The following is a 53,444-nucleotide window of genomic DNA, read 5'->3' as shown; positions in this document are numbered from 1 at the left end:
GCGCCGATGGTAGTGTGGAGTTTCTCCATGTGAGAGTAGGTCATCGTCAGGCACTTATCCCGAACCGCCCCTGTAGCCTTGCTGCAGGGGCGGTTCTCTTTGTGGTGAGAAAAGTTGCTCAGGAAAATTGGCGCGTAAAAAGCCCATGGATGGCCACCTCATGAGAAGCCCGCACCAAGGGCAGTTATAAAAAGCTCCTCAGGTACTTGTCCCGCGCCGACCCTGTCGTCTTGCTGCAGGGGCAGTTCAGTATGTGACAAAGCGTAGAAGTGCAACCAGTCTTGCTGATGAAGGGAAGTGCGCAAGGATCCTCCTGTGGATAACCGGAACATGGGAGTGGCACCTGAATTATCCACAAGGGCTTGTCGAGCATGAAGAGTTTCCAGGGGCAGGCAACTCTAGCTGAAATCTTGGGTGCAGCCGGCTGATGGCAAGACTGATCAGGCGTCGCGGGTTCTGCACCTCAGGGTTGCTCATGTTTTTTACGATCAGGCTGAACTAAAGCTCAATCGGCGACTCTGAGTATGTGAGTTTCGACGTTCCCTTGCTTAGAAACTTGTCTGTGCTATCCCATCAGCAGACTTTTTGCGATCTGGCGCTCCTGCCTTGCAGTCGAGCAGCCTATCCGCCGGTCACTTCCCCAGTGGCCGGTTTTTTTATGCCTGTCATTCTGACGGTGCCTTTGTGGTCTTGGGCGAGCTGTTGCAAAGCCCTGGTAGGTCATCTGCAGCGAGACACAAAAAAGCGGCCGGATGAGTGATCATCCGGCCGCTTTGGCATCTGATGTGGCCCTCACGGAGTGAAGGTCACGTCAGTGAGAGGAGCGTCTTAGCTGTTCTGCTCGATGCCTTGGATGTGCCAGTCGGCGCCATCGCGCAGCTCACGGACCAGGTGCCAGGTCTCGTTGAACTCGTTCTGCTCGCCATTTTCATCCAGCACGCCGTGGAACAGGACCGTCGCTTCCGCCTGCTTGCCAATCTCCTGCACGCTGCCCAGTTCAGCAAACAGACGCACGATCTCGGTACGGTTGTTGGCCGGTTGCTGAGCGCGCTCTTCCCGCAGCAGATTGTAGAGCTCTGGCGTGACGTACTCCTGAATGCGCGGCAGGTCATTGTTGTCCCAGGCGCGCTGCAGGGTCATGAAGTGTTCCTTGGCACCGCCGAGGAACTGCTCCTTGTCGAACCAGGCCGGTTCGCTGGTCGGGGCACCGCCTGTCAGGCCTGCCCCGATACCACCGGCAGGAGCCAGCGACTCGCCTTGCGGCTGATGCGCTTCACGCGCCTGCACATTGCGCGGCTGGTCGTCGTGGCGTGTGGATGTGCCACCATTGCCTGCCGGCCCGCCACTCGCCATGGCGGCCTTCTTGCGCGCGCTGAGGAACTTGAAGGCGATGAAAGCGATCACCGCGATGATCAGGAAGTCTGTCATGCGCAGACCATCGAAGGCGCCGCCGAAGAACAGCGATGCCAGCAAACCGCCTGCAAGCAGGCCTGCCAGAGGCCCGGCAAACTTGGACAAGCCGCTGGAGGGCTTGGACTTCGCTGCAGTGCTGCTGTTGGTGGCCTTGTTGCTGCCGAACAGTGAGCTGGAGGATTTTCCGCTGTCAGCGGATCGTGAGTAGCTACCGAAACTCTTGCCGCCGCCGAGGCGCTTGGCCTCTGCGTGTTCTAAGCTCAGACCGAAGCCGAGCAAGCCGACCATCAGCATGATGAACAGATGGCGCATGTGGGATCTCCTTGGATGCGCTAGCGTGTAAGTGGAAGCTCCATTCTAGCCTTAGAATCGTCGTGGGAGGACCAATGGACGACGAAAAGTCTCAACATCTGGTGGCGAGGCGATCATTGTTGTTGCTGATCGATTTCCAGGCTCGCCTGATGCCGGTTCTGAATGGCGGAACCGAGGCCATCAACAGTGCCATCTGGCTGGGCGGAATCGCCCAGGCGCTGGAAATTCCCGTCTGGCTGACCGAGCATTGCCCCGACAAGTTAGGCGCAAGTGCCCCGATGACGCACCTGTTGAGCGAACGCACACGCTGCTTCACCAAGCGAAGTTTCAGTGCGCTGGAAGAGCCGGCATTTCGCCATGCGCTGGAGAGCAGTGGCTGTGATCAGCTAGTGGTCTGTGGTGCCGAGGCGCACGTCTGCGTGATGCAGACGGTACTTTCATTGTGCAGTGCAGGTTATCGAGTGGCGCTGGTGGCCGATGGAGTTGCCAGTCGCCGCCCGCGGGAGGCGGCGCTGGGAGTGGCCCGCTGTGAGGCCGCGGGCGCCAGTATCGTCAGTGCCGAGATGGTGGCGTATGAATGGCTTGGGTGTGCAGACCACGTCCTGTTCGGCGATATTCATCGCCGTTACTTCAAACCGCGCGCCGCGGAACACTTGACTTTCCCGGGGCTGGGGGGATGAGGCGTGAAGTGCCTGCCATCACGTATCAGGCGCGTGCCGCGTCGGCCTCACTGCGCGTGAAGACCAGTGTATCGCCCTCGGAGGCGGCATTGGAGAAGCGGTAACCGGCTACGTCGAAGTCTTTGAGGTCCTCGGCTGTCTCGATATCGTGCTTGAGCATCCAGGCGCTCATCAGGCCGCGTGCACGCTTGGCGTAGAAGCTGATGATCTTGGACTGGCCATTCTTCTCGTCCTTGAACACCGGCGTCACGATACGGTGGCGGAACGCCTTGGCATCGATGGCCTTGAAGTATTCATTGGAGGCCAGGTTGACCAGTATCGGAGTGCCACTCTCTTCGACGGCCTGTTCCAGTGCCGGTGTCAGTGTCTTGCGCCAGTAGGCATAAAGATCCTTGCCGGCTGGATTGCTCAGACGCGTGCCCATCTCGAGGCGGTATGGCTGGATAAGATCCAGCGGGCGCAGCAGTCCATAGAGACCGGAGAGAATGCGCAGCTTGTGTTGTGCGCGTTCGAAGTCTTCCTCGCTGAACGTCTCTGCCGCCATGCCCTGATAGACATCCCCCTGGAAGGCCAGCACCGCCTGCTTGGCATTCTCCGGCGTGAAGGGCGGCTGCCATTCCTGGAAGCGAGCGGCATTGAGGCCGGCCAGCTTGTCGGAGAGCTTCATCAGGCTAGCGATGTCCTGCGGCGACTGTTCGCGCAGGATGTCGATCAGCGGTTGAGCCTGCTCGAGAAAATCGGGTTGGCTATGACGGGAGGTCACGGGGGCGCTGTCGAAATCCAGCGATTTGGCGGGCGAAATCACACTCAGCATGTAGACCTCCTGGCAGGGAAAGGTCTCAGTATATCAGGCAGACAAGATGGCCCCGAGTCCGTCAGAACTATCGGGGCCATAGATTGCACTGCGTGACGCCCGAGGCATCAATAGCGGCGAATAAGGAAGACCCCCGCGAACAGCAGCAATACACCTGCCACACGCCCCAGCGAAAGATCATGCTGCGGGAAGGTCGCCCAGCCGAAGTGGTCCAGAATTACCGAGGCCGTCAGCTGCCCCGCCAGGAAGGTGGCCATCATGGTGGCAGCGCCCAGCTTGGGGACCAGTATCACGCTGGCCGCGACGAAGAAGGCACCCAGCAGACCGCCGGTCCAGCTCCACCAGGGGGCTGCCTTGAGGGCGCCGACGCCCGGCATGGGCAGGCGCATGGCCAGCACGATGACGACGAGCGCGATCGAGCCGACCACGAAGCTGACCATGGCAGCCATGAGCGAGCTGTGAGTCTGCAGGGCCAGCGTGGAATTGACGCCAGCTTGAATCGGCATCATGGCGCCGGCGGCGACAGCCATGAGGATCATGCTCAATTCAGCGGGATTCATGAGGGGTCCTTGGTCACGAGCAGGCCGGTCATGGTGACCGGCCTGTCGGGGTTGTGTATCCGTTACGGGTCAGTGGCGATTCAGGGGCACGGGTTGGGTGCGGTGTTGTGGATCATCTCGATCTCGGCCAGCACTTCTTCGCTCAGCTCCACCTCGAGGCTTTTGATGTTGCTTTCCAGCTGGGTCATCGTCGTGGCACCGATGATGTTGCTGGTCAGGAACGGACGAGTGTTGACGAAGGCAAGGGCCATCTGGGCCGGATTCAGACCGTGACGACGCGCGATGTCCACGTAGCAGGCGATGACGTGCTGAGCCGGCTCGGCGTTGTAGCGCTGGAAACGCTCGAACAGCGTCAGGCGAGCGCCTTGTGGACGGGCACCGTCCAGATACTTGCCGGACAGGGTGCCGAAGGCCAGCGGCGAGTAGGCCAGCAGGCCGACATCTTCACGGTGCGCGAACTCGGCCAGGCCCACTTCGAAGCTGCGGTTGACCAGGTTGTACGGGTTCTGGACGCTGGCCACGCGCGGCAGGTTCAGGCGCTCGGCCAGGTTCAGGCACTGCATCACGCCCCATGGCGTCTCGTTGGACAGGCCCACGGCGCGGATCTTGCCGGCGGTGACCAGCTCGCCGAGGGCAGACAGGCTTTCTTCCAGCGGCGTCATGTCTTCCTCTTCGGTCGGCTGGTAGCCCAGCTTGCCGAAGAAGTTGGTCTTGCGGTCCGGCCAATGCAGCTGATAGAGGTCGATGTAATCGGTGCCCAGGCGACGCAGGTTGTCGTCACAGGCGGCGATGATCTGCTCACGCGTCAGGCGTGAACCACCGCGCAGGTAATCCATGCCCGGGCCGGTGACCTTGGTGGCGATCTTGACCTGATCACGATTGCCGCGTGCCGCCAGCCAGCTGCCGATGTATTCCTCGGTACGGCCCTGGGTCTCGCCATTCGGGGGCACCGGGTACATCTCGGCGGTGTCGATGAAGTCGATGCCAGCGTCGAGCGCGCGGTCCAGCTGCTGGTGGGCATCGGCTTCGCTGTTCTGCTCGCCGAAGGTCATGGTGCCAAGGCATAGCAGACTGACGTCGATGCCAGTACGGCCAAGAGCTCTACGTTGCATGCAGGATTCCCCTATCGGGTAGGTGTCAATGTAGCGGGCAGGGCGAGTGCTTCCAGCACGCGCGTGGTTCGCGCGCGTACTTTACCCCAAGGATGGCGCACATATTAGCAGCGTAACAAAAACCCACAAGGCGGGCTTGAGTCCCCCCGATTGCGCGAGTATGCTTGGCGCCCCGCTGTCAGGGGAGCAGTCTTTCTAGGCCGCCCGCAAGGGCAAACTGACAGTGTTGGCAAGGAGAATAGCGTCGCGGGCTCAGGATCGGGCCAGGACACGGCGTCACCCCTCTTATTCTGTATCAAGGTTACTCGTCATGCCGCAGGCCCCAACCCTGATGACTGGACTGAAATACCGCCTGGCGGAGCGTCTGTTCCACGCCTCCTGGCTGTCCGGCTCTCAGCAGAAGCATCGTCTGACCATGCGTCTGTTCAATCACTGCGCCAACGCCGGTCACACCGGTGCGTTGTCATTGTACGGGCACATGCTGTTCCAGCGCGGCAACTCCGCTCAGGAAAAGGCCAAGGGTGCGCGTTTCGTCATCAAGGCCGCGCAGGCCGGCGACGTGCATGCCCAGTATCAGGCGGCGCGTATCTATGAGTATGGCTGTGCCCAGTATCAGAGCGATCCGGCCAAGGCCGTGACCTGGTACGCGCGTGCCGCCGAGTGCCGTCATGCTCTCGCGGCCCAGCGCCTGGCGCGTGCCTATCGTGAAGGCTCCCTCGGTCTGGCGGTCTGCCCGCACAAGGCCGAGCAGTGGGAAGCCCACGCCCGCACGGGGGGTGAGGCAGACCTGCACTGAGCTGCTGTACTGCTCTCGCTGTCACTGACAACGCCCTCTTCGTGAGGGCGTTGTCGTCTCTGGCCCTCCCGGGCGCGTCTCTTGAACGTGATGCCAGCGTGATGGCGCAGATCGACCTGATGCCTGCGTTGACAGCGTCGCGCTCAGGACTCGCCAAGCAGGGGGCAATTCCCGTAACCTGAGGGCATTCAACCTCTTCTCGCCCGGGCCCTGTCTGCCTGAGATACCTTGGGAGATTCGTGTGACGCTGCCTATTCTGCTCGATATTGAAGCCTCCGGCTTCGGCCGTGGTAGCTATCCGATCGAGATCGGGCTGGCGCGTGCCGACGGCAGCAGTTGCGCCTTCCTGATACAACCTCTTGATGAGTGGGTGCATTGGGACCCCAAGGCGGAGCTGTTGCACGGCATCTCACGGGCACGGCTGGCACGCGAAGGGCGGCCAGTGCGTGAGGTGGCGCAGTGGGTCAATGATGAGCTGGGTGAGGCCGGAATCGCCTACAGCGACAGCTGGGGCTACGACAATACCTGGCTCTCGCTGCTGTTCTATCATGCCGGCATGCTGCCGCGCTTCCGTCTCGAGGCGCTCAGACGGCTGCTTGATGAGGAGCAGCTGAATTGCTGGGCGGAGCTCAAGGAAGCGGTGATCGCCGAGGGTGGCATCCAGCGCCATCGCGCCGGAGACGACGCCCGCCTGCTGCAACTTACCTGGCAGAAGGCCCAGTCGATCGGACGCAGCGAATAAGCCTGCGCGAGGCGCCTCGGGGTCTACGCCTGGCGGCATGAGCGACACTGCTGTCAGGCGGGGCTGTCAGGTGAGGCAGTGTGCACGAGATAGCGCCCAGCGAAGTCAAAAAAGCGGCAGCCCAACGGGTTGCCGCTTTTTTATACTGCCGTTTTTTCATGCTGCGGATGTCATCAGCGCCATGATGAGGCTCAGGCGCCTGTCACCGCCAGCAGCACCTTGCCGGTGCTGGCGTTGTCCTGCACATAGGCATGCGCGGCATCGGCTTCCTGGATCGGCCAGCTCTTGTCGATATGCGGGCGCAGCTCACCTCGCGCCAGGCGTGGCCACACATGCACGTAGAGCGCATCCAGCACCATGCCCTTGCCATCGGGGGAGCGCGAACGCAGGGTCGAGCCGATCAGGCGCTGACGCTTCATCAGCATGCGGCCCAGATCCAGCTCATCCATGCGCCCGCCCATCAGGCCGATCAATACCATGCGGCCGTCCTGTTTCAGCACCTGCTGATTGTCGGCCAGATAACCGCCGCCTACCGGGTCGAGAATCATGTCGGCACCGCCCCAGTCGTTCACGGCCTCTACGAAGCTGCCATCGTGGCGGTTCCAGCCGGCATCCGCGCCGAGGCGCAGGCAGGTCTCCAGCTTCTCCTGGCTGCCCACGGTCACGAAGCACGGATGCCCGAACAGCCCGCACAGCTGGATGGCGGTAGTACCGATACCGCTGGCACCGGCGTGCAGCAGTACGCGCTCCTTGTGCTTGAGATTGCCCTCGATGAACAGGTTCAGCCAGGCGGTGGCGAACATCTCCGGCAGGGCGGCGGCGTCTCTCAGGCTATAGCCCTCCGGCACCGGCAACACCTGCAGGGCATTGACGACCACCTCCTCGGCATAGCCGCCACCGGACAGCAGCGCACAGACCGGATCGCCGACCTTGAAGCGCTCGACGTGGCGGCCGACCTCACGAATGGTGCCGCTGACTTCCAGCCCCAGAATCTGACTGGCGCCTTCGGGAGGCGGATATTGGCCGGCACGCTGCATCAGATCGGCGCGATTGACGCCGGCCCAGGCTACTTCGATACGCACCTCATCCGAGGCAATCCCGTGCGGGGCCTCGGTTTCCTGCCAGACCAGTGATTCATTCTCGACGGCTATCGCAAACATTCGCTCTCTCCTTGGCGTGGCAGTCGCGCTGCCTGTTCGTACGCGGATGATCTCTGTGCCGAGGCGCATCGGCCGCGGTCCACGTGGGCGGCTGTCATCTCACTGTACGGGGACTGTGACGCATCTGTCATGAAGTGGCGCGAACCTGACGTGATATCAAGCCCCATGATCCAGACATCGCGCTCCGCACTCCGTGCGGCCAAGGAGAGAGCATGATCGATACTGCCCGCGTCATCGCTGCCAAGTATCCTGCCTTTGCCAAACGTCACCCGCTGATCCGACGGCCAGCTCTGGCCATGCTGCGGCGCCTGGTGCATGAGGGGGAGATCAATGCCTTCCTCGGCGAGAACTCGGACCAGCGCGGCTTTGATTTCATTGACCGCGTGCTCGATCACTTTTCCTTCGGCTACTCGGTGTCCTCGCGGGAGCGCGAGAACATTCCGGCCTACGGGCGTGTCGTCATCGTCGCCAATCATCCGCTGGGGTCATTGGATGGCCTCGCACTGCTCAAGCTGGTCGGCGAAGTGCGCCGCGACGTCAAGATCGTCGCCAACGACATCCTGATGAAGGTCGAGCCGCTGGCACCCTTGCTGCTGCCACTGGACAACCTCAGTCGACGTGGCTATCGCAAGAGCAGTGGTCAGATCTGCGATGCGCTGATGAATGAAGAGGCCGTGATCATCTTTCCGGCCGGCGAGGTCTCGCGTGCAGGCCCGACCGGGCCGCGCGACGGCAAGTGGCTGTCGGGTTTCCTGCATTTCGCGCGCAAGACCAATGCGCCGGTGCTGCCTATCCACGTCAGCGGTCGCAACTCGACGCTCTTCTATGCGCTGTCGTCGATCAATCGCAGCTTCGGCACGCCCCTGCTGGCCCACGAGATGTTTCGCCAGCGCGAGCGGCAGCTCAAGCTGCGTATCGGCGAGCTGATTCCGCTGGAGCGCCTCGACAGTGATGCCCTCAATACCAACGCCAAGACGCGTCTGCTACGCAAGCATCTGTATCGCATCGGGCGCGGCAAGCGTGGCCTGTTCGTGACCGAGAAGGCCATCGGCCATCCGGAGGAGCGCCAGGCGCTGCGTGAGGAGCTGACACCCTGTGAATTGCTGGGCGAGACTCGTGACGGCAAGAAGATCTACCTGTTCGATGCCTTCCCCGGCTCCAGCGTGATGCGCGAGATCGGTCGTCTGCGCGAGATCAGTTTCCGGCGTGTCGGCGAGGGCACCGGCGAGCGACGCGATATCGATCGCTATGACGCCCACTACCGGCATCTGGTGCTTTGGGATGACGCCGACCTCGAGATCGCCGGTGCCTATCGCATCGGTGAGGTACGCAAGATCATGGCGACACATGGCGAGAAGGGGCTCTACAGCCCGACCCTGTTCCGCTTTACGCCGGAGATGTTCGAGCGCATGCAGGACGGTCTGGAGCTGGGGCGCAGTTTCGTGCAGCCGCGTTACTGGGGGCGGCGCAGCCTCGATTACCTGTGGCAGGGGCTGGGCGCCTATCTGCGCTGTCATCCCGAGATTCGCTGGCTGTTCGGCCCGGTCACGCTTTCCAACAGCTATCCGGAGGCCGCCAAGGCGTTGATCGTCAGCTACTACCGTCATTATTACGGGGATGATGAGGGGCTGGCGCGTGCACGGGCGCCGGTCGCCCAGAGCGTGCCGGGCAGCGCCGCCCATGAAGCGGAGCGGCTGTTCGATGGTCAGGACGCCGATGGCGATTTCCGCCGCCTGCGTGCCCAGCTGGATGCGATGGGCGTGACGGTACCGACGCTCTACAAGCAATACGCCGAGGTCACCGAGCCCGGTGGCACCCGCTTCCTCGATTTCAGTGTCGACGCCGATTTCGGTTACTGCATCGACGGCCTGGTGATGGTCGATGTCGAGCAGGTCACCGCCAGCAAGCGGGCGCGCTATATCGGCAAACCCGCCCAGCGGCAGGCCGTCTCGGAGGATGCCGTTGAGGTTGTTGGCGAGACGTCGCTGAGCTGAGGCGAACTGCTGACAGAGCACGCTGAGCTGAGACGGCCGCTCGCAGAGTCACTCCCCATGGCGCCAGCGTCATGCGCTTGTGGGGAGTGACGCACCAGCCTGTCAGGTCTCAGGCCTTACGTCTCAAGCCTTACGTCTCGGGCGCCAGACGCTTCAGCAGGGGCGTGATCTCGCGCTCGCTGATCAGGCGCGCGCGAGTGTCTGCATCGAGGAAGCCCGCCTCGACGGTGCGGTCCAGAAACTCGAGCAGGGGGGCGTAGAAGCCGTCACTGTCGAGGATGGCGATCGGCTTGGCGTGAAAGCGCAGGTACTGCCAGGTCCAGGTCTCGAACAATTCCTCCAGGGTGCCAATCCCGCCGGGCAGGGTCACGAAGGCATCTGCCAATGCGGCCATCTGCGCCTTGCGCTCATGCATGTCCGAGACCTCGATCAAGCGCGTCAGACCGGTATGCGCCTTCTCGTTGCGGACCAGCACCTGCGGGATCACGCCGATCACCTCACCGCCTGCTGCCAGCGCGGCATCTGCCAATGCCCCCATCAGCCCGGCGCGCGCACCTCCGTAGACCAGTCCCCAGCCGCGTTCGGCGATGGCCGTGCCCAGAGCCTCGGCCAGTTGGCGGTGCTGTGGGGAGACGCCCTCGCGGGAGCCCAGATAGACACAGATGCGATGCATGTTGCTCTCCTGAATGTTTCTAGGCGGCGCTCACTGCTGGCTGCCGTGCCTTGCTGTCATGTCCTTCCTATCCTACGCGAGTTGTGCGGCGACGCTATGACGCCCATGAGGAACTCGACATTGCCCCGTGGCCAACGCGAGTCGCGTGCTGAGTTTCGGCGTTGTCGCCTGCATTCGCGGGCCTGCTCTGCTACCCTTGCCGCCCCCGCAGGCGACGGCTGGCGGGCGCTAGCGCCCCGTGAGCTTGCATCGGGATGCACCCCAACTCATCGCGACGTCGTCTTCGACGGACGCGGAACAACAAGGCAGGAGAGGCAGATGGCGCAGGTGCGCGGACGCTTTGCCAGTCGGCTGGGCTTCTTGATGGCCGCCGCTGGTTCGGCAGTAGGACTTGGCAACGTGTGGGGCTTCCCGTCCCAGACGGCCAACAACGGAGGCGGGGCCTTCGTGGTGATGTATCTGGTGCTGGCCTTCCTGTTGGCATGGCCGGCCTTGATGGCTGAGCTTGTCATCGGCCGCCATGGTCAGGCCAACATCGTCACCAGCATGAGCCTCGGACAAGGCATTACCAAGCGCTTCGGCGCGCTGGCGGGCTGGGCGGGCATGCTGACCGCCAGCCTGATTCTGGCCTTCTATGCCATCGTCGCGGGCTGGCTGCTGGGCTATACCGCCGCGCCGGTCGCTGATGCACTGGGCATGAGTTCCGCCGCCAGCTGGCTGACCACCTTCGACTTCACGCGCAATGTCTCGCTGACGGCGGTTTTCCTCGCCCTGACGATGGCGATCGTGGTCGGCGGCGTGCGCGGCGGGATCGAGAAATGGTCCACGCGGCTGATGCCGCTGTTGCTGATGCTGCTGGTCGGATTGATCGGCTACGTTTTGACCCTGCCGGGCGCCGATGAAGGCCTGAGCGTCTACCTGATGCCGCAGTGGGACCGCATCTTCGATGCCGACCTGATGCTGAGCGCGATGGGCCAGGCGTTCTTCTCGCTGTCGCTCGGTGTGGGCGCGATGCTGATCTACGGCTCCTATCTGGGGCCGGAGCAGAACCTGCCGCGTCTCGGCGTACTGGTGACGCTGATCGATGTCGGCATCGCCTTCCTCGCCGGCCTGCTGGTGATTCCGGCCATGTATGCTGCGCGTCATCTGGGCGTCGAGATCTTCGATGCCGAGGGCTTGCTCAAGAGCTCGGATACTCTGCTGTTCGACACGCTGCCGGCGCTGTTCGGCCAGATGGGCGGCGCAGGTGGCACCCTGATGGTGGCGTTCTTCGCGCTGATGAGCGTGGCGGGCATCACCTCGTCCATCTCGATGCTGGAAGTGCCGGTGTCCTTCGTGGTCGAGCGTGGCTGGTTGGGTCGGCGTGCCGCCACCCTGGCCGTCGGTGCCGCCATCATGGCCATCAGCCTGACCATCGCCGCCAACTTCGGGGCACTGTTCGGCCTGGTGATCATGTTGACCACCCAGTACAGTCAGCCGCTGGTCGCGCTGGTGATGTGCCTGCTGGTCGGCTGGGCGATGTCGCGCCATGCGCTGCTCAAGGAGATCCAGAGCGGGGCGCCGGACATCGAGTCCAGCCTGTTCTGGAAGATCTGGCCGTGGTACGTGCGCCTGATCTGCCCGCTGTGCATCGCGCTGGTCTTCGCGCACTCGCTGTAGGCCTGACGCTCGTCCCGACGCAAGAAGCCCGCCAATTGGCGGGCTTCTTCGTCTTCTGCATTCAAGCCGACGGCTTCGCGTCGAGCATCGCCAGGGCTCAGGGCAGCTCGGACAGCACGTCGTAATGGGCATCGACCCAGTGACCGATGGCGTTGCCCTCGGCGTAGGCGAGATGCTGGGCGTACTGGGTGTGCAGGCAGCGCACCTGATTCCAGTCACGGATACCGCCGACGCCACGTTCACGCATCAGCTCAGTGAAGCCCTGGGTCTCGATGGCGTTGCGCTCGGCCTCGCTCATGAAGCTCCAGCGTTCGGCGACGTAGGCCTCATGGCTGGCACGGTAGCGCGCCAGCAGTTCCTCGTCGGTCTTGAGGCGTTCTTCCAGCCCCTTGATGACGCCTTCGGCCTCGATGCGTGACAGCGAGATCTTGAGGCGTTCATCGCACAGCCAGTAGAGGGTCGGGAAGGGCTTGCCGTCCACCAGAGAATGCATGCGCAGCACCAGCGGGGTGCCCTCGCCATCGGTGGCGGCCACGGCCTGGATGCCGCGCGGCTTGCGCCCGAGCTGGCGCTCGATGATCTCGAGCTCCCGCGCGTCGGGACTATGATTGGTCAGGATCACCATGCTTGCGGTCAGGCTCCAGCACACACTTGTTGGACCGGGATACGGCCCGGAAGAAAGCCTGGTTGAGCTGCTGGGGGCTCGGCACATAGCCATGCCATTCACGCTCGCAGTAGTCACTGCCGCGCGCCATCAGCTCCGGGGCCAGACGATTGAACCAGCCATCATAATCGTAGGGGTCAAGGCCCGGCAAGCTGATGTGCGGGTAGTCGGCGAAGCGCTCACTGAACCATTGCTCCAGCGCCGCTTCGACCTGCGCATGCAGCTCGGTCATGTCCGGATAGATCCACTTGCTGTAGCGAATGCCCATCGGGCCTCCTCGCTGACGCGGTGCTGTGGCGGGTTCGTCATGGTGTGCCACGCCCGTGGCCATCAGTCGTTACGAGCCAGCGGGGCGAACTGGCCATTGCCCAGCTCACACAGTAACGCGGGGGCGAGCGCTATCTCCAGTCCACGGCGACCGCCGCTGATGAAGATTTCCGCCTGTGTCGCGGCGCTGTCATCGACCCACAGTGGCAGGCGCTTCTTCTGCCCCAGCGGACTGATGCCGCCGACCACATAGCCGGTGGCACGTTCGGCGGCATCATGCGCGGCCAGTGCCGCCTTGCGTGCCCCGCAGGCGCGTGCCAGTGCCTTGAGGTCGAGCGTGCCGCTGACCGGCACCACGGCAACCACCAGCGGCTGACGTGCGTTGCCGCCTTCCAGCTGGCAGACGAGGGTCTTGAAGACCTGGGCGGGATCAAGCCCCAGCGTGTGGGCAGCCTCTTCCCCGTAGGCAGGGGCTCGCGGGTCGTGGGTATATTCGAGTGTGCGGTGTGGCTTGCCCTTGAGCAGCTTGAGCGCGGGTGTCATGCCGGCACGCTCCCCTCTGAGGTGGCGCTGTGCGTGCCGAGTGCCCGGGCGGCTTTGCGCAGGGCCGGGACATCCAGTTCGGCGCTGTCGGTGTGCTCGTGCACATGGCTGGCCAGGGTCGCGCGCAGCTCGCCCTCGATGGGCAGCGATTGCTTGGCATGATGATCGAACTGCACCAGCACGCAGTGGCCGCGCGCGCCGCAGACGCCGCTTTGCCACGCTTCCTGGGTCACGGTGAAGGAGCTGCCGCCGAGGCGCGACAGCCAGGTGCGAATCTCCACCGGCTGGCCATATTGCAGCTCGGCGAGGAAGTCGACCTCGATGCGCGCCATGATCAGCGGCCACTTGCGCGGATCGAGGTCCGGCACGAAGACGCGGAACAGGTCATTGCGCGCCCACTCGAACCAGGCCGGCAGGCGCGTATTGTTGATGTGCCCGAGGGCATCGGTGTCGAAGAAGGCCGGTTCCAGTGTCTTGAAGTACATGCGTCGCTCCTGGGCATCCATGCGGCATTTCAGCCTATCAGGAAGCTCAGGCGCTGGCTGTACGTCGTGAGGCTAGTCGACGTTGCAACGGCGTGAACACGCCCAGCCACGCCGTCGCCACGATGAAACCGAGCAGGGTGCCCAGGCCGACCCCCATGCCGGGGTAGCTGAGCGAGACCACCAGCGCGTAGCACAATAGTGAGCCGAGGCCGGCCGGGTAGTGCTTGATGACGGTCGCGACGGCTACCGGCCCCTGGGTGAGATGCAGAATCACCAGCAGCGGGTACATGGTGACCGGGAAGGCCGCCACCAGGCCTGCCCAGGAGGGCGGCAGCAGGTGGGCCAGCGCGGTGATGCCGAACACGATGCCGGCGGCCAGTCCGGCGCGCGCCAGCAGCGAGACCCAGGAGAAGGGTGACTTGCGCGCCGTGCTTTCCGGTACGCCGCGATAGAGGCGCATGCACAGCACGATGGCGATCAGCGTCACGATCACGCCGCTGACGCGTGTGAACTCGAACTGCGCCAGTGCCAGACTGGCGATCAGCCAGACCAGCAGGCCGCCCAGGGTGCCGTTGATGACGCCGCGCAGCCCTTGGGCACGCCCGCATAGCCAGTAACCGACCCCCAGCGCCAGCGTCGAGGAGAAGCCGGCCAGGGTATAGACGGCGCTCTGGCCGGCAAACTCGGGGGAAATCTCCACGCCGATGAAGCCCAGCGTGATGGCCGTACCCAGCGGGTAGCCGGACAGCAGCCCGGCCATGCGCGTCGAGAGGCGCTCCGCGATCAGTGACAGCCCGATCACCACCGCCACCGAGATCAGCAGCTTGAGCAGTTGCAGGCCCAGCTCACCCTGAAGTGCTGCGCTCATTGGGCGGCGTCCCAGAACTGACGGCGCACCAGCGAGATCTTGCCCACTGCCTTGCCGGAGGCCTGATGACGATGGGCCTCGGCGACCTCGCTGAAGTCGAACTGACGCTCATCGAGGCGCACCTTGAATTCGCCTTCCTCGACCAGCTCCACCAGCTTGCCCAGCGCCTGGCGCTGCTGTTCATGTCCGATGCCAGCGGTCAGCGGCAGCAGGATCGACAGCACTTCCAGGCTGCGGCTGCCGGCGTGCAGCGGCGAGAGATCCACCGTGGTGCGCGCGTTGATGGTCACGATGCGCCCGCCCAGCTTGCTGGCGGCGAAGCTGGCGGCCAGGTTGTCGCCGCCGACGCAATCGAAGACCAGGTCGAAGCCCTCGCCACCCGTCAGCCGGGCCACGTAATCGGCCACGGCTTCCTCGCGGTAGCGGATGACGTGGTCCGCGCCGCAGTCGCGTGCCGCCCGGGCCTTGTCATCGCTGGACACCGTGGTCGCGACTTCCGCGCCGATGCAACGGGCGATCTGCAATGCCACATGGCCGACGCCACCGGCGCCGCCGTGGACCAGCACGCGTTGTCCCGCTTCCAGCCGGCCACGCTCCACCAGTGCCTGCCAGGCGGTGATGAACACTGCCGGCAACGCGGCGGCTTCCATGAAGCTCAGGCGGCGCGGCTTGCGGGTGATCAGGCGTTCATCGGCGAGCATGTATTCCGCCAGCGCACCCGGATGAGCGGCGACACCGCCGGCAAAGCCGAGCACCTCGTCGCCGGGCGAGAAGGCCAGCACGTCATCGCCGACGGCATCGATCACACCGGCCAAGTCGCCGTGCAGCACACAGGGCGCTGGCGGCAGGAGAGGCACCTGACCGCTGGCCAGCTTGAGATCCAGTGGATTGACGCTGGAGGCAGCGACACGAATGCGCACCTGGCCGGGGCCGGGAGTGGGCAGCGGGCATTCGGTCGCCACGAAGTCGGCATCCGGGCCGGGATTGCGCAGCACCATGGCATGCATGGAAGCGAGCATGAGACGTCCTCGTTGATACGGGTTCCGGCCAGTGTGGCCAGTGAGCGCCACACCCTACCCATTGCGCTGCGTTGCGGCAATCCGACTTGGGTGGTTTCAGCCGTCCAATGCACGGAATTGCATGATCGACAACGAAAAAGCCCCTGCCGATGGGCAGGGGCCTGGGGTGATGCGGCGGCTGACGGTGTGTCAGGCCCGCCTGGGCGTGATGGGGATCACGCGTTCTGGCGCTTGGCTTTCTTGTCGACCGGTGCGATCTCGCCGGACTTCAGTTTGGCGATGTACTGGGCCAGCTCACGCTTCACGACCGGCATCAGATAGTAGAGGCCGATGATGTTGGCGATGGACATGGCGAAGATCATGGCGTCGGAGAAGTCGATGACCGGGCCGAGGCTCATGGAGGCACCGATGACCACGAAGGCGAGGAAGATCAGCTTGTAGACGATCTCGGAGCCCTTGCTCTCACCGAACAGGTAGGTCCAGGCCTTCAGGCCGTAGTAGGACCAGGACAGCATGGTGGAGAAGGCGAACATCAACACGGCCAGGGCCAGCACATACGGGAACCACGGGAAGGCGGTCTCGAAGGCGTAGGACGTCAGCTGGACGCCGCCGAGGCCTTCGACCTGGTAGGCGCCGGTGATGACGATGACCAGCGCGGTCATGGTGCAGATGACGACGGTATCGATGAACGGCTCGAGCAGGGCGACGATCCCTTCGGTCGCCGGCTGGGAAGTCTTGACGGCAGAGTGGGCGATGGCCGCGGAGCCGATACCGGCTTCATTGGAGAAGGCAGCACGCTTGAAGCCCTGGATCAATACGCCGACGATACCGCCGCCGACCGCGACCGGTGCGAAGGCACCTTCGATGATGGCGCCGAAGGCAGCCGGAATCGCGCTGAAGTTGAAGCCGAGGATGATGATCGCCGCGATCACGTAGATGACAGCCATCATCGGCACCAGTTTCTCGGTGACACGTGCGATGGACTTGATGCCGCCGATGATGACCATGCCGACGATGGCAGCCATCACCAGACCGAACAGCCAGCCGTAGCCGACCAGGAAGCTGGCATCACCGCCGGTGACGTTGACGGCCTGCTGATAGGACTGGTTGGCCTGGAACATGTTGCCGCCGCCGATGGAGCCGCCGATGGCGCAGATGGCGAAGAACACCGCGAGTACCTTGCCCAGCCCCGCCTTGCCATTTTCCGCGAAGCCCTTGGACAGGTAGTACATCGGGCCGCCGGAGATGGAGCCATCCGCGTTGACGTTGCGGTACTTCACGCCAAGCGTACATTCACAGAACTTGGAGGCCATGCCGAGCAGACCGGCCAGAATCATCCAGAAGGTCGCGCCCGGTCCGCCCAGCGAGACGGCGACCGCGACACCGGCGATGTTGCCCAGGCCAACCGTGCCTGACAGCGCCGTGGCCAGTGCCTGGAAGTGGGATACCTCGCCTTCATCCTTCGGGTCGGTGTAGTCACCCTTGACCAGACGCACGGCATGGCCGAACAGGCGGAACTGCACGAAGCCGAAATAGAGCGTGAAGACGACCGCCGCGATGATCAGCCAGCCGACGATCAGCGGGAACTGGGTACCGGCCACCGGTACGGAATAGAAGATGGTCGAGACGATCGGGTTGACGATCGGTCCGACGATGTCACTGATGGCCTGGTCCATGCCTTCGGCACGGGCAGAGCTTGAGGCCATGAGGACTGCCATGGCGGCAGCCCAGGGGGCCAGGGAGCGGAATCGACTCATGAGAGGTAACCTCGAAAAGCGAATTGTCGTTATTGTCGGGTACAAATCTCTGCAGGCGGCGGGTGCGGGAGGCGCCTGTCTCAGGGAACGATGGTGACGGGCACCGAGGCCTCTTGAATCAGATGGGCAGTGACGCTGCCGAAGATGCGTGAGCGGACGCTTTCCCCCTTGCGGCCGACGATGATCTGCTCGGCATTCACCTCACGCGCCAGCAGGCTGAGAATCTCGGCGGCATCGCCGTGGCGGACACGCCCCTCGACCTGATAGCCCTCCTTTTCCAGCTCGCTGATGGCGGGCGTCAGTACTCGTTCGCGGGCCAGCTTGATCTCGTTCTCGCGGCGGCTGGCACGCTGGGCGTTCTCCTCCGGCGTGTTGAAGCTGTAGGGCGACCATTCGACCACGTAGCAGAGAATGATCCTGGTTTCCGCGCCCACCAGAGAGGCGACGCGTTTGGCATAGGCAATGGCACTGTCGCCGCCCGGGGTTCCATCCAGTCCGACAATCAGGGAGGTGGTCATGGAGCTTCTCCTGAAGCTTGCTGGTCGTCGTGTCGCGCCAGCGGATTCTTGTTGAATTACCGTTTCGTTGCGGTTGAAAGAACTTTACTCCTCGCTCACACAAGAAATCCCATCGGGTGTATCGCTTCACAAAACGATGATTAAACGAAATGGCGTCAGTTACGCGTTGACGAGGCTCAGGTTTCCGCAACGCGACTAGTCGGTGGTGACAATATTCGTTGAGAAAACTGCTACCCATGGCTGCCAGCAATGCCGAGAGGGGGACGAGCTGTCCTTTGAGGGCACCATCAGAATCGCCATCAGTGGCAGGGAGGAGCGGGAGTGAAGAGGATGTGACCAGGGAGTGACGCAGGGGCAAGGAGTAGGAGCCGCAAGGAGAAGGAGTTGCAAGGAGAGTGCGGGCAGAGATAGAGCTCAGCGGACAGGAACGGGCGGGAGCGGACAAGGATATAGAGCGGACAAGAGAGGGTCAGCAGGGAGGGAAATACGAGGAGGGGGGGAAGGAAGGAGGGCCGAGAGAAACGCAGCGCTGCTCACCAACAGCGCTGCGAGCGTTCGACAATCGAGCGCGGCTAGATCAGCCGCTGGTGCGTCAGGTCTTGCCAGGCGGCTTCGATGGGCCAGGCCAGCGGCTGACGCAGGTGTTCCGGCAGCGCCATCAGGGCGGCCGCGGGACTGTCGTGTTCGCGCATGCGCAACCAGCAGTAGGCCCAGGCGCAGGCATCATCCGGCCCCTGCGGCACCGGGCGTGCCGGCATCTGCATCAACAGGAACAGCGCTGCCTTGGGCGCCCACAGCGGCGCACCGCCTTGGGCGGCCCACTGTTCCAGTGTTTCGCCATCGGGATTGCTGGCGGGTTGGCCAAGACTCGCGACGCGCGCGGTATCAGCCAGCAGCACGGCGAGGCGCTCGCTGTCGCCACGGCCATGGGTCAGCCAGGCGTGCAACAGACCGGGCAGCCCGCGCTGGGCCTGTGGGTAAAAGGTGTCTTCAGACATGCACAAAGCCTTATGCTGTAGTTGGTCCACAGGTATTCTTCTCGCCGCCAGAAGGCGGTGTGAGGCGAGCGCACTGCTCGCGTTGCCTGCCAAATTTGCCCGCCACAGGGAGACTCCATCTTGCCATTCGATTTCATCACCCCGCTCGATCGACGCCAGTACCCTTCCCAGAAGTGGGATCGCTACGCCTCGGACGTCATGCCCCTCTGGATTGCCGACATGGACTTCAGCGCCCCGCCCGCCGTGACACGAGCGCTGGCCGAGCGAGTGGCGCATCCGGTCTACGGCTATGCCAAGCCGTCGGAGAGCCTCGATGACAGCCTGTGTGACTGGAGTCGCGAGCATTATGGCTGGGAGGTGCCGCGTGATGCCATCGTCTGGCTGCCGGGCGTGGTGCCGGCCTTGCACCTGGCCAGCCTGGCGTTGACCTCTCCCGGCGCGGGCGTGGTCACGACGACCCCGATCTACCCGCCCTTCCTCAAGGTGGCACAGAAGACCGGGCGACTGGCGCAGATGGCGCCGCTGGCAGAGCCCGAGACGCAAGGCGGCCCCTGGCGTCTGGACCTGGAGGCCCTGGAGGCGGCCATCACACCCGAGACCGAGCTGCTGCTATGGTGCCACCCGCACAATCCTACCGGCCGCGTCTGGTGCGAGGAAGAGCTCGAGGCGCTGGCGGAGCTGGTCGAGCGTCACGATCTGCTGGTGGTCTCCGATGAGCTGCATGCGGATCTGGTGGTGGACCCGACGGCCCGCCATATCCCGCTGGCCAGCCTGAACGAGCGACTGGCGGCACGCTGCGTGACCCTATGGGCGCCCTCCAAGACCTTCAATACCGCCGGGCTTACGTTCGCCTGCGCGGTGATCACCGATCCCGGGCTGCGTGCACGCTTCACCGGCGCCGCCAATGGCTTGATGCCCGATACCAATGTGCTGGGCATGGCCGCGACCGAAGCGGCGTGGCGCGAGGGTGAGCCGTGGCGTCAGGAGTTGCTGGGCGTGCTGCGTGACAACCTCGATCTGCTGGAAAGCCATGTGGCACGCTGGGACGGCGTCAGCATGTCGCGCCCGCAGGCCACCTATCTGGCCTGGTTGGATATGCGCAAGGCAGGGCTCGGGGAGTCTCCGCAGCAGACGCTGCTCGAGGAGTGTGATGTCGCGCTGTCGGATGGCGCAGACTTCGGTTGGCCGGGCTTCGTTCGCCTGAACTACGCCACCACGCGCGTCCAGCTGGAGCAGGCGCTGCAGCAGATGGATGAGCGCCTGCAGAAAGGTTGAAGTTGGCGAAGGGATCGAGGGGGCGAGCGAAGCGGCCAGGAAGGGGAGTCGACAGAGCCGGAGTTGATCTGGGTCAGTCTGCGGCGTTTCGTTGGCAGCTATCGCTCAACGCAAACTTGAATTGAGAATCATTATCGTCAACTCTGAGGGCAGGCCACTCATCGGGAGGGGCTTGTCATCAGGAGATGCGACGATGAGACATGAGGTGGCAGAGACGCCGCGACAGGGGTGGCCAGCAAGCAGGGATGCAGGCGTGACGGCCTGTCGTGAATGGTGTTGTCAGGGCGGGAGCCTGCGGCTGGCGCGTTCATCGCCGCCATCTTCACGCTGCCGTGCATCCGCGGCGTCATCTGCCACCCCATCTGCGCCAGACGCCGTGAAGTCTGCGGGCCAGGAACTGGAGGTGGACTTTCCGCCCAGTGTGCGCGAATCGCGTGCTCGCCCCTCGCTTCTCAAGGGCTGGAGCCGTCGTTAGTCCTTGAGTCGGCGCGACGGCGGGCCCTCAATGACAAGGCCCCGCTTCCTTGACCGGAGGCGGGGCCTTGTCGTCTGCGTGATGTGTTCAGCTCATTAGCCCGATCAGAAGTACAATCAGCGCATCAGCACGATCAGTACATCAGCACGATCAGTACATCAGCACAATCAATACATCAGAGCGAACAGTTGGCGACGGAAGCGCACCGTCAGCTCATGGGTCGCCCCAAGGGCGTCGAAGACGCGCAGCAGCGTCTTGCGTGCCAGATCATCGCCGTACTGGCGGTCAGTCTTCACCAGGCTGATCAGGGTATCCAGCGCCAGCTCGTAGTGGCCATCCGCCAGATCGCGCATGGCGCGCTGGTAGCGGGCTTCGCTGTCGTCCCGCTCGATCATCGCCTGCACCTCTTCGGGAGACGGTGCCTCGGCGGTGAAGTCGATGCGTGCGCGTACGCCTCGCGCCTGGGCACCGTCACGGTCTTCCGGCTTGAGGGAATCCAGCAGCTGACGGGCCTCTTCACCATTGCCTTCGGCGACCAGTACCGAGGCGAGGTGGATGCGGTATTCCGGTGTCTCGGGGGATTCCTGCGCCAGTTGCTGATACAGCGCCTTGGCGGTGACGAGATCGCCGCTTTCCAGCGCAGTGGCCGCCTGCTCCGTGAGGCTGGGTCCTGCGCCGGCCGCCGGCTGGACCTTGTGCTGCTCGAGGAACTGGCGAATCTCGGCTTCCGGGCGTGCGCCGGTGAAATTGCCTGCCAGACCGCCCTGGATGACCAGCTTGACATCCGGCACCGAGCGCACGCCCAGCTGGGCGGCGATGTCCTGCTGCTCCTCGGCGTTCAGCTTGGCCAGGATGAAGCCACCCGCATATTCACGTGCCAGCTTCTCGAGAATCGGTGTCAGGACGAGACAATGCTCGCTCTGCGGCGACCAGCAATCCAGCAGTACCGGCACTTGCTGTGAGGCTTCCAGCACCTGCTGAAGATTGCTCATGTCCACATCGATGATGTAGGTGTTGGCGTCTTCTGCCTGGCGCGGCGCACTGGCGGCACCGCCGCCGACCACCCCTTGTGGCTGGGCGGCGGTGGTGTCATTGCCGGTCAGTGGCTGGCCGGTATTGGGATCGATGATCATGGTGCATGCCCCGAAATTCTGTCTGCGATTCAAGGCTCGCGCGCGAGCCGGTTGGCCTGATGATGCGGCCCGTCGCAGTGGAGTTCAAGGCGCTGCCGGTCACTTCCTCGCGCGAGCGCCCCGGGCGCGTCGGTTCACGGCAGCAGGGTGTCGTCGGCCAGGCTGGCGATGCAGGCGGCTTCGCTCTCGCTGAGCGGCATCACGGACAGGCGTGCGCGGCGCACCAGGTGGCTGTCCGCCAGCTCGGGCCGGGCCTTCAGGCGCGCGATGGGCAGGGAGGTGCGCAGCGGGCGAAGGTAGCTCAGGCGCGGGGCGACCCAGCGCGGAGGCTTGTCGGCATCGATATCCGCCACCTGACGTGGGTCGAAGCCCTTGTGCTCGGGGTCACTGGCCGTCGGGTCGGGCAGGGCGAGTTCGCTGACGACGGCCAGGCCGACCACCGCAGGTATCTTGCAGCTGGAGTGCTGGATGAGCACGACATCACCGAGCTGCATCTCACGCAGGAAGTTGCGCGCCTGATAGTTGCGCACGCCATCCCAGAGCGCCGGTGATTCGCGGCGCAGGTCATCCAGCGAGAAGGCATCGGGTTCGGTCTTGACCAGCCAGTGGCGCATGCAGGCACTCCCTTGGGACTGACGCGATGAGTGTGAAGGTGATGGGCGTTGAGAAAGGGGTAAGCGAGGTCCGGGCGCTGGCCTCAGCGATATCCTCGCACAGGAATGTCACGCATACGAAAAAGGCCTGATGCATGGCATCAGGCCTTTCGAATTCTTGGTAGCGGGGACCGGATTTGAACCGATGACCTTCGGGTTATGAGCCCGACGAGCTACCAGACTGCTCCACCCCGCAATACTGGTTACTGCCTTTGCTCCAACTCTGACGCATCAGAGGTTGGTAGCGGGAACCGGATTTGAACCGATGACCTTCGGGTTATGAGCCCGACGAGCTACCAGACTGCTCCATCCCGCAACATCACGTTGGTGTCTGACCGGGAATTACCTTGATAGGCAACGACTTGTCAGTGGTAGCGGGGACCGGATTTGAACCGATGACCTTCGGGTTATGAGCCCGACGAGCTACCAGACTGCTCCACCCCGCATCAACGTGGGGCGTAGTATAAGGATATACAGTGCTGCGTCAACCGTTATCCCGTAATTGACGCAAACATCTCGTGTCCGGTGAGTCGTCACCAACCCATCTACGCATCTCGAGCGATTATCGACATCTTGTGTGAGAGATCTGCTACATACATTCCCTCTGCATCCTGTCCATACTGAGGAGGACGCGTCTCGCACAGGCGGATGGCAGGCGTCACAGAGTGCACGATTGTCATCAGGCTGTTAGAGATACGGGTCATTGTTGTCGTTGCAGGCATTCTCGTTTTCTCAGGGCGGGGTGTCCGCAGATTCGCCAAGCTGTGCCCAAGCCAAGGACACAGGACGTTCCAGGATTAGGGAGACGCAATAAGATGACACAGACAGCACCCGTCGCATGGGTTACCGGTGGTACCGGTGGCATTGGTTCCGCTATCTGCCGCGAGCTGGCGAACCAGGGGTATCAGGTAATTGCGGGTTACAGGAACAAGGAAAAGGCAGAGGGGTGGCTGTCGGAACAGCGTGCTGCCGGGTACGAGAACATCGCACTGTCCGGTATCGAGCTGGACAACTTCGAAGCCTGTCAGGCAGGCGTCAACGAAATCCGTGAGCGCTTCGGCCCGATCGCGGTACTGGTCAACTGCGCCGGTATCACGCGTGATACCTCCATGCGCAAGATGAGCTATGAGCAGTGGCGCGAAGTCATCAACTGCAACCTCGACAGCGTCTTCAACACCTGCCGTGCCGTCATCAATGACATGCTGGAGCACAAGTACGGCCGCATCGTGAACATCTCCTCCATCAATGGCCGCAAGGGGCAGTTCGGGCAGGTCAACTACTCGGCTGCCAAGGCGGGCATGCATGGCCTGACCATGGCCCTGGCGCAGGAAACCGCGACCAAGGGCATCACCGTCAACACCCTGTCGCCGGGCTATATCGCCACCGACATGATCATGAAGATCCCCGAAGAGATCCGTGAATCGATCCGCGAGACCATCCCGGTCAAGCGCTACGGCCAGCCGGATGAGATCGCACGCGCGGTCGCCTTCCTGGCCGACGAGAAATCCGGCTTCATCACCGGTGCCAACCTGGACATCAATGGCGGCCAGTTCATGGGCTGATGCTCTGCGCTGGAGTGAGCCAGTGCAGGGTTGGCACCCGGCCCCTCTGGCAAGAGAATGAAAAAGCCCCCGTCTCTCTCGAGGCGGGGGCTTTTCGTTGCCATGACTTCAGTCTTGCGAGCGCGTCGTCACCAGCTCAAGAGCACTGACTCAGTGATTGAACAGCGCATCGAAGCGCGGCAGTTCGGTCTGCCAGGCGTCCCAGTCCAGCGGACCGTTGGCGAGCAGCGCATCCAGCACCTCATCCAGCTCTTCTTCACGCTCCATGCGCTCACCCAGCTGCTGGTTGATGCGCGCGACCTGCACGGTCAGGCGGCGTGACTCATCTTCGCTGCCCAGCGGGGCCTCGAACAGAATGGCCAGGTGGACACGCAGCTCGGCCAGGCGCTCGTTGGCGGCGCTGCAGTTGCTCGGCAGGGCCTGACGCATCTGGTTGCGCGCCGCATTGGCCTGACGGCTGTTGTCGTCGAAGGCCGAGGTGCTCGGCAGCGCGACATCCTGCACGTCGCCGTTGCGCGCGCTGGCATCCGCCACGGCGTGCTGTTCGAGCAGGTCACGCCATTGCTGCCATTCCTCGCGCAATTGCAGGGCGTGCAGTTCGTCCAGACGCTGCTCGCGACGCTTGAGAATGCCGGTCCAGCGACGACGCATGCCGTCACCCCGCTTGCCGCGCGGCAGCGGGCCGAGGGTGTCGGCTTCCTTCAAGGCGTCATCGAGCAGGGCGGCGTCTTCCAGCGTCTCCGGCTCCCAGCTGTCGAGGCGCTCGATCAACGCCTGCCACTGATCCAGGCGTGCCTGCTCGCGGCTGTCGCGGTCTTCGCGGTCCTGATCGCGCGCGGCGAAGATGCGGTCGCACGCCGCGCGGAAGGCGGCCCATAGGCGTTGTTCTTCGCCCTTGGGCGCGCGGCCCATCTCGCGCCAGCGACTCTGCAGGGCCTTGGCCTGTTCGGCGCGGGCGCGTGCCGGCGAGTCCTCATTGGCCAGCGCCTCGACGGCGTCGACCAGTACCTGCTTGGCGGCGGCGATCTGACCCGCGCGGCTGTCGATCAGCGCCTGCAGTGCCGTCAGCGCCTCACCGAAGCGGTGCGACAGCTGGCGACCGGGGCCTGCGGGCACCGGTGTGTGGCGACGCCATTCCTCACGGGCGCGATCGCGGATCTGGCGCAGGGAGTCGGGGTCGGCATCGTCCATGGCGTGACCGTTGAGCGATTCAAGCTGCTCGCAGAGCGCTTGGCGCATGGCCAGATTGTGTTCACGCAGCTGCTTGCGCGATTCGCGGTAATCCCGCAGACGCAGCTTGATGGCGTCAGAGGCGGTGCGGAACGCCTGGCTGGCATCGCGGCTGGCGGCCGCATCGCCCAGCTCGCGCCATTGCTGAATCAGCTGCTGGTGCTGGCGGTCGCGCTGCTCATCGCTGATGTCATCGCGCTCGCTCAGGGTGGTGATGGCCTCGAGCAGCTGCTCGCGCTTGGGCGCCGCGACGAAGTTCTGCCAGTCACGGAGTTCCGCGACACGCGCGCCCAGCTGGCGCAGGCGAGTCTGGCGGGCATTGTCGAGCTGGCCTTCGGTACGATCGCGCAGTGAGCGATGCAGACGACTGGCTGGCTTGAGCTTGCCGGCATCGAGATCCGCTTCCAGGCGTGCCAGTTCGGCGTCCAGTGCGTCCAGGTCCAGGCTCGCCTTGCGCGCAGTGCCGTCGCCCTCGCGGGAGGCGTCAGCTGACTCTGTGTCTTGTGCAGGGCTTTCATCGACCGCGTCCTGCTCTTGCGCTGCCTCCGTCGGCTCTTCCGGCTGTGCCGCGCTGATCGCCTGACGCACCGCGCTCAGGCTGGCGGTCTGCGGCAGACCCGCAGGCCAGGCCACCTCGCTTTCCAGACGACGCAGCTGGTCGATGTCATTGTCGATCAGCGCGGCATCCAGCTCGCCCTGGCACAGCTGATGGCGATGCCAGGCATCGAGGGCATCCTGCAGCTGCTGTTGCAGGCGCTGCTGACGTTCGAGCAGTTCGGCCGGGGCCGAGAACTGGTCGGTCAGCTCGCGCCAGCGCTCTCCTTGCAGGCGGCGTTGGGCCTGAAGGCTGGCGAAGTCGTGATCATTGACGCAGTCGCGGCTGTAGAGGTCTTCCCGCGCCTGATCCACGGCGCTGAGAATCTCTTCCAGGTGCGTATTGAGGTTGGCGCTCAGACGCTCATGGGCGCGAATGGCTTCCTCGCGGGCCTCATGGTCGCTGATGACCTTGTGCGCCTGCTGGCGTGCCTCTTCGAAGCGCTGCTGGATGTCGTAGTCCGCGGCCGGCAGACGCTCCCACTCGCGCAGCAGCGAGCGGTAACGCGAGGGCACGCTGTCTTCCCATGCCTGACGCGGCAGCTTTTCCATCTGGCGCAGCAGGTTGTCGCGGCTGGCGGCCAGCGCATCGGCCTGCTGGGCATCGGCACGACGCTGAGCGAGGATGTCGCGCGCCTGACGCTGCACGTGACGATCACGCTTGGCATCACGCACCAGACGCTCGAGACCGGCCTGGCTGGTGATGCGGGCGGCAGCGGCATGACGCACGGCAGCGATGGTGTTGTGGCAGGCCTGGTGGATCAGCGCCTCTTCATCTTCCAGACGGCTCAGTGCGGTCAGACGCAGTTGCTGGTTGTCGCCGCGGGCCGCCACGGCGGACAGCAGCTCGCTATCGTCCAGGCGTGCGACCAGTTGTTCACGGCTCAACAGTGAGGGCGCATCCTGGCCGCCGCTCAACAGTTCGATCAGGCGCTCGCGTACCAGGCCATCGGCGCGGTCGAGCAGCGGCAGCAGACGCTCGGGAGATTGCATGCGCGTCAGGGCGGCATGGCGCACCTCCAAGGCGTCATCTTCGAGGATCAGGGTCTCCAGGATATTGCGCTGGTCTGGAATCTCCGGATCAAGCTGGTCAGTGGCAGCGGAGCGAATGGCAGGGTTGGCGTGTTGCCAGCGAGGAGTGAACAGGCGGCCAGTGAGGCGGGAGAGCAGTCCGGTCATGAGAGAGCGGTTATCCAGGCAAAAAATAGAGGGGCGCAACAATTGGCCGCACACTCGGCGGGTGCAATCGGGTGGGCACGGCGGAGTGGGCGGAGTGACGGCGCATGAATTTCGTCACCCCGCTATCTTACCAGTCACAGCCCCCCGTTGTGTGGTATCGCATGTCGATCGATGTGTCTTATTGCACGCACGCGGCGGCGTGCAGGGCAACCGGCGGCGGGTGACAGGTCGGCAAGGGAGCCACGTCGTAGGCTCGCGACACCTGACAGTGCCTGCTGCTGGCCGTATCATCAGTTGCAGCACTGTGTCCGCTCACATAGTTTTGTACGTTACCGCTATGCCATTCAGTGTCTGTCATTCATGCTCGGCGCCTCTCAAGCAGTCGCTGTGCCGTGTGCGACGGCGAGCTATGTTATTCAGGTGGCCTTACCAATCGAGGGTCGCCTTGAGGATGCCGTGAACAGCACGTGCATCATCGAGAGTGTCGGAGGGCTTCGACACTTCTTTACGCAACCGGAGTCAGGTCATGAGTCTCAGTACGGACAGGGCCCCTCAGGCCTTCACCTTCAAGGGCGGCATGCTGCCGATGACGGTCATGGAGCTGGTCAGCGGTGATCCGGAGCAGATCCGTGCTCAGCTGGCCAGCAAGCTCAGCCAGTCGCCGGCCTTCTTTCAACATACGCCGGTGGTGCTGAGCGTCGAGAAGCTCGACGAGCCGCATCTGGCGCTGGAGCGCATCTGTGCCGTCTGCCGAGGACACAAGCTGCTGCCGGTCGCGGTGCGTGGTGGTGGAGACCCGGTGCGTCAGTCCGCCTGGGCACTGGGACTGGGGTGGTTCCCGCCGCAGGAGAATCGCGGACGCTCCCTCGAGTCTGTGCCGCCGGTGGCCGCTGAGCCGGTCGCCGAACCTGCCGAGACAGTCACGGACAGCGCGGCCGAGAAAGCGGAGCCGGCCCACGCCAGCAAGGTGTATCGGGGGACGGTGCGTTCGGGCCAGCAGGTCAGCGCACCGGAGGGCGATCTGGTCATCATCGGCGCGGTGAATGCCGGCGCCGAGATCCTGGCCGCTGGCAGTGTGCATATCTATGGCGCTCTGCGTGGCCGCGCGCTGGCGGGTATCCATGGCGATCGCAACGCCAGCATCTACTGCAGGGAACTGCACGCCGAGTTGCTCTCGGTGGCCGGAACCTACAAGCGACTCGATGACATCGACAATCGCCTGCTGGGTGCCAATGTCGAAGTCGTGCTTGAACATGACCAACTCTGTATCGCACGACTCGGCTGATCCCAGCACTGTGTTCAGAACGATATCCAATACTTAGATATCCAATACTTACCGGTGATCCTCGCTCGGCGAGGGACTCTCAGCAAGGAAGACAGCTTTGGCCAAGATTATCGTAGTGACGTCAGGCAAGGGCGGCGTCGGCAAGACGACCAGCGCCGCCGCCATTGCCACCGGACTGGCTTTGCGCGGCAACAAGACCGTAGTGATCGATTTCGATGTGGGCCTGCGTAACCTGGACCTGATCATGGGCTGCGAGCGCCGTGTGGTCTACGACCTGGTCAACGTCATCCAGGGCGAAGCCAATCTCAAGCAGGCCCTGATCCGCGACAAGCGCATCGACAACCTGCACATCCTTCCGGCCTCCCAGACCCGTGACAAGGACGCGCTGACGCTGGAAGGCGTCGAGAAGGTGCTCGACGCGCTGCGCGAGGAGTTCGATTACGTCATCTGTGACTCGCCGGCCGGTATCGAGCGCGGTGCCCAGCTGGCGATGTACTTCGCTGACGAGGCCGTGGTGGTGACCAACCCGGAAGTCAGCTCGGTACGTGACTCCGACCGCATTATCGGCCTGCTGTCTTCCAAGACGCGTCGCGCCGAGAATGGCGACACCCCGGTGCGTGAACACCTGCTGATCACCCGTTACCATCCGGCGCGCGTCACCGGCGGAGACATGCTCAACCTGACCGATATCCAGGAAATCCTGTCGATTCCGCTGATCGGCCTGATTCCGGAATCCGACGCCGTGCTGCGCGCGTCCAACCAGGGTGTGCCGGTCACGCATGACCAGAAGAGCGATGCCGGCCAGGCGTACGTGGATTGCGTGTCCCGCCTGTTGGGCGAGGAAGTGCAGCTGCGTTTCCATGAAGTCGAGAAGCGCGGCCTGCTGGCCAGAATGTTTGGAGGGGGGCGCAAGTGAAATTACTGGATTTTCTGAAGCGAGAGCGCAAGAAGACCGCCAATGTCGCGAAGGAGCGGCTGCAGATCATCGTCGCGCACCAGCGTAGCCAGCGTGACCAGCCGGATTACATGCCGATGCTGGAGCGTGAGCTGCTCGAGGTGATTCGCAAGTATGTGCAGGTCGACCAGGATGCCATCAACATCTCGCTGGACCGCGAAGACGACTGCTCGGTGCTGGAGCTCAACGTCACTCTGCCGCGCCCCGGCGAGGCCTGAGTTCGCGGGGCGTCGGGTGCTTGTCACCTGAGGCGTTGCCGAGCGGGCATCCCCTGCGACGTCCCGAGCCAGCCAATGCCCATTGCCTGCCAGAGCACCGTGCCAGCCTTGCTGGAGACGGTGCTCTGGCACGTTCATTTTTCGACCGCCCGCGTGGAGACATCCTGTGGCAGAGCCCACCTTCCTGTGGCACGACTACGAGACCTTCGGCGCCGACCCGCGCCGTGACCGTCCTTCGCAGTTCGCGGCCATCCGTACCGATGCTGACTTCAACGAGATCGGCGAGCCGCTGACCCTCTATTGCAAGCCGGCCGATGACTTCCTGCCCCAGCCGATGGCGTGCCTGATCACCGGCATCACCCCGCAGCAGGCCGAGCGCCGCGGCATCCCCGAGGCCGAGTTCGCCGGACGCATCAATGACGAGATGAGCGTGCCGGGGACCTGCACGCTGGGCTACAACAGCCTGCGCTTCGATGATGAAGTCAGCCGTCATCTGTTCTACCGCAACTTCCTCGACCCCTACGGGCGTGAGTGGCAGAACGGCAATTCGCGCTGGGACCTGATCGATGTCGTGCGCGCCTTCCACGCCCTGCGCCCGGAAGGCATCGAATGGCCCAGGCGAGAAGATGGTGCGCCCAGCTTCCGCCTGGAGCACCTGACGGCGGCCAATGGCATCGAACACGCCGGCGCGCATGACGCGCTGGTGGATGTGCGCGCCACCATCGCGCTGGCACGCCTGCTCAAGTCGCGCAATGCGCGACTGTTCGATTACCTGCTCAAGCTGCGCAACAAGCGCCATGTCGCCAGCCTGCTGGATATCGGCGCACGCAAGCCGATGCTGCACATCTCGCGTCGCTATCCGGCCTCGCGGGCCTGCGGCGCGCTGGTGGTGCCGCTGGCGGAGCATCCTTCGAATGCCAATGGCGTGATCGTCTATGACCTCTCGGTCGACCCGGCACCGTTGATGGAACTGTCACCGGAAGAGATACGTGCCCGTGTCTTCGCCAGTGCCGATGACCTCGCGGAAGGCGAGGAGCGGATTCCGCTCAAGGTCATCCATCTCAACAAGAGTCCGGTGCTGCTGCCGGCCAATGCGCTCAAGGATGTGTCCGGGCCGCATGAGGGCGAGTACGGCGAGATCGCCGCGCGCTTCAAGATCGACCCGGCCCAGTGTCGCGTGCACTGGAAGTGGCTGAAGGACAACGCCGGTGTCGGCGTGAAGGTGGCGCAGGTATTCGCCGAGGCGCCGCCGGCCGGCCCGGCTGATCCGGACCTGATGCTCTATTCCGGTGGCTTCTTCTCGCCCGCGGACCGCAAGGAGATGGAGCGGGTACGTGCCACCCATCCCGAGGCGCTCGACGATACGCCGTTCGCCTTCCAGGATGGACGGCTCGAGGAGATGCTGTTCCGCTATCGTGCGCGCAGCTACGGCTACACGCTCAACTCCGCCGAGCGCGAACGCTGGGAGCAGTGGCGCTGGGAGCGCATGAACGATGAGCAGGTCGCGAGCCTGACCGTGAAGGGCTTCGTCAGCGAGATCCAGCGTCTGGCCCAGAGCGAACAGGACCCGGACCGCGTGCAGATTCTCGAAGAACTGGCGATGTACGTGGAAGGCATCATGCCGCCGCAGGCCTTCGGCTGATGACGGGCTAGCCGGCCTGCAGTACTTGCCGGCAAGGCATGAATGAACAAGACCCCGACGCGGTTATTGAACTGCACCGCGTCGGGGTCTTGTCGTTTCAGGCGCCCGTCCGGTGAGGGCCGGCGCCTTGTTTGCCCGCCAAGCCGCTGGCGGGCCGGCGAGACTCAATGCTGAGCATTGCCGCTGGCCTCGGCAGAGGGTGCCGCCAGGGTCGCGCCTGTCTCGGCGCGCGGCGCCTCGGGCAGCGGCGGCAGGTCCAGTTCCGTGAGGCGCTGGTCGAAGTCGCTGGGCGTGCCGGGGTCGAAGGCCAGTTCCAGCGCGCTGGAGTCATTCAGCTGCTGCCAGATGGCGCGGATATCCTGCGCGCTGACCTGTTCGACGGCCGCGACCAGTTGCTGGCGGCGGTCAAAGCCTGTCCAGCCGAAGCTCAGCTCGCTCCAGTTGCGCGCTGCCAGCTCGGACAGCTTGCGGGGCTTCTGGGTCAGGCTGTCGACGACGGCGTCGCGGTAGCTGGCAAGCGCCGCCTCATCCAGTGACTGCACGCGGCTGTCGAAGCGGGTGAGGAAGGCATCCATGCGCGAAAACAGCGTCTTGCTGTCCTTGGACGGCGACTGCACCAGCAGGCTCAGCCCCGGCGCATCGAGCATGGGCGAATAGCGTGCGGAGACGATATAGCCGAGTTGCTCCTCGGTGCGCAGCTGGCTGTAGAAGGGCGCTTCAAGCAGCTGGCCCAGCACCGCGATGCGGGCCTGGGACTGCAGCGTACGGTCCTTGCCCTGCAGGTAGCGCAGGGCGCCGGCATCGCCGCGTGTGCTGTCCGGACGCAGTACCGTGTGGTGGGTGACCTGACGCACTTCCAGGTCTGGCACCGCCTTGCGAGTGATACGCGGCGCCAGCCCGTTGATCACCAGCTGGCCGGTCTCGCGGGCCTGGTCGGCGGTCAGGTTGCCGGTCACCATCGCCTGCACGTGCAGCTTGGCAAGGAAGCGCTTGCGGAAGCTGTCCAGTGACTGGGCGTCGATCTTGTCCAGGGCCGCCAGTTGTTGCTCGGCGCTGCTCGGCAGACCGACCAGCGTTTCACTGAGGCTGCGGCCCAGGCGCGTGTAGAGCGGTGCCTGAACGCGGTTCTGCAGGCTGCGACGCAGGCGTTGAGTGATGCGCTCCAGCGTGGCGGGGGCCATCTCGCCATTCACCAGCTGGTCGAGCACTTCGCGCATTTCCGGCTGCTGACCATCACGCCAGCCACTGAACTGCAGCGTGATGCCACGCCCATGGGCATAGACCAGCGCATCCTGCCCGGCCAGACGTGCCGGATACAGACGCGCGTTGAGGCTGTCATTCAGCCACGCCGCCAGTACCTGACTCATGGCCTGGTCATCCACCGAGCGATTGACGTCGGGATTGAGCAGACCGAAGCGCCATTCGGCCTTCGGCACGCCGAAGCTTGCGTCGCCCTGATACCAGAGCTCGGCACCGGGCTCATCGATCAGCTGGCTCGGCTTGGCGTCGGCCAGGTCGAGTACGCGGAAGTCCTTGGCCAGATAGGGATTTGGCCCGGGCAGCGCCAGCTGACTGGCCAGGGTGTCGTCGCCGGCTGTCTGAGCAGCGGTATCCGCCGTCAGGCGCGTCAGGGTGTAGGGCGCCTTGAACCACTCGCCCTGTTTGTCACCCTCCACCTGCGGGCCGGAGTAGACCTCCAGCAGGTTGTCGGGTGTCAGGCGAGCGAGGGTGTCCTTGATCAGGTCCGGGTCGAAGTCCTGCATCAGGTAGGGCGCCGCCAGCACGTCCTCGACCGGGTAGCGCGTCATCATCATCGCCAGATTGCTGGCCAGATTGACCGGCGAGCTGCGCTGCTGGAAGCGGAAGCTCTGCTCACCCAGCTGTGCCTGTTCGGTATAGCGCCAGTCGTTGATGCCCTCAGCGCGGATCAGGGCCAGATAGTCGAACAGCGCGGCGCGGATTTCCGCCTGATGCTGCGCGCCTTCCGGGGTCAGGCTGATGTCGACGCTGAGCAGGGCATGCTCGCCATCACTGAGGCCACCGCCGGCCGAGAGGCCATCTGCCCAGCCCTTGTCCTTGAGCACTGCCAGTAGACTGCCTTCGCCTTCGTGACCGATCAGGTTGGCCAGGTAGCTGACCGGCTGTGAGCGGTAGTGGGCGATCGGGTCGTCGATGGGGAACATGAACGACAGCTTGCGCTCCTGCTTGAGTGCCTTGACCTCAAGGCGTGCCGGCAGATCGTCACCGCTGGCCAGGGGCGTGGTGATCTCGGGACGCGACAACCCACGATCTGGCACATCACTGAAGTTGTCACGGGCCAGTTGCTCGAGCGTTTCCAGCGACTGCGGCCCGACCAGTGACAGGCGCATCACGTTGGCGCCGTAGTGAGACTGATAGAAATCGACCAGACGCTGGCGCAGGCTACCGGCCTCGGTGTCCTTGAGGGTCTCGAGACTGCCGACGCTGAAGCGGTTGAAGGGGTGTTCCGGATTGAGGGCCGCTTCGACAGCCTCGTAGATGCGCCGGCCATCGTCCTGCAGGCGCGCCTGATACTCGGAATTGACCGCATGGCGCTCGCGATCCACGTAGTCGGCGTTGAACTGTGGTGCGACGAAGAAGCGCGCAAAGCGCGGCAGCGCTTCATCGAAGGCGTCCGGGTCGATGTCGAAGAAGTAGTTGGTGTCCTGGCTGGCGGTGAAGGCGTTGTGCTGGCCGCCATGCTTGGTGATGAAGTCTTGGTAGGCGTCCGGCTTCGGGTAGCGATCGGTGCCGAGGAACAGCATGTGCTCCAGGAAATGCGCCAACCCCGGAACATCGTCGGGGTCCTGGGCGCTGCCGACTTCGACATCGACGGCGGCGGCGGCCTTGTCGGCCTTGGCATCACTGACCAGCAGGACCTTGAGGCCGTTGTCGAGGGTCAGGCTGCGATAGAGTCGCTGGTCGTTCTCGCTCTTGATGACCGGACTGGCCTGCTCGGCCCTGGCAGGGTCCGTGCTTGAGGCGGAGTTGGCGGCCGGCGCGAGTGACGATGCGGGCGCAGAAGCCGGGCGGGTATCGGCATGGCTGGTGGCCGGTGCCAGACCACCCATGACGATGGCGGCAATGGCCGTGCTCAGTGCAAGCGGACGAAATCCTGAAGGCAGTGACATCTTCTCTCCTGATTCATGCCACCGCTGCTCGGGCAGGTGGTGCTGACTCGGTGATGGTTCTCATTGGGCGAACATGCGCGCGAGGCGGTAGAACGATGCAGTGCCGCCATCCTCGATACGTGCCGTCGGCGCAGGCGGATTCAGGTCAGCATCGGGCCGGTGGGGTGGGCGACGCTCCACTCCTGATGCTCGGGGTCGTTGACGAGCCGTGCGACCGGGAAGGCGGCCAGGCTGGCGTTCGGCGTCAGCATGCTGCGTACCGTCTCCAGCGGCGTCTCGGCATTCAGCCAGTCGCGTACCTGATGCGGCGCGATCACGGCGGGCATGCGATCGGTCAGGCGTGACGTGACCCCGGCGCACTCGACACTGATCAGCGCGAAGCTGTCGCGACCCTCGGGGGGGAGCCCCTCCATCAGGGGAGCGCTGAAGTGGCGCGTCCAGAGGGCGGCCAGCAAAAGCGGAGCGCGGGTCGGGTGCGTGACCAGAAACGGCTGCTTCATGCGCGGTTGTTCCTTCCACACATAGACACCGCCGACGGGGATCAGTGCCCGTTGGCTGATGAACGACTCGCGGAACATGTGTCGCGTTTCCAGCGACTCTGCACGCGCCACGTGTGGGGCGCGGTCCATGATCTCCAGCCAGCTGGGTGTCAGGCCCCAGAGTGCCGGCACCAGCCGCAGGCTGGGGCCTTCCAGGCGCAGCATCGAGGCGGGCATGCGCGGGGCGCGATTGGCACTGACCAGCAGTTCGCTGCGCAACTGGCGTTCGAGCGCGGGAGTCGCCAGCGACCCGAACAGTTCGTCGGGGGGCAGGTCAGCGGGGTAGGGGGGGATATACAGACGACCGGCCACGGGAATCCTTTGAGGCGATGAGGCGAAGGGAACATGCAGCGGCAGCTGCTGCCTGAGATGGGGTGTGGATCGCGCTGCACGCCACGGATGCCAGCATGCCACACCTTGGTGATGCTTGCGTTTGTGCTCAGTCTCGATATGCTGGACGGAAACACTGTTCGATTCAATGACCGATACGGGGTGCTCCAAGAGATGCCCGCCAGGCGTCGCAACCCTTTGCCCACCCGTGCTGTCCGAACACACACCGCGTCAGACTCGCTACGCGGTAACGCATCTCAAGCATCAGAGGAATTCGATGGCCCGTCCACGTCAGCATGCACCGGAAGCGCTGCATGCGCGGGTAATGGAGACCTGCGATGAATGGCTCAAAGAGCAGCCCGTTCACGCCCTGTCTCTGCGCAACCTGGCTCGCGAAGTCGGTTGTGCGCCCAGCACCCTGCTCAAGCTCTACGGCAGCTTTGGCAACCTGCTCCAGCACGTCAATCTGGCGACGCTGGACAGGCTGCGCGATGCGATAGCCGGACAGGAGACGCCGAGTCCTTCGGAGCGCCTCAAGGCTTTGGCGCGCGCCTACTGGGGCTTCGCCCAGCGCGACCCTTATCGCTGGCAGCTGCTGTTTGACTTCCCGCTCGCCCAGGAAGGGGAGCTGGACCAGCGTCAGAACGCGATGATCGAAGGGCTGTTCGAGCGTGTGGAGGGGGCTTTGGTCGAGTACGCCCCACACGTCGAGTCCGTCGAGGCCAAGCGCATGGCGCGCACGCTGTGGGGTAGCGTGCACGGTCTGGTACAGCTGGGCATGAACGAGCGTCTGGGGCTCTGGCAGGGGCAGCCACTGGAAGTGACGGAGCTTCTCGATCAGTTGCTGGACACCATGTTGGCAGGGCTCAAGGTACGCAGCGAGGCTGCGTGTGCGGGGGATGCCACGGAAGCTGGCAAATGAGTCGAGAACTGCTCCGGCGACCCCGTTTTGCGCCCTTCTTCTGGACCCAGGCCCTCGGGGCCTTCAATGACAATCTGTTCAAGAACGCCTTGCTGCTGCTGATGACCTTCGTGGTCATCGAGCAGCGGGGCTGGGACACCGGCATCGTCAACAACCTGGCGGCCGGGCTTTTCATCCTGCCTTTTCTGCTGTTCTCCGCCTGGGGCGGCCTGTTGGCTGACCGCCTCGACAAGCAGCGCCTGATCGTGCGACTCAAGTGGCTGGAGCTGGCCACCATGAGCGTGGCGGCCGGCGCCTTGATCTTCGAAGCCTGGGAGTTGCTGCTGGCGCTGCTGTTCATGATGGGCACCCAGTCGGCGCTCTTCGGCCCGGTCAAGTACGCCATCCTGCCCCAGCATCTCAAGCCGGATGAGCTGGTCAGCGGCAATGCCTGGGTCGAGCTGGGCACCTTTCTCGCCATCCTGATCGGCACCCTTGCCGCCGCGGCCTTGATGGCACTGGGCGGCGAGCTGGCACGCTGGGCGCTCTCCGCGTCGCTGGTTTCCTTGTCCCTGCTGGGCGTGATGGCGGCCGGCAAGATTCCGCCGGCACCCTCCGCTTCGCCCGGCCCCGTGCCGTGGCGGCCGCTCTCCGGCAGCATCGCGGTGATGCGTGAAGGGCTGAGCAACCGCCGGCTACGCTGGGCGCTGCTGGGCATCAGTGCCTTCTGGTTCCTCGGCGCCAGCTATCTGACGCAATTGCCGGCCTATGCGCGCGATATCGTGCATGGGGCCGAAGGGGCGACCTCTGCCTTGCTGGCGGCCTTTGCCATCGGTATCGGGTTGGGGTCGCTGGCCTGTGAGCGTGTCTCGCGCGGGCGCCTCGAGACGGGACTGGTGCCCTTCGGCGCGCTGATCATCTTCGCTGGCGGGCTGGATCTTGCCCTGCGCCCGGTACTGGCCGAGGCACAGATGGCCACGCCCTTGATCGAGCTGCTGGGCATCGCCGGTTTCTGGCGCATGTGGCTGGATCTCGGCGTCATCGGCTTCGGTGGTGGCCTCTATATCGTGCCGCTTTACACCCTACTGCAGATCCGCAGTCCTGAAGATCACCGCGCGCGCATGATCGCCGCCAACAACGTGCTCAATGCCCTGCTGATGGTGCTATCGGCCGGTGCTGGCATTCTGGTGCTGGGCGTGATGGGGCGCGATATTCCGGATTTCCTGCTGTTGCTGTCCCTGATCAGCGGACTGATCGCAGTGGTCTGCATGCTGCGTGACCCGCGCCCCTTCCTGCGCCTCAATATCTTCATCCTCATCCACCTGATGTATCGCCTGCACCTCAAGGGGCGCTGGCGTATACCGGCGGAAGGGTCGGCGCTGGTGGTGTGCAATCACGTCAGCTTCATGGATGCGCTGATTCTGGGCGGGGCCAGTCCTCGTCCGCTGCGTTTCCTGATGGATGCCGAGATCTATCACTCGCCGTGGCTGAAGTGGTTCTTCCGCATCGCCGGGGCGATTCCGGTGGATTCCTCACGCAAGGACCCGGCAGGGGTGCGCCGCTCGCTGGAAGAAGTCGGCAAGGCGCTGCGCGAGGGAGAAGTCGTGATGATCTTCCCCGAGGGCAAGCTGACGCGTGACGGGGAGGTCGGCCGCTTCCGGCGCGGGCTGGAGTTGATTCTGGCGCGTGACCCGGTACCGGTGATTCCGATGGCGCTGGGCGGACTGTGGGGGTCCTGGTTCTCCCACGGCGGCGGGCCTGCCTTCGCCAAGTTCCCGCGGCGTCTGCGCGGGCGGGTAGAGCTGTGCGTAGGACGTACCTTCGACCCTGTCGGCACCAAGGCGGTGGAGCTCGAGGAAGCGGTGCGTGACCTGCATCGCAAGGCGACACGCCTGGCAGGCAATCGGTGACAGGATGAAGCGGCCTCGCTCCTCGTGTTCAGCCGTCACCCCGGTTGGTGAGAGCCAGCCCTGCCCTTGAAGACAAGACGCCGCCCGTGATCTCACGGGCGGCGTCTTTTTGCGTGTGCCTCATCCAGGGCGGCCGGTGGGCTTACTCAAGCAGACGTGGTGGCGCCACTGCGGGCACTGGGCTGATTGGACGGGGCGGTATGGCGTGTGATCCAGAAGCCGATGCTGCCGATCAGGCAGGCTGTCAGCATCACCAGGGGCACCGGCAGCATGTCAGTGCCGTTCAGCCACAGGCTGGCAATGGCACCATAGAGCCCGCCGCCCAGGAAGAGCGTGGTGCCCGAGATGGCATTGGCGACACCGTGACCGCGGGCGAACAGCGACTGGTAGTCAGCCATCACGTTTGGGGTGATCATGGCGCCTGCGCCAAGTACCACCAGCATGCCGGGAATCATGGTGGCGGCGCTGATCATGCTGTTCAGGCCCAGTCCCAGCAGCCAGCAGATGCCTGTCAGCTGGACACCCAGGGCCAGCTTGACCAGGGTGCGCATGCGCAAGTGCTTGAGGCCGACATGATTGAGACGATTGCCGACGAACATCGCCACCACGTTGGCACCGAAAGCCAGCGCGAACTGCGGCGGTGTCATCCCGAGCAGCCCCTGATACAGATAGCTGGCATTGGTGATGAAGGTGAACATGATGCCGGGGCCGCACAGGATCAGCATCAGATGGCCGGGCACGCCACACGTGGAGAGGATGTCACGATAGCTACGCAGCACATTGCGGGGCTTGAAGGGCGTGCGTTCGCTGGCTGGGTGGGTTTCCGGCAGCCAGCGGTGGATGATCAGGCCGACCAGCAGTCCGTAGACTCCCAGCGCGAAGAAGATCGTCGTCCAGTGGCTCAGCGAGATCACCAGGGCCCCGAGAGACGGGGCGATCAACGGCGCGGTCATCAACACCATGGTGACGTTGGTCATCAGGCGAGCGGCGTCCTTGCCGGTCGCGACATCCCTCACCACGGTACGTGAGACGCCGCCTGTCATGCCGGTGGCGATGCCCTGCAGCACTCGCCAGATCAGCAGCCAGTGGAAGTCGCGAGTCAGTGCGCAGCCCAGGCCGGCGACGAGGAACAGCACGAAGCCGCTCAGGGCCACCGGACGACGCCCCAGGCTGTCGGACAGCGGACCGCCGCCCAGCTGCCCCATCGCGTAGCCGAAGAAGAACATGGTGATGGTCAGGCCGATACGGTGCTCGTCCACGCCGAAGTCGCCTGCCATGGACGGCATGGCAGGCAGATAGGCGTCGATGGCCAGAGGGGCGAGGGCGACCATCAACGCCAGCATCAGCGTGAAGCGGGCGGGGTGGTGCTGCAGTGCAATCGTCGAAGGGGAGGCAGAGGTCATGTCGGCCCTTTGTGCAGGTGGTGGGCGTGGCGGAAAGACGGTCGGCGGATTCAGTGGCGGTGATCGTGAGTCAACAGGCCGGATGTCACCGTGTTCGTCGCGGCGCAGGCAGAGGATAACGCGTGTCTTCGCCATTGGCCGCTTCACGGCATGCAACACGGCATTGCAGCGAGCTGGAACGTGAAGAGCCCGCCGGGTGGCGGGCTCTTTTTTGGCATCACGTCGTGATGCCGAGGGGCAATGAGGGCATCAGGTGCGTGTGGTGCGGGCCGCCTGCCAGCAGCGTGCCGAAGTGATCTGGTTGTCCTTCACCTGCTGGATCTCGATGCGCGTGGTGCCGATGGCGAGACTGGCCGGGGCATCCGGGAAGGATTCCAGGTGTTCCAGAATCAGGCCGTTGAGCGTCTTGGGACCGTCAGTCGGCAGCTGCCAGCCGATGGCCTTGTTGATCTCGCGGATGTTGGCGGTGCCTTCGATCACGTAGCTGCCGTTGTCCTGCGGGTGGATCTCCTGATGCGTACCGGCGACATCGGTGGTGAACTCGCCGACGATCTCCTCGAGGATGTCCTCCAATGTCGCCAGCCCCTGCACATCGCCATACTCGTCGACCACGATGCCGATGCGGCGCTTCTGCTTCTGGAAGTTGAGCAGCTGGGTATGCAGCGGCGTGGATTCCGGGATGAAGTAGGGCTCGCGGGCTTCCTGGATGATGGAGGCCTTGGTGACCTCGTCCAGCGACAGGAAGCGCGCCGCGTTGCGCAGGTGCAGGATGCCGATGATGTTGTTGATGTCGCCCTTGTAGACCGGCACCCGCGTGTGCTGACTGGCGCGGATATGGCTGAGGATGATGTCGAGGTCATCGTCCAGGTCGATGCCGAAGATCTCCTGACGCGGCACCATGATGTCATCGACAGTGACGTTCTCGAGATCGAGAATCGACAGCAGCATGCCCTGGTGGCGACGCGGGATCATGCTGCCGGCTTCGTGGACCACGGTGCGCAGCTCGTCACGGGTCAGGCTGTCGGCGCCGCCGCTGACATCGCGCACGCCGAACAGGCGCAGCAGGCCATTGGAGATGCCATTGACCAGCCAGACCAGCGGGTAGAGCAGCTTGAGCAACGGTTCCAGCACCAGCGAGGCCGGATAGGCGATGCGCTCCGGGTTCACGGCGGCCATGGTCTTGGGCGTCACTTCGGCAAAGATCAGCACCACGATGGTCAGCACGGCGGTCGAGACGGCCGGGCCTGAGACATCACCGAAATAATGGATCGCGATGATGGTCGCCAGCGAGGCGGCAAGGTTGTTGACGAAGTTGTTGCCGATCAGGATGACGCCGATCAGGCGGTCCGGACGGGAAAGCAGGCGGGTAACACGCTTGGCGCCGCGCTCACCGCCCTTGGCACGGTGACTGAGACGGTAGCGGTTGATCGACATCATGCCGGTCTCGGAACTCGAGAAGAAAGCAGACAGGATGATCAGGATGACCAGTAGGCCGAACAGCAGCCCCAACGGGGTGTCGTCGCTCAAGAGTGAAGGGTCCTCGGTGGCGGATTTAGGCGCATGATACTGACACGCTCGCTGCAATGCATCAGGCGCAGCGAGCGATCTCTGTCGGGGTGGCAGGGCTTAGTGGGAAAATACCACTTGCAGCACGAACTTGGTGCCGAAGAAGGCCAGCGCCAGTACCAGGCAGCCGCCCAGTGTCCAGCGTGCGGCACGCTGGCCGCGCCAGCCCAGCACGTGATGCCCGAACAGCAGCACGGCGAAGATGATCCAGGCGCCGAGGCTGAGCACCGTCTTGTGAGCCAGATGCTGGGCGAACATGTTGTCCAGATAGATGGTGCCGCTGATGATCGATACGCTGAGCAGGATCATGCCGGCCCAGATCAGCTCGAACAGCGCACGCTCCATGCTGGTCAGTGCTGGCAGCACCTGGACGATGCCGCGGGTATGTCGCTTCTTGAGCGCATGCTGTTGCAGTGACAGCAGCCCGGCCTGCATGGCCGCGATGCTGAAGAAGGCCAACGCCGCCACCGAGGTGAAGATGTGGGCGACCAGGCCGGGGGAGAGCGGGTTCTCGGTGGTGGCGCTCGGCAGGTTCATCACGCCGAGCACGCAGGCGGCGGCGACCGGGAACAGCGCCGCGCCCCCGGCGATCACCGGCTTGAACAGGCTGGCGGTCACCAGCAGCAGGCAGATGGCCCAGCTGACCAGCGAAGCGCTCTCGAACAGTCCGAGGTGCAGCGCACCACCGTGGTTGAGCGTGACCCAGACGATGACGGCATGGCAGGCGATGGCGACCAGCGCCAGACTGCGCACCAGTCGCGTGCGTTCTGGAACGCGGCGTGTCAGGGTGAGGCCCTGCCAGAGGCCGGCGCCGAGATAGAAGATGATGGCCAGAAAGGCAAAAGGCAGAGCCTGCATGTGCTGTTGTCCAGGTGCCGGAGGGAAGCGGGAGATCAGGCCTCGCATGAGACGCTGTCTATCTGCAGAGACTATACCGAATGCGCCGCCGGGATTGCATCCACTCGCGGTGCCCCGGCGCGTGCTCTCACGGGCGGTGAGGCCTGCGCGGCGACAGACTCCGCATTGCATGACGATTGTCGGCACCGTCTCCTGCAGGCATGTCATTGCCAGGATGGCGACTTGCAAGCCTTGCATGCATGGAGACGCGGCCGCCCTGTGCGTATAATGCGCGACAGGATAACCATTCACGCGCTGGGGCGTCATGCCGTGCGCCGGTCACGAGGTGGCTTACGCCCTCGTCCCCGCAGCGCGGTCCCCAGACGTCCCTAGCCGGAGAGGCCCATGTTTCAAAGTTTGAGTGATCGCCTGTCGCATACGCTGAAGTCGATTACCGGCCAGGCCAAGCTGACGGAAGACAATATCAAGGACACCCTGCGCGAAGTGCGCAAGGCGTTGCTTGAAGCCGATGTCGCGCTGCCGGTGGTCAAGGCCTTCATCGAGCGAGTGCGCGAACGTGCCGTCGGTCAGGAAGTGTCCAAGAGCCTGTCGCCGGGCCAGCAGTTCGTCAAGATCGTCCAGCAGGAGCTGGAAGCGATCATGGGCGAAGCCAATGAAGGCCTGACGCTCAAGGGCAGTCCGGCCGTCATTCTGATGGCAGGCCTGCAGGGTGCGGGCAAGACGACCACCGTCGCCAAGCTGGCACGCTACCTGCGCGAGCGCGAGAAGAAGAAAGTGCTGGTGGTCTCGGCGGACGTCTATCGTCCGGCCGCCATCGACCAGCTGGAAACGCTGGCCAAGGAAGTCGGGGTCGATTTCTTCCCCTCCGACTCCTCCCAGCAGCCGGTGGCCATCGCCGAGGCGGCGATGAAGCACGCGCGTATCCAGTTCCACGACGTGGTGCTGGTCGATACCGCCGGTCGTCTGCATGTCGATGCCGACATGATGGACGAGATCGCCGCCCTGCACCGCAGTGTCAATCCCGACGAGACGCTGTTCGTCGTCGATGCGATGACCGGTCAGGATGCCGCCAACACCGCCAAGGCCTTCCACGAAGCCTTGCCGCTGACCGGTGTCGTGCTGACCAAGGCCGACGGTGATGCGCGTGGCGGTGCGGCCCTGTCCGTGCGTCACATCACCGGCAAGCCGATCAAGTTCATGGGCATGGGGGAGAAGATCGACGCCCTCGAGCCCTTCCACCCGGACCGTATCGCCTCGCGCATCCTCGGCATGGGCGACATGCTGTCGCTGATCGAGGAAGCCGAGCGCACCGTCGACAAGAGCAAGGCCGAGCAGCTGGCCAGCAAGGTCAAGAAAGGCCAAGGCTTCGATCTCGAGGACTTCCGTGATCAGCTGCAGCAGCTCAAGAACATGGGTGGCATGGGTAGCCTGATGTCCAAGCTGCCGGGCATGGGGCAGCTGGCGGAAGTCGCCCAGAGCCAGGCCAGCGAGAAGGAGCTGGGCAAGCTGGAGGCGATGATCAACTCCATGACGCCCAAGGAGCGCCGCAACCCGGACCTCATCAATGGGTCGCGCAAGCGCCGCATCTGCATGGGTTCCGGTACGCAGGTGCCGGACCTCAACCGTCTGCTCAAGCAGCACAAGCAGATGGCCAAGATGATGAAGAAGGCCGGCAAGAAAGGTGGCATGCAGAAGATGATGCGTGGCATGTCCGGCATGATGGGCGGTGGCGGTGGTCCTGGCGGCCCCGGCGGTATGGGTGGCATGGGTGGCCCCGGCGGTATGGGTGGCATGGGCGGCCCCGGCGGCATGGGCGGCGGACGCTTCCCGCGTCGCTGATTGCTGACCCGAGGCCCGATGCAGCGCTGATGAGACAAGGGTGCTGACACCAGGAATTGCGCTCCGTGGCACGTCCCGTGTCGCGGAGCGTGTGTATGGCCTTGGAAAAAGGTTTCCAAGGCTTGCCAATTTCCGTAGAATATCGCCTCTTCGTGTGGACCCTCCACGCGAAGACGAGTTCTGTGGCACGATTTTCACTTCAACACGAAGGACAGATTACGCAATGGTTACCATTCGTCTGGCACGTGGTGGCGCCAAGAAGCGTCCCTTCTACCACCTGGCTGTAGCTGACTCCCGCACAGCCCGTGATGGCCGCTTCATCGAGCGCGTCGGCTTCTTCAACCCGGTCGCTCGCGGCCAGGAAGAGCGTCTGCGCGTCGATCTCGAGCGCATCGCTCACTGGCAGCAGCAGGGCGCACAGGTCTCTGACCGTGTCGCTCAGCTGATCAAGGAAGCTGGCAAGCAGCAGGCTTGATTCCAGGATGCCTACTCCACCGAACAATCCGCAGCCGACCGCAGCGTCATCGCATGACGATGATGTGGTGGTAATGGGGAAGCTTACCAGCCCCTATGGCGTCAAAGGCTGGCTCAAGGTGTATTCCTATACCAGCCCGATTGACGGCATCTTCGATTACGCTGGCTGGATGCTGAAGCTGGACGGGAAGCAGATTTCCGCCCGCCTCGCTCAGGCACGTCGCCATGGCAAGGGCCTGGTGGCACAGCTCGAAGGTATCGACAGTCGCGAAGCCGCACAGGAGCTGGCCGGGGCGGAGATTCTCCTGCCCAAGCAGCACCTGCCGCAGCTGGAAGCCGGTGAGTACTATTGGCATCAACTGGAAGGTCTCGAGGTGGTAACGCTGGATGGCCAGCGCCTCGGGAAAGTGAGCACCCTGATGGAAACCGGTGCAAACGACGTTCTGGTGATAAAGCCGAACGACGACAGCATCGATGAGAAGGAACGGCTCGTGCCGTACCTTCCCGATCAGGTGGTTCGCGATGTGGATCTCACCAATGGGCGCATGAGCGTCGACTGGGATCCCGAATTCTGATGTTAAGCACAGAGAGCTGACGCCTGTGTGGATTGGTGTAGTGAGTCTGTTTCCGGAAATGTTCACGGCGATTACCGCCAGTGGCGTGACCGGCCGAGCGGTCGACAAGGGTCTGCTCGAGGTCGATTTCTGGAATCCTCGCGACTACGCCACCGACAGGCACCGTACGGTCGATGATCGTCCCTACGGCGGTGGTCCCGGCATGTTGATGAAGGTCGAGACCCTGCGAGGCGCCATTCGTGACGCCCGCGCCGCTGGTGGTGACGACGCCCGCGTGATCTATCTTTCCCCGCAAGGCCGCAAGCTGGATCAGGCCGGTGCCCGCGAACTGGCGACGAATGAGCGCCTGATCGTGGTGGCCGGACGCTATGAAGGCATTGACGAACGCGTGGTGGAAGAGGAGATCGATGAGGAGTGGTCGATCGGCGATTACGTCCTGTCTGGCGGGGAACTGCCGGCCATGGTCCTGATCGATACGGTAGCGCGCCTGGTGCCGGGCGTACTCGGGCATGAAGCCAGCGCGGAGGAGGATTCCTTCACCGATGGCCTGCTCGATTGTCCGCACTATACCCGCCCTGAAGTCATCGACGGCAAGCGGGTGCCGGATGTTCTGCTCAGTGGCAATCATGCCCTGATCAAGCGCTGGCGGTTGCAGCAGTCTCTGGGACGTACCTGGCTCAGGCGTCCGGATTTGCTGGAGAGTCGCACGTTGACTCGTGAGGAGCGCAAGCTGCTCGACGAGTTCATCGCGCAGCACGCCCGGAAAGGCAAGGCCTGACCGCTGCGAACCGAAGGTTTGCTGTCAGGAGAAGGCCGCCACCGTGGCGGAGGTGCGGCACGGCCCGGAGTCATCTTGCGGGAGTTCCGTGGCGCGTCACACACAAGGTCGATCCCCGTGTTCAAGGCCGTTTGCGGTGCCGGGGTCATGACGAACATCAATCTCGGGATTGATGCTAACGAATTTGGAGCTAGCGATGAGCAGCAAGAATAAACTGATCCAGGCGATCGAAAACGAGCAGATGGCCAAGGAAGTCCCGGCCTTTGCACCGGGCGACACCATCGTCGTCCAGGTCAAGGTTGTCGAAGGTACTCGCGAGCGTCTGCAGGCCTTCGAAGGCGTGGTGATCGGCAAGCGTAACCGCGGTCTGAACTCCGCCTTCACCGTCCGCAAGGTCTCCCACGGTGTGGGCGTCGAGCGTACCTTCCAGACTTACAGCCCGCAGGTTGCCACTATCGACGTCAAGCGTCGTGGTGACGTCCGTCAGGCCAAGCTGTACTACCTCCGTGAGCGTAGCGGCAAGTCTGCACGCATCAAGGAAAAGCTGGGCTAAGCGCTCCGCATTCCCTGACTGCAGAACTCGGCAGTACTGCGGGGGAGCGAATTGCCACTTGCTTCTCCGTCAAACGAAGACCCCGCCATGCGATGCATGGCGGGGTCTTCGTGTGTGTGCGCCAGAGAAATCCGGTGTGACTTGCAGCGGGTTCATTTCATCGTCAGGGCATCACGGTAGAATCGAGGCTCACGCAGGCCAGGTGCCGCGGTACATGACGGCCAAGGCGAGCGCGGATGGCGCGTCATTCAGGACGGGGAAGCGGGAATGATGGACGACGATGCGTTGGTCGAGGCATTTCTCGATACGTTGTGGCTAGAGCGGGGTGCCAGTGACAATACGCTCGGCGCCTATCGCAGTGATCTCACGGCCTGGCGGCGCTGGTTGGCCGATCAGGCGGAGACGGGCGCTGACACGGTGCCCTTGCTGAGCGTGGCACCGCAGCAGGTGCAGGCCTTCTGTGACTCGCGACGTGAGTCGCATGCGCTGCGCTCCACGGCGCGTCTGCTGTCGGCATTGCGGCGCTTCTATCGCTGGGCGCTGGCCGAAGGCATGATCGAGGCGGACCCGCTGCATGAGGTGCGCCTGCCGCGCGTGATTCCCAGCCTGCCGGGCACGCTGGATGAGGAGGAGGTCGAGCGCCTGCTGGAGGCGCCGGATCTCGAGACGCCCATCGGGCTGCGCGACCGCACCATGCTCGAAGTGCTCTATGGAGCGGGCCTGCGCATCAGCGAGCTGGTCAACCTGAGTGTCGATGCGCTCAATCTGCGCCAGGGCGTCGTGCGTGTCAGCGGCAAGGGCGATCGTGAGCGGCTGGTGCCGCTGGGCGAGGAGGCCTGTGACTGGTTGTCACGCTGGCTGTCCGTTGGCCGACCTGCGATGATGGCCGACCAGACGCGTCCGGCACTGTTTCCCGGCCGACACGACAAGGCCATGACGCGACAGACTTTCTGGCATCGCATCCGGCGTCACGCCGTGACTGCGGCCATCAGCAAGCCTCTGTCACCGCATACGCTGCGCCATGCCTTCGCCACGCACCTGCTCAATCACGGTGCCAATCTGCGCGTCGTGCAGCTGTTGCTGGGACATCGTGATCTTTCCACGACCCAGATCTATACCCATGTGGCCCAGGCGCGTCTGGAGCGTCTGCATGCCGAACATCATCCGCGTGGCTGAGTGTCCTTCCCTCTGCGCGCGGACGCCAAGGAGTGTTTGATGAGCAAGTCTTTCCGTCGTCCGCAGGCCCTGTCTCGTGCGATCCGCCTCTTGAGCGCCGGCGCCATGCTGTCGCTGGTGGCGCCATTGGCCCAGGCTGATGCGCTGGATGATCTGCGTGACAAGCTCGTCGTCAATGGCCAGCCGCTGCCGGTCGAATCACTGGCCTCAAGCCCCATCGACGGCCTCTATGAGGTGCGCCTGACCAGTGGCGAGAGCTTCTTTACCGATATCGCCGGCAAGCATCTGATCGTGGGTGAGATGTACCGCAATGATGGCGACAAGGGGCTGGTCAATCTCAGCGAGCAGAAGGCCAATGGCGAGCGTCTCAAGCTGCTGGCCGAGGTCAGTGAAGATGATATGGTCATCTTCCCCCCGGCGGGTGAGGTCAAGGCGGTGATCAATGTCTTCACCGATACCACCTGCCCGTATTGCCGCAAGCTGCACCAGGAAGTGCCGGAGCTCAATGCGCGTGGCATCGAAGTGCGCTATCTGGCCTTCCCGCGCGGTGGCATGCGCTCGCAGGGTGCGCGTGAACTGGCGCAGGTGTGGTGTGCGGACAACCCCACCGAGGCGATGAACCAGATCAAGAATGAAGGCGAAGTGCCCAAGCAGGCGGCCAGCTGCGATGCGCCGGTGCAAAGCCAGTATCAGCTGGGCACACGCATGGGGGTGCAGGGTACCCCGGCCATCGTGATGCCGGATGGCCAGATGGTGCCGGGCTACCTGCCGGTGGAGCGTCTTGCCACCATGCTGGGGATCGATGACTGAGCCACACGAATCACCTGAACCACAGGCGACAAGGCTGCGCGTTGACAGGGCGTCCTGCCTTGCTACCGTGGTCACGACAGACGTACGTGCAGGATGTCTGGATAATAGACCGACGTGAGATCGGCAAGGCCGTCGCTGACAGTGGCGCGGCCCTCAAGGCTGGATACCGTAACAAGAGAGGAAAGCGACGTTGAAACCGGTGAAAGTAGGAATCTGTGGTCTAGGGACCGTAGGCGGCGGCACTTATAACGTGCTGATTCGCAATGCCGATGAGATTGCGCGTCGTGCTGGACGCCCGATCATCGTCGAACAGGTCGGCGCACGACGCGACAATCCTGACTGCGATATCACCGGCGTCAGCCGCACGCACGACATCTTCGAGGTCGCGCGCAATCCCGAGATCGACGTGCTGGTCGAGCTGATCGGCGGCTACGATGTCGCCTATCAGCTGGTGATGGAAGCCATCGCCAACGGCAAGCATGTCGTGACCGCCAACAAGGCGCTGATCGCCGTCCACGGCAACGAGATCTTCCGTGCCGCGGCCGAGAAGGGCGTGATGGTGGCCTTCGAAGCCGCAGTGGCCGGTGGCATTCCCGTCATCAAGTCGCTGCGTGAAGGTCTGGGTGCCAACCGCATCCAGTGGCTGGCCGGCATCATCAACGGCACCGGCAACTTCATCCTCAGCGCTATGCGTGATGAAGGTCGCAGCTTCGAGGACGTGCTGGCCGAGGCTCAGGCGCTGGGCTATGCCGAAGCCGATCCGACCTTCGATGTCGAAGGCATCGATGCCGCTCACAAGCTGACCATCCTGGCCTCGATCGCCTTCGGCGTGCCGCTGCAGTTCGACAAGGCCTACACCGAAGGCATCTCGCGCATCACCGCCGAGGACATCGAGCAGGCCGATAACCTGGGCTACATCATCAAGCATCTGGGCATCACCCGCGCCACGGCCAAGGGCCTCGAGCTGCGCGTGCATCCGACGCTGATTCCCAAGGAGCGTCTGCTGGCCAACGTGCATGGCGTCAAGAATGCCATCGAGGTGATGGGCGACGCTGTCGGTCCGACTCTTTACTACGGCGCCGGCGCCGGCGCCGAGCCGACGGCCTCTGCCGTGGTCGCGGATCTGCTCGACGTGGCGCGCGATATCGCCACCGACCACCGCTACCGCGTGCCGTATCTGGCCTTCGCCGAGATCAATCAGCACGGCGACACCCTGCCGATACTACCGATGGAAGAGATAGAGACGGCCTGTTATCTGCGTCTGCACGCAGTGGACCGCCCGGGCGTGTTGGCGCGTGTTGCGTCGATTCTCTCCGAGCAGGGCATCTCCATCGAAGCGATCATCCAGAAGGAAGCCACCGAAGGAGAGCTGGTGCCGATCATTCTGCTCACGCACCGTGCGCGAGAACTGCACATGAACGAAGCGATTCGTCAGCTGGAAGCGCTGGTGGATGTCGCCGGTTCCGTGGTGCGCATTCGTGTCGAGGATCTCGACGACAACGCCTGATCGCGGGCAAACGGGGCGGGGCTTTCGACGCTGATGGCACCGCCCTGCTGGGCAGCCGGCTCAGGCCGGAAGAGCAAGAATCATAACGGTGGCAAGAGCCACGGGAAGACACGACATGCGTTATATCTCCACGCGCGGCCAGGCGCCGGTGCTCGGTTTTGAAGATGTGGTCCTCACGGGGCTTGCCAGCGATGGCGGCCTGTACGTGCCGGAAACCCTGCCGCAGTTCAGCGCCGAAGAGCTGACGGCGATGGCCGGTGAGTCCTACGCGGAAATCGCCTTCCGTGTCATGAAGCCCTTCGTCGATGGCGCCATCGATGACGAGACCTTCCGTGACATCGTGCGCGAGACCTACGCGACCTTCAGTCACGATGCCGTCGTGCCGCTCAATCAGCTCGACAGCAACCATTACCTGCTGGAGCTGTTCCACGGCCCGACGCTGGCCTTCAAGGATGTCGCGCTGCAGCTGCTGGGGCGCCTGCTGGATCACTTCCTTGCCAAGCGCGGCGAGCGTGCGGTGATCATGGGCGCGACCTCCGGTGATACCGGCTCCGCCGCCATCGAAGGCTGTCGTGCCTGCGATCATGTGGATATCTTCATTCTGCATCCGCACAACCGTGTCTCCGAAGTGCAGCGCCGCCAGATGACCTCCGTGCTGGCGCCCAACGTCTTCAACATCGCCATTGAAGGCAACTTCGATGATGCCCAGGCGATGGTGAAAGCCAGCTTCGCCGATCAGGACTTCCTGAACGGCACGCGTCTGGTCGCGGTCAACTCGATCAACTGGGCGCGTATCATGGCTCAGACCGTCTACTATGTGGCCGCCGGTGTGGCACTGGGCGCTCCGGCGCGTCAGGTCAGCTTCACGGTGCCGTCGGCCAACTTCGGCAACATCTTTGCCGGCTATCTGGCCTCGCGCATGGGGTTGCCGGTGCGCCAGCTGGTGATCGCCACCAACGCCAACGACATCCTGCATCGCACCATCTCCTCCAATGACTTCTCGCGTCAGGAGCTGAAGGCGACGCTGGCGCCGTCGATGGATATCGTGGTGTCCTCCAACTTCGAGCGTCTGCTGTTCGAGGCGTATGACCGCGATGGTCAGGCGATCCGTGAGCTGCTCGAGCACTTCTCGCGGGAACCGGCAGCACTGGCGGATGCCCCGCTGGCGAAGCTGCGTGAGCTGTTCTCCAGTCACAGTGTCGATGACGAGACGATCCTCGAGGTTATCCGTGAGGCGCACCATCGCACCGGCGAGATTCTCGATCCGCATACGGCAACCGGTTATCGTGCGGCTGAGGTCTGCCGCACCGATAGCGCGACGCCGATGATCACGCTGGCGACGGCGCATCCGGCCAAGTTTGCCGAAGCCGTGGCGCGTGCCGGCTTTGCTGGCGTCGATCTGCCGCCGCATCTGCATGACCTGTTGGAGCGCGAGGAGCGTTACAGCGTACTGCCGGCGGAGTTGGCGGCAGTGCAGGCCTTCGTGCGCGAGAATCGCCGCGGGTGATTGCAACAACTGCCGGTTGGCCCGCTCGGGGTGATCGGCAGTCATCTTTTCATGGCCGTCATGTCTGCAGTCCGCTGCCGAGATGACGGCCATGTCGTTTGTCAGGAGTTCCTCATGTCTGTCACTTCCCCCGTGTCGCCCCCATTCTCGCAAGACTCCATGAGCGGTCCGGACGAGCGCATGCTCGCGGCCAGCATTGCGCGGGTCATTCAGCCGCGCGTGCGTGACGAGCGTCTCTATCAACAGGGCATCGCGACCGGGCTCAGCGAATTGCAGGCACGTGTGCTGGCAGGGCGTCTGACGCCGGAGAACTGCAAGGCGCCCCTGGAGGCGCTGGTCACGCCGGCGCTCCGGCATATCGAGCATCCCGAACAGCTGGCCGATGGCCGGCGCGCGGCAGAGCGCATCGCGCGCGCCGTCGCCGAGGGTGAGCATATCGGCATCCTCACCGACTATGATGTGGACGGCATCACCTCGCATGTGGTGATGCTGCGCTCCCTGACCGAATTGTTCGACGTGCCTTACGACCGCGTGCACAGTCTGATCGGCCATCGCATCCATGATGGTTATGGGATCAGTCTGCCGCTGGTCGAGCGCATCATGACGCTGTCGCCGCGCCCGTCATTGATCGTGACCGCGGACTGCGGCTCCAGTGATGAGGCGCGTCTGGCGTTGCTCAAGGAGGCGGGGATAGATGTCGTGGTGACGGATCACCATGCGTTGCCTCAGGAAGGGCCGCCGGCTTCCGCCTACGCGACCATCAATCCGACACGCGATGACTGCGCCTATCCCGACGCGACCATTGCCGGCTGCATGGTCGCCTGGCTGACCATGTCACTGACCCGTAACGTCTTGATCGAACAGGGCAGGTTGTCGAGCGATGCCCCCAAGTTGTCGCCGTGGCTGTCGTATGTGGCGCTGGGGACGGTGGCGGACTGTGTGTCACTGGGGGGCAGTGCGATCAATCGTGCGGTCGTCAATCTGGGCCTCACGCTGATCAACCGCATGCAGGAACCCTGCTGGCGCGCGATGGCAGAGCGGCTCGGGGCGGATAGCGTGCCCTTCAATGCCGAGACGCTGGCCTTCCAGATGGGGCCGCGTATCAATGCCCGCTCGCGTCTGGATGACCCGTACGCCGCGCTGCATTTCATGTTGGCGCGGGAAGATGGTGCAGCGCAGCGTGCACTGGAAGTGCTCGACCAGGACAACCAGTCACGCAAGGCGATCGAGGCCGAGATGGTGGAGTCGGCGCGTGCCCTGGCGCTCACCTCCTTGCGAGAAGGGCATCAGGTGATCGTGGTCCACCTGGAGGAGGGGCATCCCGGGGTGCAGGGTATTGTCGCTTCGCGTATCGTGCAGCAGTTCGGACGACCGACCGTCGTGCTGACACCAGCCGCGGTGCCCGGCATGTTGACGGGCTCCGGACGCTCCATCGAAGGATTGCACCTGCGGGATGCGCTGCAGCGTGCACACGATCTCGCGCCGCAGTGCCTGCCGCGTTTCGGTGGGCATCGCGGCGCCGCCGGCGTGGGCTTGCCGCTGACGGAAAAGGATGCCTTCACTCGTGCCCTGCAACAGGCAGCCGCGGAGCAGTTGGGGGAGAGGGCGCTCAATCCCTTGATTCTCAGCGATGGTGAACTGGTGGAAGGGCAGTTGAGTCTGGAGACGTTGGATGAGCTCGAGCGCCTGGCGCCCTTCGGGCGTGAGTTCGAGGCGCCTCTCTTCGAGGGCAGCTTCCTGGTCGAGAGCCTCAGGCCGGTAGGTGCTGATGGCACGCACCTGTCATTGGAGCTCTCGCTCGGGCGTACACGCCTCAAGGCGATCTGGTTTCGTGCGCTGTCGCCGGGGGAGTCGCCGGCATTCGGCGTCGGGGCCTCTCTGAAGTGTGCTTACAAGCTGTCGCGCAATCGCTGGCGGGGGAGAGAGTCACTGCAGTTGATGCTGGAGCACGCAGTGCCTGCATGAGTTTGTTTGAATTGCCAGCGATATCTGGCCAAAAAGCCCTTGCCCTCACGCCGGTTCGTGCGTATAGTACGCATCCGCTGCCGGGGGCGCATGGCGTTGCCAGCGGTGAAAGAGGTTTGCAGGTGATTGATTTGCTTGATGTTTTTGAAGTCCGCTTCGATATCATCGATTGACAATCCCGGGCGATTCGCTAGAATGCGCCGCACTCCTTGTGGAACAGGTGATCGAGCAACGCTCCTCATCGCTTGATGATGCTTAGAGGCAGTCGACTGACTCATCATCAAGTGCTTGACTTCTCAAGCGTTCCGGGTAGAATATGCCTCCTCGCTTCACAGCGACGCTCTTTAAAAATTTGATCAGGTAATTCGT

General features: G+C 63.8%; 46 protein-coding genes, 3 tRNA genes and 1 pseudogene. 24 read left to right on the top strand and 26 right to left on the bottom strand.

The window, feature by feature from the left end:
- Window positions 1-828 precede the first annotated feature (828 nt).
- Window positions 829-1,725, bottom strand: coding sequence for a Tim44-like domain-containing protein (locus NH396_RS16595; protein WP_176678125.1), 897 nt, complete (start codon window positions 1,723-1,725; stop codon window positions 829-831).
- A gap of 74 nt (window positions 1,726-1,799) precedes the next feature.
- On the opposite strand from NH396_RS16595, the gene NH396_RS16590 reads away from it, so the two are divergent.
- Window positions 1,800-2,405 carry an isochorismatase family protein gene (locus tag NH396_RS16590; protein ID WP_176678124.1) on the top strand — a complete coding sequence of 202 codons (606 nt, stop codon included), beginning with the start codon at window positions 1,800-1,802 and terminating at the stop codon, window positions 2,403-2,405.
- Between the two features lie 25 nt (window positions 2,406-2,430).
- On the opposite strand, the gene yaaA is transcribed toward NH396_RS16590, so the two are convergent.
- From yaaA to NH396_RS16575, 3 genes are all read right to left on the bottom strand, one after another.
- A complete protein-coding gene (gene yaaA / locus NH396_RS16585) occupies window positions 2,431-3,219 on the bottom strand; it encodes a peroxide stress protein YaaA (RefSeq protein ID WP_176678123.1) in 789 nt (262 codons plus the stop codon).
- Between the two features lie 107 nt (window positions 3,220-3,326).
- A complete protein-coding gene (locus tag NH396_RS16580) occupies window positions 3,327-3,779 on the bottom strand; it encodes a DMT family transporter (RefSeq protein WP_176678122.1) in 453 nt (150 codons plus the stop codon).
- Window positions 3,780-3,859: 80 nt separating this feature from the next.
- Complete coding sequence (locus tag NH396_RS16575) at window positions 3,860-4,891, bottom strand: NADP(H)-dependent aldo-keto reductase (protein ID WP_176678121.1); 1,032 nt, start codon at window positions 4,889-4,891, stop codon at window positions 3,860-3,862.
- Window positions 4,892-5,201: 310 nt separating this feature from the next.
- Here NH396_RS16575 and NH396_RS16570 point away from each other — a divergent pair, with 310 nt between their 5' ends.
- Window positions 5,202-5,687, top strand: coding sequence for a sel1 repeat family protein (locus NH396_RS16570; RefSeq protein WP_043336560.1), 486 nt, complete (start codon window positions 5,202-5,204; stop codon window positions 5,685-5,687).
- Window positions 5,688-5,922: 235 nt separating this feature from the next.
- On the top strand, window positions 5,923-6,429 hold the full coding sequence (locus NH396_RS16565; RefSeq protein ID WP_107335865.1) for a hypothetical protein: 507 nt from the start codon (window positions 5,923-5,925) through the stop codon (window positions 6,427-6,429).
- Between the two features lie 191 nt (window positions 6,430-6,620).
- Here NH396_RS16565 and NH396_RS16560 read toward each other — a convergent pair whose 3' ends face one another.
- The gene (locus NH396_RS16560; RefSeq protein WP_043336555.1) at window positions 6,621-7,589 is read right to left on the bottom strand and encodes an NAD(P)H-quinone oxidoreductase; all 969 of its coding nucleotides are present in this window, start codon (window positions 7,587-7,589) and stop codon (window positions 6,621-6,623) included.
- Window positions 7,590-7,801: 212 nt separating this feature from the next.
- Here NH396_RS16560 and NH396_RS16555 point away from each other — a divergent pair, with 212 nt between their 5' ends.
- Window positions 7,802-9,583 (top strand): lysophospholipid acyltransferase family protein, encoded by a 1,782-nt coding sequence (locus tag NH396_RS16555; RefSeq protein ID WP_176678120.1) that lies wholly within the window; start codon window positions 7,802-7,804, stop codon window positions 9,581-9,583.
- A 130-nt stretch (window positions 9,584-9,713) separates the two neighbouring features.
- Here NH396_RS16555 and NH396_RS16550 read toward each other — a convergent pair whose 3' ends face one another.
- Entirely contained in the window at window positions 9,714-10,256 is a 543-nt protein-coding gene (locus NH396_RS16550; RefSeq protein WP_176678119.1) for a TIGR00730 family Rossman fold protein, read from the bottom strand.
- A 318-nt stretch (window positions 10,257-10,574) separates the two neighbouring features.
- On the opposite strand from NH396_RS16550, the gene NH396_RS16545 reads away from it, so the two are divergent.
- Complete coding sequence (locus NH396_RS16545) at window positions 10,575-11,915, top strand: sodium-dependent transporter (RefSeq protein WP_176678118.1); 1,341 nt, start codon at window positions 10,575-10,577, stop codon at window positions 11,913-11,915.
- A 97-nt stretch (window positions 11,916-12,012) separates the two neighbouring features.
- On the opposite strand, the gene NH396_RS16540 is transcribed toward NH396_RS16545, so the two are convergent.
- The 9 genes and pseudogenes from NH396_RS16540 to NH396_RS16500 form a co-directional block, all read right to left on the bottom strand.
- The gene (locus NH396_RS16540; protein ID WP_176678117.1) at window positions 12,013-12,540 is read right to left on the bottom strand and encodes a DUF501 domain-containing protein; all 528 of its coding nucleotides are present in this window, start codon (window positions 12,538-12,540) and stop codon (window positions 12,013-12,015) included.
- Entirely contained in the window at window positions 12,518-12,847 is a 330-nt protein-coding gene (locus NH396_RS16535; protein WP_176678116.1) for a hypothetical protein, read from the bottom strand. The genes NH396_RS16540 and NH396_RS16535 overlap by 23 nt, the downstream gene beginning before the upstream one ends.
- A 62-nt stretch (window positions 12,848-12,909) precedes the next feature.
- Window positions 12,910-13,389: an aminoacyl-tRNA deacylase gene (locus NH396_RS16530; RefSeq protein WP_176678115.1), complete on the bottom strand. Its 480-nt coding sequence runs from the start codon at window positions 13,387-13,389 to the stop codon at window positions 12,910-12,912.
- 86 nt (window positions 13,390-13,475) lie between these two features.
- Window positions 13,476-13,874, bottom strand: a pseudogene (locus NH396_RS16525) (thioesterase family protein); the annotation flags it as partial.
- A gap of 46 nt (window positions 13,875-13,920) precedes the next feature.
- Entirely contained in the window at window positions 13,921-14,742 is an 822-nt protein-coding gene (locus tag NH396_RS16520; protein WP_176678113.1) for a hypothetical protein, read from the bottom strand.
- Window positions 14,739-15,761 carry a zinc-binding dehydrogenase gene (locus NH396_RS16515; protein WP_253064975.1) on the bottom strand — a complete coding sequence of 341 codons (1,023 nt, stop codon included), beginning with the start codon at window positions 15,759-15,761 and terminating at the stop codon, window positions 14,739-14,741. Before NH396_RS16515 ends, NH396_RS16520 begins: the two co-directional genes overlap by 4 nt.
- Before the next feature lie 215 nt (window positions 15,762-15,976).
- Entirely contained in the window at window positions 15,977-17,518 is a 1,542-nt protein-coding gene (locus tag NH396_RS16510) for an amino acid carrier protein (protein ID WP_176678112.1), read from the bottom strand.
- A gap of 80 nt (window positions 17,519-17,598) precedes the next feature.
- Window positions 17,599-18,036 carry a universal stress protein gene (locus tag NH396_RS16505; protein ID WP_131432807.1) on the bottom strand — a complete coding sequence of 146 codons (438 nt, stop codon included), beginning with the start codon at window positions 18,034-18,036 and terminating at the stop codon, window positions 17,599-17,601.
- Window positions 18,037-18,608: 572 nt separating this feature from the next.
- Window positions 18,609-19,034 carry a hypothetical protein gene (locus NH396_RS16500; RefSeq protein ID WP_176678111.1) on the bottom strand — a complete coding sequence of 142 codons (426 nt, stop codon included), beginning with the start codon at window positions 19,032-19,034 and terminating at the stop codon, window positions 18,609-18,611.
- Between the two features lie 120 nt (window positions 19,035-19,154).
- On the opposite strand from NH396_RS16500, the gene NH396_RS16495 reads away from it, so the two are divergent.
- A complete protein-coding gene (locus tag NH396_RS16495; RefSeq protein ID WP_176678110.1) occupies window positions 19,155-20,309 on the top strand; it encodes a PatB family C-S lyase in 1,155 nt (384 codons plus the stop codon).
- Between the two features lie 642 nt (window positions 20,310-20,951).
- On the opposite strand, the gene NH396_RS16490 is transcribed toward NH396_RS16495, so the two are convergent.
- From NH396_RS16490 to NH396_RS16470, 5 genes are all read right to left on the bottom strand, one after another.
- The gene (locus NH396_RS16490) at window positions 20,952-21,917 is read right to left on the bottom strand and encodes a tetratricopeptide repeat protein (RefSeq protein WP_176678109.1); all 966 of its coding nucleotides are present in this window, start codon (window positions 21,915-21,917) and stop codon (window positions 20,952-20,954) included.
- A 134-nt stretch (window positions 21,918-22,051) separates the two neighbouring features.
- Window positions 22,052-22,531: an EVE domain-containing protein gene (locus NH396_RS16485; protein ID WP_176678108.1), complete on the bottom strand. Its 480-nt coding sequence runs from the start codon at window positions 22,529-22,531 to the stop codon at window positions 22,052-22,054.
- Between the two features lie 158 nt (window positions 22,532-22,689).
- Window positions 22,690-22,766: transfer RNA gene (locus NH396_RS16480), tRNA-Met, on the bottom strand.
- A gap of 43 nt (window positions 22,767-22,809) precedes the next feature.
- A tRNA-Met gene (locus tag NH396_RS16475) sits at window positions 22,810-22,886 on the bottom strand.
- Between the two features lie 53 nt (window positions 22,887-22,939).
- Window positions 22,940-23,016, bottom strand: a tRNA-Met gene (locus NH396_RS16470).
- Window positions 23,017-23,385: 369 nt separating this feature from the next.
- Between NH396_RS16470 and phbB the strand changes: the two genes are divergently transcribed.
- Entirely contained in the window at window positions 23,386-24,132 is a 747-nt protein-coding gene (gene phbB, locus NH396_RS16465) for an acetoacetyl-CoA reductase (RefSeq protein ID WP_176678107.1), read from the top strand.
- 150 nt (window positions 24,133-24,282) lie between these two features.
- Here phbB and NH396_RS16460 read toward each other — a convergent pair whose 3' ends face one another.
- Window positions 24,283-27,135 carry a DUF349 domain-containing protein gene (locus NH396_RS16460; protein ID WP_176678106.1) on the bottom strand — a complete coding sequence of 951 codons (2,853 nt, stop codon included), beginning with the start codon at window positions 27,133-27,135 and terminating at the stop codon, window positions 24,283-24,285.
- A gap of 526 nt (window positions 27,136-27,661) precedes the next feature.
- Between NH396_RS16460 and minC the strand changes: the two genes are divergently transcribed.
- From minC to sbcB, 4 genes are all read left to right on the top strand, one after another.
- Entirely contained in the window at window positions 27,662-28,420 is a 759-nt protein-coding gene (gene minC, locus NH396_RS16455) for a septum site-determining protein MinC (RefSeq protein WP_176678105.1), read from the top strand.
- A gap of 97 nt (window positions 28,421-28,517) precedes the next feature.
- A complete protein-coding gene (gene minD / locus NH396_RS16450; RefSeq protein ID WP_054557277.1) occupies window positions 28,518-29,336 on the top strand; it encodes a septum site-determining protein MinD in 819 nt (272 codons plus the stop codon).
- Entirely contained in the window at window positions 29,333-29,593 is a 261-nt protein-coding gene (gene minE / locus NH396_RS16445) for a cell division topological specificity factor MinE (protein WP_043336475.1), read from the top strand. The genes minD and minE overlap by 4 nt, the downstream gene beginning before the upstream one ends.
- A gap of 166 nt (window positions 29,594-29,759) precedes the next feature.
- Window positions 29,760-31,235 carry an exodeoxyribonuclease I gene (sbcB, locus tag NH396_RS16440; protein ID WP_176678103.1) on the top strand — a complete coding sequence of 492 codons (1,476 nt, stop codon included), beginning with the start codon at window positions 29,760-29,762 and terminating at the stop codon, window positions 31,233-31,235.
- Window positions 31,236-31,399: 164 nt separating this feature from the next.
- Here the strand turns inward: sbcB and NH396_RS16435 are convergent, their stop codons facing one another.
- Together NH396_RS16435 and NH396_RS16430 are read right to left on the bottom strand one after the other, a co-directional pair.
- Window positions 31,400-34,384 carry an insulinase family protein gene (locus tag NH396_RS16435; RefSeq protein WP_253064973.1) on the bottom strand — a complete coding sequence of 995 codons (2,985 nt, stop codon included), beginning with the start codon at window positions 34,382-34,384 and terminating at the stop codon, window positions 31,400-31,402.
- Between the two features lie 140 nt (window positions 34,385-34,524).
- Window positions 34,525-35,235, bottom strand: coding sequence for an SOS response-associated peptidase family protein (locus NH396_RS16430; RefSeq protein WP_253064971.1), 711 nt, complete (start codon window positions 35,233-35,235; stop codon window positions 34,525-34,527).
- 295 nt (window positions 35,236-35,530) lie between these two features.
- Between NH396_RS16430 and NH396_RS16425 the strand changes: the two genes are divergently transcribed.
- Together NH396_RS16425 and NH396_RS16420 are read left to right on the top strand one after the other, a co-directional pair.
- Complete coding sequence (locus NH396_RS16425; RefSeq protein WP_176678101.1) at window positions 35,531-36,175, top strand: TetR-like C-terminal domain-containing protein; 645 nt, start codon at window positions 35,531-35,533, stop codon at window positions 36,173-36,175.
- Window positions 36,172-38,064, top strand: a complete 1,893-nt coding sequence (locus NH396_RS16420; protein ID WP_253064969.1) for an MFS transporter — start codon at window positions 36,172-36,174, stop codon at window positions 38,062-38,064. Before NH396_RS16425 ends, NH396_RS16420 begins: the two co-directional genes overlap by 4 nt.
- A 146-nt stretch (window positions 38,065-38,210) precedes the next feature.
- Here NH396_RS16420 and NH396_RS16415 read toward each other — a convergent pair whose 3' ends face one another.
- The 3 genes from NH396_RS16415 to ccsA form a co-directional block, all read right to left on the bottom strand.
- A complete protein-coding gene (locus tag NH396_RS16415; RefSeq protein WP_253064967.1) occupies window positions 38,211-39,467 on the bottom strand; it encodes a multidrug effflux MFS transporter in 1,257 nt (418 codons plus the stop codon).
- A 249-nt stretch (window positions 39,468-39,716) separates the two neighbouring features.
- Window positions 39,717-40,994 carry an HlyC/CorC family transporter gene (locus tag NH396_RS16410; RefSeq protein WP_176678098.1) on the bottom strand — a complete coding sequence of 426 codons (1,278 nt, stop codon included), beginning with the start codon at window positions 40,992-40,994 and terminating at the stop codon, window positions 39,717-39,719.
- A 99-nt stretch (window positions 40,995-41,093) separates the two neighbouring features.
- Window positions 41,094-41,891 carry a cytochrome c biogenesis protein CcsA gene (ccsA, locus tag NH396_RS16405; protein WP_253064965.1) on the bottom strand — a complete coding sequence of 266 codons (798 nt, stop codon included), beginning with the start codon at window positions 41,889-41,891 and terminating at the stop codon, window positions 41,094-41,096.
- Window positions 41,892-42,275: 384 nt separating this feature from the next.
- Here ccsA and ffh point away from each other — a divergent pair, with 384 nt between their 5' ends.
- The 11 genes from ffh (at window position 42,276) to NH396_RS16350 (ending at window position 53,248) form a co-directional block, all read left to right on the top strand.
- Window positions 42,276-43,730, top strand: a complete 1,455-nt coding sequence (gene ffh, locus NH396_RS16400; RefSeq protein WP_253064964.1) for a signal recognition particle protein — start codon at window positions 42,276-42,278, stop codon at window positions 43,728-43,730.
- Between the two features lie 223 nt (window positions 43,731-43,953).
- A complete protein-coding gene (rpsP, locus tag NH396_RS16395) occupies window positions 43,954-44,205 on the top strand; it encodes a 30S ribosomal protein S16 (RefSeq protein WP_175090724.1) in 252 nt (83 codons plus the stop codon).
- A 7-nt stretch (window positions 44,206-44,212) separates the two neighbouring features.
- Complete coding sequence (gene rimM / locus NH396_RS16390) at window positions 44,213-44,779, top strand: ribosome maturation factor RimM (protein WP_253064963.1); 567 nt, start codon at window positions 44,213-44,215, stop codon at window positions 44,777-44,779.
- Between the two features lie 25 nt (window positions 44,780-44,804).
- A complete protein-coding gene (trmD, locus tag NH396_RS16385) occupies window positions 44,805-45,557 on the top strand; it encodes a tRNA (guanosine(37)-N1)-methyltransferase TrmD (RefSeq protein ID WP_175090722.1) in 753 nt (250 codons plus the stop codon).
- Window positions 45,558-45,753: 196 nt separating this feature from the next.
- Window positions 45,754-46,110, top strand: a complete 357-nt coding sequence (gene rplS / locus NH396_RS16380; RefSeq protein ID WP_176678095.1) for a 50S ribosomal protein L19 — start codon at window positions 45,754-45,756, stop codon at window positions 46,108-46,110.
- A 270-nt stretch (window positions 46,111-46,380) separates the two neighbouring features.
- Window positions 46,381-47,286, top strand: a complete 906-nt coding sequence (gene xerD, locus NH396_RS16375) for a site-specific tyrosine recombinase XerD (RefSeq protein WP_176678496.1) — start codon at window positions 46,381-46,383, stop codon at window positions 47,284-47,286.
- 39 nt (window positions 47,287-47,325) lie between these two features.
- Entirely contained in the window at window positions 47,326-48,096 is a 771-nt protein-coding gene (locus tag NH396_RS16370) for a DsbC family protein (RefSeq protein WP_176678094.1), read from the top strand.
- A 190-nt stretch (window positions 48,097-48,286) separates the two neighbouring features.
- Window positions 48,287-49,603 (top strand): homoserine dehydrogenase, encoded by a 1,317-nt coding sequence (locus NH396_RS16365; RefSeq protein WP_166017814.1) that lies wholly within the window; start codon window positions 48,287-48,289, stop codon window positions 49,601-49,603.
- A 115-nt stretch (window positions 49,604-49,718) separates the two neighbouring features.
- Entirely contained in the window at window positions 49,719-51,110 is a 1,392-nt protein-coding gene (gene thrC / locus NH396_RS16360; RefSeq protein WP_176678093.1) for a threonine synthase, read from the top strand.
- Between the two features lie 159 nt (window positions 51,111-51,269).
- Window positions 51,270-53,075 (top strand): DHHA1 domain-containing protein, encoded by a 1,806-nt coding sequence (locus tag NH396_RS16355; RefSeq protein ID WP_253064977.1) that lies wholly within the window; start codon window positions 51,270-51,272, stop codon window positions 53,073-53,075.
- Window positions 53,072-53,248, top strand: a complete 177-nt coding sequence (locus NH396_RS16350) for a hypothetical protein (protein WP_253064962.1) — start codon at window positions 53,072-53,074, stop codon at window positions 53,246-53,248. The genes NH396_RS16355 and NH396_RS16350 overlap by 4 nt, the downstream gene beginning before the upstream one ends.
- Window positions 53,249-53,444 lie beyond the last annotated feature (196 nt).

The organism is Cobetia sp. Dlab-2-AX, assembly GCF_024124625.1.
GTDB lineage: Bacteria > Pseudomonadota > Gammaproteobacteria > Pseudomonadales > Halomonadaceae > Cobetia.
The sequence above is the reverse complement of the archived record's forward strand: the minus strand, read 5'-3'. Positions and strand labels throughout refer to the sequence as shown.

What these genes read in the sequence shown, in the direction of transcription:
- NH396_RS16540 (WP_176678117.1), bottom strand. Translation starts at nt 12,540, where the DNA reads ATGGTGATCCTGACCAATCATAGTCCCGACGCGCGGGAGCTCGAGATC.
- yaaA (WP_176678123.1), bottom strand. Translation starts at nt 3,219, where the DNA reads ATGCTGAGTGTGATTTCGCCCGCCAAATCGCTGGATTTCGACAGCGCC.
- NH396_RS16460 (WP_176678106.1), bottom strand. Translation starts at nt 27,135, where the DNA reads ATGACCGGACTGCTCTCCCGCCTCACTGGCCGCCTGTTCACTCCTCGC.
- NH396_RS16560 (WP_043336555.1), bottom strand. Translation starts at nt 7,589, where the DNA reads ATGTTTGCGATAGCCGTCGAGAATGAATCACTGGTCTGGCAGGAAACC.
- NH396_RS16595 (WP_176678125.1), bottom strand. Translation starts at nt 1,725, where the DNA reads ATGCGCCATCTGTTCATCATGCTGATGGTCGGCTTGCTCGGCTTCGGT.
- NH396_RS16510 (WP_176678112.1), bottom strand. Translation starts at nt 17,518, where the DNA reads ATGAGTCGATTCCGCTCCCTGGCCCCCTGGGCTGCCGCCATGGCAGTC.
- NH396_RS16485 (WP_176678108.1), bottom strand. Translation starts at nt 22,531, where the DNA reads ATGCGCCACTGGCTGGTCAAGACCGAACCCGATGCCTTCTCGCTGGAT.
- thrC (WP_176678093.1), top strand. Translation starts at nt 49,719, where the DNA reads ATGCGTTATATCTCCACGCGCGGCCAGGCGCCGGTGCTCGGTTTTGAA.
- ffh (WP_253064964.1), top strand. Translation starts at nt 42,276, where the DNA reads ATGTTTCAAAGTTTGAGTGATCGCCTGTCGCATACGCTGAAGTCGATT.
- NH396_RS16580 (WP_176678122.1), bottom strand. Translation starts at nt 3,779, where the DNA reads ATGAATCCCGCTGAATTGAGCATGATCCTCATGGCTGTCGCCGCCGGC.
- NH396_RS16550 (WP_176678119.1), bottom strand. Translation starts at nt 10,256, where the DNA reads ATGCATCGCATCTGTGTCTATCTGGGCTCCCGCGAGGGCGTCTCCCCA.
- NH396_RS16535 (WP_176678116.1), bottom strand. Translation starts at nt 12,847, where the DNA reads ATGGGCATTCGCTACAGCAAGTGGATCTATCCGGACATGACCGAGCTG.
- NH396_RS16435 (WP_253064973.1), bottom strand. Translation starts at nt 34,384, where the DNA reads ATGTCACTGCCTTCAGGATTTCGTCCGCTTGCACTGAGCACGGCCATT.
- NH396_RS16590 (WP_176678124.1), top strand. Translation starts at nt 1,800, where the DNA reads ATGGACGACGAAAAGTCTCAACATCTGGTGGCGAGGCGATCATTGTTG.
- NH396_RS16505 (WP_131432807.1), bottom strand. Translation starts at nt 18,036, where the DNA reads ATGACCACCTCCCTGATTGTCGGACTGGATGGAACCCCGGGCGGCGAC.
- NH396_RS16520 (WP_176678113.1), bottom strand. Translation starts at nt 14,742, where the DNA reads ATGAGCGCAGCACTTCAGGGTGAGCTGGGCCTGCAACTGCTCAAGCTG.
- rimM (WP_253064963.1), top strand. Translation starts at nt 44,213, where the DNA reads ATGCCTACTCCACCGAACAATCCGCAGCCGACCGCAGCGTCATCGCAT.
- NH396_RS16490 (WP_176678109.1), bottom strand. Translation starts at nt 21,917, where the DNA reads ATGATCATCGATCCCAATACCGGCCAGCCACTGACCGGCAATGACACC.
- NH396_RS16530 (WP_176678115.1), bottom strand. Translation starts at nt 13,389, where the DNA reads ATGACACCCGCGCTCAAGCTGCTCAAGGGCAAGCCACACCGCACACTC.
- xerD (WP_176678496.1), top strand. Translation starts at nt 46,381, where the DNA reads ATGGACGACGATGCGTTGGTCGAGGCATTTCTCGATACGTTGTGGCTA.
- NH396_RS16500 (WP_176678111.1), bottom strand. Translation starts at nt 19,034, where the DNA reads ATGTCTGAAGACACCTTTTACCCACAGGCCCAGCGCGGGCTGCCCGGT.
- NH396_RS16355 (WP_253064977.1), top strand. Translation starts at nt 51,270, where the DNA reads ATGAGCGGTCCGGACGAGCGCATGCTCGCGGCCAGCATTGCGCGGGTC.
- rpsP (WP_175090724.1), top strand. Translation starts at nt 43,954, where the DNA reads ATGGTTACCATTCGTCTGGCACGTGGTGGCGCCAAGAAGCGTCCCTTC.
- minC (WP_176678105.1), top strand. Translation starts at nt 27,662, where the DNA reads ATGAGTCTCAGTACGGACAGGGCCCCTCAGGCCTTCACCTTCAAGGGC.
- NH396_RS16370 (WP_176678094.1), top strand. Translation starts at nt 47,326, where the DNA reads ATGAGCAAGTCTTTCCGTCGTCCGCAGGCCCTGTCTCGTGCGATCCGC.
- phbB (WP_176678107.1), top strand. Translation starts at nt 23,386, where the DNA reads ATGACACAGACAGCACCCGTCGCATGGGTTACCGGTGGTACCGGTGGC.
- NH396_RS16515 (WP_253064975.1), bottom strand. Translation starts at nt 15,761, where the DNA reads ATGCTCGCTTCCATGCATGCCATGGTGCTGCGCAATCCCGGCCCGGAT.
- NH396_RS16555 (WP_176678120.1), top strand. Translation starts at nt 7,802, where the DNA reads ATGATCGATACTGCCCGCGTCATCGCTGCCAAGTATCCTGCCTTTGCC.
- NH396_RS16350 (WP_253064962.1), top strand. Translation starts at nt 53,072, where the DNA reads ATGAGTTTGTTTGAATTGCCAGCGATATCTGGCCAAAAAGCCCTTGCC.
- NH396_RS16420 (WP_253064969.1), top strand. Translation starts at nt 36,172, where the DNA reads ATGAGTCGAGAACTGCTCCGGCGACCCCGTTTTGCGCCCTTCTTCTGG.
- NH396_RS16425 (WP_176678101.1), top strand. Translation starts at nt 35,531, where the DNA reads ATGGCCCGTCCACGTCAGCATGCACCGGAAGCGCTGCATGCGCGGGTA.
- NH396_RS16575 (WP_176678121.1), bottom strand. Translation starts at nt 4,891, where the DNA reads ATGCAACGTAGAGCTCTTGGCCGTACTGGCATCGACGTCAGTCTGCTA.
- rplS (WP_176678095.1), top strand. Translation starts at nt 45,754, where the DNA reads ATGAGCAGCAAGAATAAACTGATCCAGGCGATCGAAAACGAGCAGATG.
- ccsA (WP_253064965.1), bottom strand. Translation starts at nt 41,891, where the DNA reads ATGCAGGCTCTGCCTTTTGCCTTTCTGGCCATCATCTTCTATCTCGGC.
- NH396_RS16415 (WP_253064967.1), bottom strand. Translation starts at nt 39,467, where the DNA reads ATGACCTCTGCCTCCCCTTCGACGATTGCACTGCAGCACCACCCCGCC.
- NH396_RS16570 (WP_043336560.1), top strand. Translation starts at nt 5,202, where the DNA reads ATGCCGCAGGCCCCAACCCTGATGACTGGACTGAAATACCGCCTGGCG.
- NH396_RS16545 (WP_176678118.1), top strand. Translation starts at nt 10,575, where the DNA reads ATGGCGCAGGTGCGCGGACGCTTTGCCAGTCGGCTGGGCTTCTTGATG.